This is a genomic window from Kribbella sp. NPDC051936, assembly GCF_040680955.1.
Classification (GTDB): domain Bacteria; phylum Actinomycetota; class Actinomycetes; order Propionibacteriales; family Kribbellaceae; genus Kribbella.
The window spans coordinates 111096-167463 of the sequence record NZ_JBFAXS010000012.1 but is presented as its reverse complement, the minus strand read 5'-3'; the positions used below and the strand labels follow the sequence as shown (position 1 = coordinate 167463).

The following is a 56368-nucleotide window of genomic DNA, read 5'->3' as shown; positions in this document are numbered from 1 at the left end:
CGATGGCCTCGCGGCATTCGCCAGGGCAACCGACAGCATGCAGCTAGACGGAGATGTGCTTCAGGCCTACAGCGATTCTCTCGTGCAGGCGGGCTCCGCCGAGGTCAATTGGCCACCCGGCCGAAACGACCCCTGCTGGTGCGGTTCAACCAGCAAGTACAAGAAATGCTGCCTCCCACGCTCCTAGCCAGCCCGCACCTGGCGCGTTGCCGATCCTGACCAAAGGCTTCGGTTTGCCGGTGATCAGTGGCTGAGCGACGTTTCCTTGCGCGTGGGAGGCGCGGCGAGGGTTGACCCACTCCAGCACGCCCCCGACGAGATCCCGCCAGGTGCATAGCCCGCCCGGTTCGTGTTGCGGAGCGCGGACGGTGGACGATCGGCGAGGTCGCCCCTGACGCCGGGGTCTCGCGGAATATCAACTGGATGTCGCCTACGGGTTTGCCAGGCAACGTGATCCGTCGCCCGGATGCAATCCGTCATCCGCTCCACATCACCGGTTGCCGACTGCGGTCGCTGACCGCTGCGCCGCCAGTCCCGTCCAAGAGGGTCGTCCGTCGCAGAGCGCCTGCCTAGCAGTCAGTCGCACGCGAGCGCCAGCTCGCAGCTCGTCGGCGGCAGCCGACCGGCCCCGGCGTCAGCCGGGAACAGATGCACCGCGCCAAGCGGGGGCGGGTGGGAGCGCGCGTAGCGGGTGCGCTGAGGAGCGGAGCGACGAAGTAAGCGCCTGCGTAGCACGCGTGGGGTAGACAAACAGCCGCCTGGAGAAGCTGTCTCCGGGCGGCTGTTGTCATAGGACTACTTCTTGACTGTCTTGTTGTACTGGTCGATTTGGGGCTTGATGGAGTCGGCGGCGGCCTTCATGGCGGTGGTCGGGTCGGTGCCTAGGACGGCCTTTTCCAGGCCGTCTTCGGCGGCCTTGCGGGCCTGGGGCATGACGCCGAGGATGCAGCCGGAGGAGGCGTTGGTGGGCTTGGTGTTGTGGAGTTGGGTGATCGCGGTGGTGAACTGCGGGTACTGCGCCACCCAGGCCTTGTCCTCGGGCTCGTCGAGGGCCTTCTTGTTGATCGGGAAGTAGCCGGTGCCGGTGTGCCAGGCCGCCTGCTGAGCGGGGGACGACGCGAACTTCACGAATTCCCACGAGGCGCGCTTCTCGGCGTCCGAGTGGCCGGGGCCGTCGATCCACAGCGACGCGCCGCCGATGATCGGGCCGCCGGTGTCGGAGGCGGTGAGGTGCGGGAACGGCGCCGTCAGCACGGTGAACTTGCCCTTCGCCGCGTCCAGGTAGCCGCGCAGCGATCCGGTCGATTCCAGGTGCATTGCCGACGTACCGGACTTGAAGACGGCCTGCGCGTCGTCGGTCTTCTTGCCGGTGTTCGGCATCAGGCCCTGCTTGACCATCTCCTGGTACCAGGTCGCGACCTTCACGCCCTGCTCGTCGGCGAAGTTCACCTTCGTCGCGAGGTCCTTGCGGCCGTTGTCGTTGTCGCAGTACGTCGTCCCGGACTGGGCGATCAGCTGCTCCATGAACCACCCGTAGATGGCCGCGTTGAAGCCGTATTGGACGGTCTTCCCGCCCTGCTTGATCGTCAGCTTCTTCGCCGCTGCCATGATCTCGTCGAGGTTCGCCGGCGGCTTGTTCGGGTCGAGGCCGGCCTTCACGAAAGCTTCCTTGTTGATGTACAGCAACGGCATCGACGTGTTGAACGGCATCGAGTTCAGCTTGCCGTCGATGCTGTAGTAGTTCGCGATGTTCGGCTCGATCGAGTCCAGCGTGTAGCCGTCCTTGTCGGCGAACTTCTGCACCGGCACGGTCTGCTTGGAGTCGATCATGAACCGCGACCCGATGTCGTAGATCTGCACGACCGACGGCGTGTTCCCCTGCTGCACCGAGGTCTTGTACTTCGTGATCGTGTCGTCGTAGTCACCCTGGTAGACCGCGGTGACCTCGATCTTCCCGGAGTTCGCGGCGTTGAACGCCTTCACCAGCTTGTCGACGGCGGCGCCGTTCGCGCCCTTCATGCCGTGCCAGAAGGTGACCTTCGTGACCCCGCTCGCCTTGTCGAGCGCGCTCGCGTCCGGGGCGTCCAGCGCCCCGCTGCCGGAGTCGTCATTCGAGGAGTCGCCACCGCAACCGGCGGCGACCAGAGCCAGCACCGCCAGCAGGGACGCGGCACCCGCCGTACGTCGGACGGATCTCATCAGCATCAACCTTTCTCAGCGAATCGCACCCGCGGTCAGCCCGCGGACGATGAAGCGCTGGCCGAAGACCACGATGGCCAGCGTGGGCAGGATGGACAGCGTGACGCCGGCCAGGATGAGTCCCGGGTCGGCGGCCTCCGCGTCGTTGAGCTGGCTGATGCCGATCTGCAAGGTACGGCGGGACGCCGAGTCGCCGATCAGCAACGGCCAGAAGAACTGGTTCCACGCGGACAGGAACACGTACAGCCCGACCGCCATCAGCGCGGGCTTGTTCAGCGGCAGCAGGATCCGCCGCAGGAACCGCCAGTGCCCGCAGCCGTCGATCGTGGCCGCGTCGCGCAGCTCGGCCGGGAATTGCAGGAACGACTGCCGGAGCAGGAACACCCCGAACGCGTTCGCCAGGAACGGCAGCACCAGCGCGATCATCGTCCCGGCGTACGACGCGGTCAGCCGCTCGCCGCCGATCGACCAGCCGGTGATGGTCAGGTAGTTCGGCAGCACGATCGACTCCCAGGGCACCATCAGCGTGGCCAGGAAGAGCCCGAACAGGACGCTGCGTCCCCACATCTTCATGAAGACGAACGCGTACGCCGCGAGCACGCTGGTGATCAGCTGCGCGAGCGTGATGATCGAGGTCTGCAGGATCGAGTTCACGTACTGCTGCCCGATCGGCGTCCCCGACGACGTCGCGCCCTGGTAGTTACCGGTGAAGATCCCGTGCGGGAACAGGTCCGGCGGGTACGACGAGATCTGCCCGGGCGCCATGACGGACCCGGCGATCACGTAGTACACGGGGAAGATCACCAGCAGCGCGGCCCCGATCAGGACCACGTAGGTGACGACACGACCCGGCCTCACTTGTAGTGCACCCGCCTCTCCAGGACGCCGAACTGGATCGCCGTGCAGGCGAGCAGGATCACCAGCAGCACGATCGCCTGCGCGGACGCGGCGCCGAAGTCGCTGGCGTTGTTCGCGAACGCGGTGTGGTAGATCGAGTAGACGAGCGTCTTCGTCGACTGCTCCGGGCCGCCCTCGGGCGTCAGGATCTTGATCTGCCCGAAGCCCTGCAGGGACTGGATCGTGGAGATCACAACCAGGAAGAACAGCTGCGGGCCGAGCAGCGGGATCGTGATGTACCGCGCCGCGCGGAAACCGCCGGCGCCGTCGAGCGTGGCGGCCTCGTTGATCTCGGTCGGGATCGCGCCGATGCCCGCGGACAGGACGAGCACGTTGTACCCGACGCTCATCCACACCGTGGTGATCGAGACGCTGATCAGCGCCCACGAGGGGTCGGTCAGCCAGCCGATCCGGTCGACGCCGAACCGGCCGAGCAGGCCGTTGGCGAGCCCGATCGCCGGGTTGTAGATGGTGGCGAAGATGACCGACGCGCTGGCGACCGAGAACGCGAACGGCAGCGCGAACGCGGTCCGGAAGATCCGGATGCCCTTGATGTGCTGCTCGAGCAGCAGCACGACGGCGAGCGCGCCGAGGACACCCGGGACGACAGTCAGCAGCACGAACGCGAACGTCACCCAGAGGATGTGCCGGAACTCGGCGGACCCGAGCATGTCCTTGTAGTGCTGCAGCCCGACGTACGCGTCCGGCCGGCCGAACAGGTCGGAGCCGTGCAGCGACAGCGAGACCGACTTGCCGAGCGGCCAGATGATGAACAGCGCGAACACCACCAGGCAGGGCACGAGCATCAGCCAGGACAGCAGGGACGCACGGGCGGCTCGTCCGGGTGTGGACGGACCTGGCGGAGCCGGGGCCGGACGGCGGCGAGCACCCACCGGTAAGCTTGTTGTAGTCAATCCTTTACCTCCAGTAAGAGCGCAGTCTTACACCGCCGGGGGCCTTTACCGCGAGGCACGCTAGGCTGAGCGCCCGTGAAGGTCTTGGTGATCGGCTCGGGTGGCCGCGAGCATGCACTGGCCTGGGCGCTGGCCCAGGATTCCGAGGTCGAGCAGGTGGTGGCGGCCCCGGGCAACCCTGGCATCGCCGCGTTGCGCCCGGCGTACGAAGGGCAAACGATCGTTTGCCGTCCGGTGGACATTTCCGACCACGACGCGGTGGTCGCGCTGGCGCGGGAGCTGGCCGTCGACCTGGCGGTCGTCGGCCCGGAGGCGCCGCTGGTGGCCGGCCTCGCCGACCCGCTCCGGGAGGCCGGGATCGCGGTCTTCGGCCCGTCCCGCGAGGCCGCTCAGCTGGAGGGCTCGAAGGCGTTCGCGAAGGACGTGATGGCCGCCGCCGGCGTGCCGACCGGCCGCGCGTACGTCTGCACGACGGCCGAGGAGGCGGCGACGGCGATCGACGCGTTCGGCCCGCCGTACGTCGTGAAGGACGACGGGCTGGCCGCGGGCAAGGGCGTGGTGGTCACGTCGGACCGCGAGGCGGCGCTCGCGCACGCGGCCGAGTGTGACCAGGTGCTGATCGAGGAGTTCCTGGACGGCCCGGAGGTGTCGCTGTTCGCGATCACCGACGGTACGACCGTGCTGCCGATGCAGCCGGCGCAGGACTTCAAGCGCCTCGGCGACAACGACGAGGGCCCGAACACCGGCGGCATGGGCGCCTACACGCCGCTGCCGTGGGCGCCGGACGACCTGGTCGCCGACATCCTCGAGAACGTGCTGCAGCCGACCGTCGACGAGCTCCGCCACCGCGGAACGCCGTTCAGCGGCCTGGTGTACGCCGGACTCGCGCTGACCTCCCGCGGTGTCCGGGTGATCGAGTTCAACTGCCGCTTCGGAGACCCGGAGACGCAGGCGCTGCTGCCGATGCTGAAGACCCCGCTCGGCGGTCTGCTGTACGCCGCGGCCACCGGGAAGCTCGCCGATCACGGTGAGCTGAGCTGGCGGAACGCGTCCGCGGTCACGGTGGTGGTCGCCGCGAAGAAGTACCCGTCGAGCCCGCGCAACGGCGACGTCATCACGGGGATCGAGCAGGCCGAGAGCGACACGGTCCGCGTCTTCCACGCGGGGACGGCGCTCGAGGACGACGAACTGGTGACGGCCGGGGGACGTGTGCTCGCGGTCAGCGCCGTCGGCAAGGATCTCGCCGAGGCCCGGCAGCGCGCGTACGCCGCGGTCGGTCAGATCCGGATCAAGGGCTCCCAGTACCGCACCGACATCGCGCTGAAGGCCGAGCGCGGCGAGATCACCGTCTGAGGTCCGGACGCGACAGAACCGCCGGCCCAGGCGCGGCCGGCGGCTCTGTCTGTCGTGGAGGTCAGGCGGTGTGCGGCGTCGGCCCGGCCAGCTTCGGCAGGACCTCGGCGTCGGCGGGCACCGTCCGCAGGTGGGCGTACCCGAGGATCGACAGGATCAGCAGGATGCCGGCCGCGGCGAAGGCGGCGATCGCGGCGATCAGAGCGATCTGGCCCATCTTCCAGAAGGCGTAGGCGTTCAGCAGGAGGCCGCGCAGGGTCTCGCCGCGGAAGGCGGTCTGCACCTGGCCGGCCAGCTTCTCGTCGTTCGGGTTGGCCCGCGACTCCTCGGACAGCTGCGCGTAGGTCTTGCCGCCGGCCATCTCGTTGATGTGGACCCTGATGTAGTGGTTGGCGTAGGCCTCGGCCTGCGCGCCGTTCACCAGTTGCTGACCGGCGTACTTGGACAGGTACGGCTTGACGGCCGGGTCCTCGAGCGACTCGCTGCCGGCCTTCGGGAAGTAGATCTGCTGGGCGGCGAGCTGGCTGTGGACCTGGTTGTCGACGAAGTTGTGTGCCCACAGCAACAGTCCGCCGGCAGCGCCCAGGACGATGGCGAGGACGAGTCCGGCTGAGGTGAGCAGCGCGTCGAAAGTCTTGCGGCGCATGGCGGGTTCCTTTCGGGCCGCGGTCCTCGGGGCCGCGGAGTGTGATTGATCTGCACTCCGAGTGTTCGCCCGCGCACCCCACCCCGAACAGGCACCGAACGGCCCTGATCGCCAGGTCCATGGACCCGATCCCACCGGGCCCCTGCCTCCGCCGAGGAGCCGAGCGGCCTCGTCCGTGGTCCACTGGATCAGGTACTCGGAGTGATTTTGGATAGGGTCACGGATTCAGGGAACCGGATCGGTGGGTCGGGGGTGTAGGTGGGTATGGAGACGGAGGGGCTGCGGGAGTTCTACAGCGCTCATCAGCCGCGGCTGGTGGGCGTGATCTCGCTGCTGACCGGGTCACGTGCCGAGGCCGAGGACATCGTCCAGGAGGCGTTCGTCCGGCTCGTGCCCCGCTGGGAGAAGGTGTCGCGGTACGAGGCTCCGGAAGCCTGGGTGCGACTGGTCGCGCTGCGGCTGGCCGCCAACCGGCACCGGGACGGCAACCGGTTCATGCAGCTGTTCCACCGGCTGCCGGCCGAGCACGTCCCGGACCCCGCCGACCGGTATTCCGGTGATCTCGAGCGGGCTCTCGCCGGCCTGCCGATGCCGACCCGGCAGGTCGTCGTCCTCCATTACGTCTGTGACCTGAGCGTGGCTCAGGTGGCCGACGCCCTCGGGATCGCGGAAGGCACGGTGAAGTCGCGCCTGTCCCGCGCCCGGGACACCCTGTCCGATTCATTGCTGTTGAGGAGTGACGACCATGCCTGATCTGCAGGACGACCTGCAGGCGCTGGCCGACCGCCGCGCCGCCGAGTCGACCGGAGATTTCGACTCCGTCCTGACCACGGCCCGGACGCGCAAGCGCCGCCGGACCGCCGGTCTGACCGTGATCGGCGCGGCCGCCGTGGTCGGCGCCGTCGCGATCGTCCCCACGCTCCGTCCGGCGGCGAACAACGTGCCCGTGGCCGAGAGCCCGGTGCCGACGAACGCCGTCGCTCCGCCCAAGGTCGAGACGATCCCGTCCACCAAGCCGTCCCCGAAGGCTGGCGCGCTCGGGCTGAAGTCCACGGTCGCGGCGGCCGGCGGGCAGTTCGTCGCCACGTTCCCGGACAAGCAGGTCCGCGCCGCGACGTTCTCGCTGTCGTCGGCGTCCAAGCCGGATGTCGCGCTGTACACGCTGGTCGCGAAGATCCCGGGCGACGCCACCACGCCGTACGCGATCCGGATGGGCGGCGAGATGGGCATCGCGATGCCGTCGTACAACGGCCCCGGCCCGTACACGCTGGCCATGCCGAAGAACCTGCCCGCCGGCTCGTACCGAGTCTGCACGCTGTCCGGTGCGCTGCTCTGCGGTCTGGTGACCGTCAGCTAGAGCTCATCTGGGAGAATGGGGTTCGTGACCAAACCCCGGATCCCGAACGTTCTCGCCGCGCGCTACGCCAGTCCGTCGATGGCGGAGCTGTGGTCGCCGGAGCACAAGATCGTGCTCGAGCGGAAGCTCTGGGTCGCCGTTCTGAAGGCCCAGAGCCGGCTCGGGGTGACGGTGCCGGACGGGGTCGTCGAGGACTATGAGCGGGTGATCGACCAGGTCGACCTGGCGTCGATCGCGGACCGCGAGCGGGTCACGCGGCACGACGTGAAGGCGCGGATCGAGGAGTTCAGCGCACTCGCCGGGCACGAACACATCCACAAGGGGATGACGAGTCGTGACCTGACCGAGAACGTGGAGCAGCTCCAGATCCGCGCCGGCCTGGAGCTGGTCCGGGACCGCGCGGTGGCGACCACCGTACGGCTGGGTCAGCTGGCCGCCGACCACGCGGCGCTGGTGATGACCGGGCGTTCGCACAACGTGGCCGCGCAGGCGACGACGCTGGGCAAGCGGTTCGCGTCGGCCGCCGACGAGCTGCTGGTCGCGATCGCCCGGCTCGAGGAGCTGATCGAGCGGTACCCGCTGCGCGGCGTCAAGGGCCCGGTGGGTACGTCGCAGGACATGCTGGACCTGTTCGGCGGTGACCCGGCCAAGCTGGAGGAGCTGGAGCAGGACATCGCCCAGCACCTCGGGTTCAGCCACACGTTGACGAGCGTCGGCCAGGTGTACCCGCGGTCGCTCGACTACGAAGTCGTGTCCGCGTTGGTCCAGCTGGCCGCGGGGCCGTCGAGCCTGGCGACCACGATCCGGTTGATGGCCGGGCACGAGCTGGTGACCGAAGGCTTCAAGGAGGGCCAGGTCGGCTCCTCGGCGATGCCGCACAAGATGAACACCCGGTCCTGCGAGCGGGTGAACGGGCTCGCGGTGATCCTGCGCGGCTACGCGTCCATGGCCGGCGAGCTGGCCGGCAACCAGTGGAACGAGGGCGACGTCTTCTGCTCCGTCGTCCGGCGGGTCGCGCTGCCGGACGCGTTCTTCGCGCTGGACGGGCTGTTCGAGACGTTCCTGACCGTGCTCGACGAGTTCGGGGTGTACCCGGCCGTCATCAGCCGTGAGCTCGAGCGGTACCTGCCGTTCCTGACCACGACCAAGGTGCTGATGGCCGCGGTGAAGAACGGCGTCGGCCGGGAGACCGCCCACGAGGTGATCAAGGAGCACGCGGTCGCCACCGCGCTGGACCTGCGCAAGGGCCTGGCCGCGAACGACCTGTTCCACCGCCTCGGCGCCGACGGCCGCCTGGGTCTCACCGAGGAGCAGATCGTCGGCATCGTCGGCGAGCCGCTGTCCTTCACCGGCGCGGCCGTCGCCCAGGTCGGCGCGGTCGTCGCCAAGATCGACGAGCTCGCCAAGCGCTACCCGGAGGCGGCTGCCTACACCCCGGGGGACATCCTCTGACGCACCGCCCTTGATAACCGGACCGCGGTCCACTAAGTTAAGTGGACCATAGTCCGGTTAGCGAGGTGTGGCATGCAGCGGGATGGGGTTGATGCCCGACCGCTCGCTGACCGCGAGACGATCGCCGTGCTGCGCGATCTGCTCGCGGGGAAGACGGTTGATCGGCGGACGGCCGCACACGAGTTCCACGGGATCACGCTTGATCTGCCGCCGGCCGACGTACCGGAGATCTGGCTGGGAGCTGTCAACGAGCGGGCGTTGCGCGCCGGTGGCGAAGTGGCAGACGGCGTGCTGCTGTCGGTGCTGGCCGGACCGAGCTACCTCCGGTGGGCTCGCGAGCTGACGGGATCGGTGCCGGTGACGGCGTACGTTCTGGCGGCTGTCGACGACGATCCTGCGGTGGCGCGGGAGGCTGTGCGCGCTGCGGTCGGGTTCTTCCTGGTGGCGGAGTCGCGCTCGGCGCTGGTGTCGCGCTCGCAGTACGCCGACGAGGTGCTCGCGGCGATCGACGCGCTCGCGCCAGGAGAGTCGTTGGTTGTTCCGGACCGCTGGGTGGACGAGTTCGCCGCGGCGGGGACACCGGATCAGGTCGCCGATCGCTTGCGGGCACTGCTGGACGCGGGCGCGGATTCCCTTGGATTGTGGCTCTTTCCACCGGACCGGCTGTCCGAGCAGATCCAGCGGGTAGCCGCCGAGGTGTTGCCGAGGCAGGAGTCGCCAGTGGGGTGTGACATCCTCTAACGCGTGTTCGCACCGCTCACCTGGGCTCTCGTCGGGTTGTCGCTCGCTGCGATGGTGTACGCCCTCGTACTGGCCGCGCGGAACAAGCGGATCGACTGGACCGTGCTGGGCGTGCTCGGCGTGGTCGAGGTCCTGCTGGTCGCGCAACTGGTCGTCGGGATCGTGCAGCTGAGCGGCACAGACCGGGATGTGTCCGGGCCGTTCTTCGTCGGGTACCTGATCGGGTCGCTGCTGATCCTGCCGATCGGTGCGTTCTGGGCGCTGGCCGAGAGCAGCCGGTGGGGCGCGGGTGCGCTGGCGATCGCCTGTCTGGTGATCCCGATCCTCGAGCTGCGGCTGCACGACCTGTGGGCGGTCTGAGGTGACGGATCCGGCGGCCACGAAGCACGGGCCGGGGAGGATCCTGATCGCGGTGTACGGCGTGTTCGCGCTGGCCGCGACCGCTCGCGCCGGCGTACAGATCGCGACCAAGTTCGACGAGGCGCCGATCGCGTACCTGCTGTCGGCCGTTGCCGCGGTCATCTACTGCGCCGCGACGTTCGCGCTGGCGAAGGCGACACCGGTGTCCCGCAAGGTCGCCACGGCCGCGATCGCGATCGAGCTGATCGGGGTGATCGCGATCGGCGCGTTCAGCTACGCCGTACCGGACGACTTCCCGGACGCGACCGTGTGGTCGCACTTCGGCCAGGGCTACGGCTTCGTCCCGCTGCTCCTGCCCGTACTCGGCCTGCTCTGGCTCCGTCGCACCCGGTAACTCCCAGCCAACTGCCAGCCACACACAGGGGCTGGCTCAGCTTGGCCGGACAGCATCGGTGGCATGCAGATTCCAGGTCACCCTCGGGTCGAGATCGTCGTACCCGTCAAGAACGAGGAGAACGACCTCGGACCGAACATCAGACGGTTGCGGGAGTTCCTCGACACCGCTTTCCCGTTTTCGGCCGAGGTCTGCATCGCGGACAACGGAAGTACCGACGCGACCTCTGAGATCGGCGCGCTGCTCGCCGCCGAGCTGCCCGGGGTCCGGGTGGTCCGGCTCGAGCAGTCCGGGCGCGGCCGGGCGCTGAAACAGGTCTGGTCCGCGAGCACCGCCGAGGTGCTCGCCTACATGGACGTCGACCTGTCCACCAACCTGAACGCGCTGCTGCCGCTGGTCGCGCCGCTGCTCGCCGGGCACAGTGATGTTGCCATCGGCACCAGGCTCGCGAAGAGCTCCCGGGTGGTCCGGCGGCCGAAGCGGGAGTTCATCTCACGCTCGTACAACCTGTTGCTGCGGGCAACGTTGAGCGCACACTTCTCGGACGCGCAGTGCGGCTTCAAGGCGATTCGGGCCGACGTGGCGCAGGAGCTGCTGCCGCTCGTTCAAGACACCAGCTGGTTCTTCGACACCGAGCTGCTGGTGCTGGCCGAGAAGGCCGGCCTGCGGATCCACGAGGTGCCGGTGGACTGGGTGGACGACCTGGACTCCCGGGTCGCGATCGCGAAGACGGTCGGCGAGGATCTGCGGGGGATCGCCAGACTGATGCGCAGCCGCGTCGACCTGGAGCCGATCCGGCAGCAGTACGGGCGGCCCCGGATCCTCGATCCGCGGACGGCGATGGCCGCGCGGGTGCTGCGGTTCTGCGCGGTCGGAGTGCTGAGCACAGCGGTGTACGCGCTGCTCTATCTCGTGCTGCGCCAGGGGATGCCGGCCCAGGTCGCGAACCTGCTGGCGCTGCTCATCACCGCGGTCGGCAACACCACGCTCAACCGGCGGATCACGTTCGGGGTGCGTGGGGTGGAAGGCCGCTGGCGGCATCAGCTGCGCGGCCTGGTCACCTTCGGCATCGGCTGGAGCCTGACCGCCGCGTCGCTGTGGCTGTTGCACACCGCGGTCTCCGCGCCGCACCAGGCGGTGGAGATCACCGTCCTCACCATCGCGAACCTGGCCGCCACCGTGGTCCGGTTCAGCCTCTTCCAGACGTGGGTGTTCGACGACGACGCGCCTACCTTGCCCACCTTCGAACCGCCGGTTCTCGAGAACACCCGGAGCAATTGACATGACCACTTTGTCCGATCCCGTCGAGGCCACCAAGCCTCGCGCGATCAGTACGCCGTACACGTTGAGTCGCGACAAGGTGCTGTACGGCGGCCTGCTCGCGCTGACCGCGATCGCCTATCTGTGGGGCCTGTCCAAGAACGGGTACGCCAACGAGTACTACGCGGCCGCCGTACAGGCCGGGTCGACGAGCTGGAAGGCCTGGTTCTTCGGGTCCTTCGACTCGTCGAGCTTCATCACCGTCGACAAGACACCCGCTTCGCTGTGGGTGATGGGACTGTCGGGGCGGATCTTCGGGTTCAACACCTGGAGCATGCTCGTCCCCGAGGCGCTGATGGGTGTCGCGAGCGTCGGCTTCGTGTACGTCTCCGTACGGCGCTGGTTCTCCGCGAACGCCGGTTTGCTGGCCGGGGCGATTCTCGCGCTGACACCGGTCGCGGTCCTGATGTTCCGCTTCAACAACCCGGACGCGCTGCTGATCCTGCTGCTGTGCGCCGGCGCGTGGGCCGTGACGCGGGCGATCGACTCGACCAAGCACGCGGCGCGGTGGATGATGCTGGCCGGTGCGCTGGTCGGCTTCGGGTTCCTGACGAAGATGCTGCAGGCGTTCCTGATCCTGCCGGCGTTCGGGATTGCTTATCTGGTGGCCGGGAAGCCGGCTCTCGGGAAGCGTCTGGTGCATCTCGTGCTGGCGACGGTGTCGCTGATCGTCAGCGCCGGCTGGTGGGTCGCGATCGTCGAGTTGCTGCCGGCCTCGGCCCGCCCGTACATCGGTGGGTCCTCGACCAACAGCATTCTCGAGCTGACGCTCGGCTACAACGGGCTCGGCCGGTTGAACGGCAACGAGACCGGCTCGGTCGGCGGCGGTGCAGGTAACCCCGGTTGGGGCGGCGCGGCCGGCGTACAGCGGTTGTTCGGCGGTGAGTTCGCCTCGCAGATCGCCTGGCTGCTACCGGCGGCCCTGATCGCGACCGTCGTGCTCGTCGTTGCCGCGGGCAAAGCGCCGCGGACCGACCGGAAGCGCGCGTTCGCGCTGCTGTGGGGTGGTTGGCTGGTCGTCACCGGTCTGGTGTTCAGCTACATGCAGGGCATCATTCACAGCTACTACATGATTGCGCTGGCGCCGGCGATCGGGGCGTTGATCGGGGCGGCGATGGCGGTGCTGTGGCGGCGCCGGGCGGAATGGTTGCCGCGGACAACGTTGGCCGGTGGGATCGTGCTGACGGCCGGGTGGAGCTTCGCGCTGCTGAACCAGACGCCTTCGTGGCAGCCTTGGCTGCGCTGGGTGGTTCTCGCCGCCGGTGTGGTGGCGGCCGGGTTGTTGATGCTGCTGCCGGAGTTGAAGCTGCGTCGTACGGCGGCTCGGCGGGCGGGGCTGTTCGCTGCCACGCTGCTCGCGGTGAGCGCACTGGCCGGGCCGACGGCGTACTCGGTCGAGACCATCAGTGCGGCGCATGCCGGCGCACTGCCGTCGGCTGGGCCGTCGGGTTCCGGCGGGATGATGGGCGGCGGGCGTGGTGGGTTCGGCGGCGGGCGAATGGGTACGCCGCCGGGCGGCACTGCGCAGCAGCCTGGGACTGGAACTGGTACTACGCAGCAGCAGGGTGGGGCTGGTGGTGTCGGCGGATTCCTTGGTGGCGGCGGGATCAGCAGTGTCTCGAGCGAGCTGGTGACGCTGCTGCAGCAGGGGGCGAAGGACTACACCTGGGCCGCCGCATCGGTGACCGCGAACGGCGCTGCGCCGCTGCAGATCGCGTCCGGCGAGCCGATCATGGCGATCGGCGGATTCAACGGGACCGACCCGGCGCCGTCGCTCGGCGAGTTCAAAGAACTGGTTGCCCAGGGCAAGATTCACTACTTCATCGGCAGCGGCGGCGGAATGATGGGCGGCCGCGACGGCACCTCCAGCGAGATCGCCACCTGGGTCAGCGAGACCTTCCAGTCCCAAACCGTCGGCAACACCACCGTCTACGACCTCTCCACCGGAACAGGAGCCTGAGAAATGAGTCAGTCCACACAAGCCCAGTTCCAGGCGGCGCAGGCCGCCCAGAACAACCCGGCCACGGCGCCCCAGCAGCCTGCAGGGCAGCAGCCGTCCGCGCAGTATCCCCCGGCGCCGCCCGAAGCGGCGAAGGCCGAAGGGACGAAGGGCGGACGGCCGAGCAACCTGATGCTCGCGGGTGCCGGCTCGATCCTCGCGGTGCTGGCATTCCTCGGCGGCATGGCGGTCGGGCACTCGTGGGACGGCACAAGCAACCAGCAGGGCCAGTTCGGCGGCCCCGGCGGCGGTTTCCGCGGCGGCTTCCCCCAAGGCAACGGCCAGGGCAACGGCCAGGGCAACGGCCAGGGCCAAGGCACCCTCCCGAACCAAAGCCAAGGCGGACCCCAGCAAGGCCAAGGCGCCGGTACACAGCAGGTCCCCGGCCAAACCCGGACCAGCTGACCAAGCAGCCCGGCGGGCCTCGAGCGGACACTCGGCCCGCCGGGCGTCCTTGTGCCTCCACCGCTCATTTCGGCCGCCGGAAAATGGTCGGTGGGTGCACAAAGTGGGTTTGGGGCCGGGGGCTCTGGACAACCGTCAAGCGTGAAGGTGACACGCGGGAGGGTTCGTGGGGGTGTGGGGTGGGGTAATGATCGGGACGTGGAATGGTCGAACGTCACCTGGTTCCTGACCGCGCTCGGGGCGGTCGTCGTGCTGATCACGCGTGTCCGGCTCGGGGGGACTGTTGTCGACGGCACCGGTCACGGCGCGGGCCGGCATGGGTACTCTGCGATTCTCCTGCGGATGCACACGCTGGTCGGTGTGATCACGTTGCTCGGGTGGGTTGTTGCCCTGGTCACCGGTCAGCGGGGGATCGCGCTGGTGATCCTGGCCGGCTGGTGGTTGCTGACCGCGGTCGGTTTGTTGCTTCTCGCCCGCTGGTTGCCGAGCGGCGGCAAGCACTCCGAGGATACGCAGAGTGATTCCTGGGGTTCCGGCGCCGGCCTGTCGGTGCTCGGCCACGTCGGCATGTTGCTCGGCGTCTGCTATTTCACCTTCGTCGCGGTCACGGACCGTCTCTGAGCCCGGCGATCAGCGCCGTGACGGAGCGTCGTACGGCGGCCTCGAACGCTTCTGGTGAGAGCGTGCCCCCGGCCCCGGCGACCCGGTCGTACATCAACCCGTCCATCATCGCGGCGACCGGCCACGCCGCGGCCTCCGGATCGGGGACGCCGAGACCGGCGAGCAGCTGCGCGAGCATCGCCCGCAACTGCTGCCCGCCCGCGGTGATCGCGGCGCGCAGCTCCGGCTGACGACTCGCCTCCAGCGACAGCTCGTACCGGGCGACCAGGTCCTCCGGCCGGTCCCGGGCGAGTCCGGTCGTCATGGCCACCATCAGTTCGATCGCATCTGCCCCGGCCGGCGGCATCCCGGTCACGTCGCGGGTGAGCATCCGGTTCACGCACGCGGTGAGCAGGGCGTTCCGGGTGCGCAGATAGTACGACGTGGAGCCCGGGGGCAGGCCGGCCTCGGCGTCGACCGCGCGGTGGGTCAGACCGCGCAGCCCGCGGGTCGCGACCAGTCGGATCGCAGCGTCCGCGATTGCGTCCTGCCGGTCCGCGCCGCGCAAACGCTCCTTCGTCACGCGGCACAGTCTCGCACTTCCCAACCAAACTCTACAGATGTAGAGTCGAGGTCATGAGTACGGCGATCGTGGTGGGAGCGGGCATCGGCGGGGTCACGGCGGCTGTCGCGCTGCAGCGGTGCGGCTGGCAGGTCACGGTTCTGGAGCGCGCTCCGGAGCTCGGCGAGGTGGGCGCCGGCATCTCGGTGTGGCCGTCGGCGGTCGCGGTGCTCGAGGAGCTCGGGGTCAAGGGCGTCGAGAAGGCCTCGGTGCAATCCAGGCCCGCCGGGATGCGGAGACCCGACGGCCGCTGGGTCGTCGGCGCGCCGGATCTCGGCATGGAGCTCCCGGTGATGATCCACCGGGCTCAGTTGCACGACCTGATCACGGCCGAATTCGGTCCGGCGGTGACGGTCCGGACCGGGTACGACGTCCGCACGATCACCCAGGACGCGGGCGGCGTCACGGTCAACGACGACCTGCGCGCCGATCTCCTGGTCGCGGCGGACGGGATCCGCAGCGCGGTGCGAAGTGCCCTGTATCCGCAGTACAAGGGACCGCGGTACTCGGGTTTCACGGCGTACCGCGGGATCGCCGACGTCGACCTTGACGACGGTGGCGGCGAAACATGGGGCCGTGGGCAACTGTTCGGATTCGCTCGGCTCATCGACGGGCGGTTCTACTGGTACGGGACCGCGAACCAGCCGGCCGGTACGACGAGCGAGCCAAGCGTGTTCGAGAGCTGGCACGACCCGATCCCGCGGCTGATCGCGGGCAGCGAGAAGATCCTGCAGAACGACATCTACGACCTGACGTTGCCGCTGGTGCCGTTCGTGCAGGGCCGGGTGGTGCTGCTCGGGGACGCCGCGCACGCCATGACGCCGAACCTGGGCCGCGGCGCGTGCTCCGCGATCGAGGACGCCGGCGCGCTGGGCCGCCACCTCACCAGCGCCACCCTGCAGACGGCGCTGGCGGCGTACGACGCGGAACGGCGGCCCGCGACGACCAAGCTGGTGAAGCGATCGCGGGGCCTCGGCCGCCTCGCCCAGACCGCGAACCCGATCGTGTGCACGGTCCGCGACGGCCTGTTCGCGGTCGGCGGCAAACTGGTGGCCCTGCGCGCCCGCAAGTAAGCGGATGGAAGAATCGGCGCGTGACCACACTTCCGCAGGCGCCCGAGATTCCCGGTGCGAAGCACCTCCACTCCGGCAAGGTCCGGGACCTGTACGAGCTGGAGTCCGGTGACCTGCTGATGGTCGCGAGCGACCGGATGAGCGCGTTCGACTGGATCCTGGAGTCGGTGATCCCCGACAAGGGGAAGGTGCTCACCGCGATGAGCCTGTGGTGGTTCGAGCAGCTCGACGTGCCGAACCACATCATCTCCACCGACGTTCCGGCCGAGGTCGCGGGCCGGGCCGTGGTGTGCGAGAAGCTCGCGATCTATCCGGTCGAGTGCGTGGCACGTGGATACCTGAGCGGCACCGGTCTGCTCGACTACAACGCGACCGGCGCGGTCTGCGGGATCCCGCTGCCGGCCGGTCTGGTCGAGGGGTCACGCCTCGAAACCCCGATCTTCACGCCGGCGTCGAAGGCCGAGCTCGGCGAGCACGACGAGAACGTGTCGTACGACGCCGTGGTCGCGACCGTCGGCGCGGACACCGCGGCCGTGCTGCGCGACACCACGCTCGAGATCTACACGACCGCGCGGGCGATGGCCGAGGAGCGCGGGATCATCCTGGCGGACACGAAATTCGAGTTCGGCGCCCGCGCGGACGGAACGCTGGTGCTGGCCGACGAGGTGCTGACCCCGGACTCGAGCCGATTCTGGCCGGCCGACCAGTGGTCCCCGGGCAAGCAGCAGCCGTCGTACGACAAGCAGATCGTGCGCGACTGGCTGCAGTTCGAGTCGGGCTGGGACCGGACGTCCGGCGAGGCGCCGCCGCCGCTGACCGACGAGGTCGTCGAGCGGACCCGCGCGTCGTACATCGCGGCCTACGAGCAGCTGACCGGCCGGAAGTTCGAGGGCTAGAACAGGCCTACGCCGAGCGCGAGCAGGACGAAGCGGCCGCCGCGGCCGAGCAGGACCGCGAGGGTGAATACGGCGGTCCGCATCCGCGAGGCGCCGCCGATCAGCGCCACGCCGTACAGCGGCGGGATGCCGACGAACGCGCTCAGCAGGGTGACCGGCATGCCCCAGCGGCTGTCGCTCATCGCGTCCAGGAGACGCTTGCTGAGGTCACGGTTGCGCTGGACGAAGCGGCCCCAACGGGTGTCCAGGTCGACCGCCTTGGGTTCCTTGGTCTGGCGGGCCGCGTAGCCCGGCCGGTACCGGACGGCGAGGAACATCGCGACCTTGCCGATGGTCTGCCCGACCGCGACGCCGACCGCGGCGACCACCGGGTTCAGGGCATGGGTGACACCGACACCGAGCACGTACGCCTCGGCGTTCAGGAACGGTACGACGGCGGACCCGATACCGAAGCCCACCGCGAGCACCAGTTGCCAAACCCACATGACCTCGAGGCTATGCGCGATGAAGGCCGTTGCCACGGGGGTTATCACCACTTCCGGGAGCGACCAGGGTCACACCTGAGCCTCATGCGGCTTCCCCCGGAGCGGCGGCCTGCCGGCCGACGAGGATCATGACCAGCCGGTACGAGGAGACGACTTTCACGACGCAGGCCGCGACCGCGACGGCGTACGGCAGCCACTGGGTTCCGGTCTGCCCGGCGACGACCAGCGAGACGACCACGGCGCCGGTGTTCAGCGCCTTGGCCGGCTTGGACCAGTTCCAGACGTAGATCGGCCGGTCGACCTTGTAGAAGTAGTTCGGGCTGAGCATCCACGGCCAGAGCAGGAACGAGAACGTCAGCATCGTGTCCAGCACGCCGAACTGGATCAGGTAGATCGCCAGCGGACCGATCGTGCCCGGGTACGTCGCCATGAACGCGGCCGCCAGCAGGAACGAGCAGGCCCGGTCACAGACGATGTCGAACACCGCGCCGGACAGTGACTCCTCGTCGCGCCGGCGAGCCACCCAGCCGTCGAGACTGTCGCCGAACCAGTAGGTGAAGTATCCGACCACGAGCCAGGTCAGCTCGCCGGTCCGGAACGCGTAGGTCGCGACCACCATCGCGATCACGGTCCGGGCCAGTGTGATCCGGTTCGGCACCCCGAGCAGCAGCGCGGGCCGGACCACCAACGGAACTGACGTCATCAAGCTGCCCTCAGATTCTCGGGATCGAGTGCGTCCCGCAGTTGGTTGCGAAGCAGGAGTCCCGCGGCGGCGGCGCCGAGGTGACCGAACAGCCAGCCCGCGGCCGCCAGGATCGCCGCGAGCAGCAGCGTGCCCGGATCGAACGGCCCGACCGCACCGCCGGAAACGCGGTTGATGCCGATCACTGTGCCGAACAGCAGCCCGGCGGCCAACGCGGGAGCGGCGACCACGGTCAGCTGCCGACGGATGACGCGACGGAGAAACGGCAGGTCCACGCCCAGCGCGGTCAGGCTGGCGAGCTGACGACGGTGGTCGACCAGTTGGTCGGCGACGCCGACGATCAGTGCGGCGATCGCGGTCAGCACGATCAGGACGAGGCCGGCGATCGTCAGGCCGAATCCGGTGGTGTAGAAGCTCACTGAGGTCGCCGAGGTCGTCTCGCCGGCGACGACGCTCGCGATCCCGTTCGCCATCGAGCCGACGAGGAAACCGCAGCTGCCCAGCAGCATGCAGATCCGGGAGCTGGGCCGTGAGTCGGTCATCAGGCGGACGCCGGTGAGCAGGTTGGCGGGATCGCCGGACCGCTGCAGTCGCCGCCCGAGCCAGCGGATCCAGAGGCCTGAGGTGCTCAGGAACAGCAACGCCGTCCCGGCAAGCGCGATCGTGGACCCGACGTAGCCCATGTACGGCGACGTGAGGAGCCCGAGTGCGATGAGGACCGGTCCGGCGACGATGCCGGTATGACGCTGTGACGCGGACTGTGGTTGCGGTGCGGCCGTTCCGTCGCGGTGCAGCAAGCTGCCGATCACCACGCCCGCTGCTGTCATCATCACCACGACCGGGATCCAGAGGAGCGCGTCGATCGGCTCTGCACCAGGCAGGATCCGCGCCATCCGGGGGAGCGCGCCGAAGAGCAGACTGAGCACCACATAGGCAGGGCCGGCGAGCAGTCCGCCGGACAGACCGGCAATGGCCGCGTCGGCGACGGTCAGTTGCCGCAGCTGCTTGCGGGAGGCACCGGCCAGTCGCAGGGCGGCCAGTCGGCGTTCGCGAGCCGCGGTGCCCAGCCGTAGCGCCTGGACTGCGAGGCCGCCGGTCAGTGCGGCCAGGATGATCAAGATCGCGATCAGCCCTGACCGGAGACCGCTCTCGGCGATGTAATTGCTGTAGATGTCGTTGCCCAGCTCGCCCTTGCCGAGACGGGCGATGCGGAGAGCGCCGAGCAGCAGTGCTCCGCTGAGTGCGAGCGCCGCGGTGGCCAGTTGGACCCGGCCGCGGTCCGCCGGTGTCCGTGAGCGTGCCAGCTGGACCAGCGTCTCGAGTGTCATCAGAGCGCTACCTCATGCTGGATCAGACCGTCGCGCAGCCTGATCTCGCGATCCGCCGACGCGGCCACGAGGTTGTCGTGCGTCACCATCAGCAGAGCGGCACCGCGGTAGCGGGCGGCCTCCAGCAGTACGTCGAGCAGCTCCTGGCCGGCCCTGCTGTCCAGGCTGCCGGTGGGCTCGTCCGCGAGGACGACAGACGGACCTGTGATCAGCGCACGCGCTACTGCGGCACGCTGCGTCTGGCCGCCGGAGAGCTCGGCTGGAACCGCATCGGCGTCCTCGGCAATGCCGACCTGGTCCAGCCATCGCCTGGCGGCCTGGTGCGCCTCGCCCCGCTCATGCCCGCCCAGCAGCAGCGGCAACGCCACGTTGTCGACCAGCGGCAGGTCCGGCACCAGTTGGCCGAACTGCAGCACGATGCCGACCTTCGTCCGTCGGAGCGCTGCACGCTGCTCTTCCGGCAGCTCTGCAAGGTCCTGGCCGTCCACCTGCACCACACCGGCGTCCGGCGCGAGGATGCCGGCAGCACAGTGTAGGAGCGTCGACTTGCCGCAACCGCTCGCACCGGTCACCGCGACCACCTCGCCCGGCTTGAGCTGCAGGCTGACACCACGCAGCGCGGTGTTGCGCCGGTACGCGTACTCGACTTTCTCCAGCTCCAGAACGGCATTCATCAGCGAGCTCCCCTCTGCTCGGAGATGCGGTCAAGGGCACTGTCGAGCCAGCGCAGGTCGGCGTCCAGGTGAGCCACGATGTACTCGCGGACCAGTGGTGAGGTCGGGTCGTCGTCGGCCGGCGTCTCGCGCAGTTCACGGATCCGGCGCAGGTGGCTGGCGCGCTGGCGGGCAAGGAATCCGGCTGCGTCGCCGCCGGTCCGGATCGCCGCCACGAGCTTGCGCAGGACTTCGTCGGCGCTGCCCCAGGCCGGCGGCACCGGGTCGGTGAGCCATTCACTGAGGTGGTCGCGGCCCTTGCCGGTGAGCGCGTAGACCGTCCGGTCCGGTCCGCCGCCGGAGGTCTTGTCGATCACCTCGACCAGTCCGTCGCGCTCCAGTCGCCCGAGCGTCGTGTACACCTGCCCGAAGGCGAGCGGCCGGCTGTCCGGGAACCAGGTGTCATGACCACGCTTCACGTCGTACCCGTGCGCCGGGCCCGCGGACAGCAGCCCGAGAACGAGCTCAGCAGTGGCCATGCGCGGAACTATACACTGCGTGTATGTACTGAGTGAATAGTCCAGGATGCGGCATTCCGGGCCGCGGTCGGTAGGATTCAGGCGTCACCCCGCAACGAACCTGGAGTAGTCAGTGGCTCGCGTTGTCGTCGACGTCATGCTCAAGCCCGAGATCCTCGACCCGCAGGGCAAGGCGGTGCACGGCGCGTTCGGCCGGCTCGGCTTCGACGGCGTGGCCGACGTTCGGCAGGGAAAGCGCTTCGAGATCACCCTGGACGGTGAGGCGACCGAGGAACGCGTCGCCGAGATCCGGAAGGCCGCGGACACCCTGCTGGCCAACCCGGTGATCGAGGACTACACGCTGCACGTGGAGAACCAGTGAAGATCGGGGTCGTCACCTTCCCGGGCTCGCTCGACGACGCCGACGCGCGGCGCGCGGCCGCGGTGGCCGGCGCCGAGGCGGTCGCGCTCTGGCACGGCGACGCGGACCTGCACGGCGTCGACGCGGTCGTCCTGCCCGGCGGGTTCTCGTACGGCGACTACCTGCGCGCCGGTGCCATCTCCCGGTTCGCGCCGGTGATGGACACGATCATCAAGCGGGCCGGCGAGGGGATGCCGGTGCTCGGCATCTGCAACGGCTTCCAGGTGCTGTGCGAGTCGCACCTGCTACCGGGCGCGCTGATCAAGAACCACCACCGCAAGTTCGTCTGCAAGGACCAGAGGCTGCGGATCGAGAACAACCGCACCGCGTGGACCGGCGACTACGACGCCAACCACGAGATCACCATCGTGCTGAAGAACCAGGACGGCTCCTTCGTCGCCGACGAGGCCACACTGGATCGCCTGGAGGGCGAGGGCCGGGTAGTGGCCCGCTACCTCGGCAACCCGAACGGTTCCTACCGCGACATCGCCGGCATCACCAACGAGCGGGGCAACGTGGTCGGCCTGATGCCGCACCCGGAGCACGCCGTCGAGACACTGACCGGCCCGACCACGGACGGCCTGGGCTTCTTCACCTCGGTGCTGAAGGCCGTCGTCGCGTCCTGATGAGGTTCACCCGGCTGGTCCGCGCCGTCCTGCTGACGGCGGCGGTCCTGCTGCTGACCACCGGTACGGCGTCGGCGCAGCCTGCCAGTCTGCTCGCGAAGGTCGTGGTCATCGGCGTGCCCGGGCTGACCTGGAACGACGTGAAGGCGTCGCCGGAGCTGACCGCCCTGGTGAACCAGTCGCACGTCGGCTCGATCTCGGTGAAGACGGCCGGGCCGCACACCTGCCCGGTCGACGGGTGGCTGACGATCAGCGCGGGCACCCGGGCCTGGGGGAGCGTTCCCGATCAGCCGTGTGCCGCGCCCGCGGTGGCGAACGGCAACGTAGCCGACTGGCAGGCGTATATCGACCGCCAGGCCGAGCACCACACCGGGGCGCCGATCGGCCGCCTCGGCCAGACCGGGTACCCCATCTGCGGCTTCGGACCGGGCGCCGCGATCGCCCTGGCCCGCACGGACGGCACTGTCCGCAACTGGCAGCCGGAGTTCGACGCGTCCCAGCTGGCGAAACCGGACTGCGGTGACGCGATCGTCGACGCCGGTGCGCTGCCCCCGCGGGAGGGCCGGGCCGAGGCGCGGCAGAAGGTCGCCGACCTGGTCGCGCAGGCACGGGCGGCCGGTGGCTGGGTGCTGTTGGTCGGTGTCAGCCAGGAGCTCGCGAATGCGCACCAGCAGCCGCTGGTCGCCATGCAGCTGCCGCCGGACAACGGGCCACGCTGGCTCACCAGTGACAGCACCCGTCGGCCGGGGCTGATCCAGCTCACCGACGTGACCGCGACGATCCTCAAGGGCCGGGACGCGGCAGAGGTCGACCCGGCGGGGTCCGCCAAGGCCGGTCCGCTGGACGGCAACGAGATCCACTTCACCGGCGACGTCCACACCGACGCGGCTGCTGTCATCGAGGACCGGCTGGACACCAACGAGCGGTTCGAGCAGCCGCGGCCGATGCTGTTCGCGGTGGCGCTGACGATCGTCGCGGCCGAGGTGCTCGCGCTGCTCTGGTTCTTGTTCCGGCGCTCGCCCGCGTCCCGGCGTACCGCGGTGTTCACGTTGTTGATGCAGGGCGGGTTCTACCTGGCGGTCTTCCTGTCCACGCTGACCGTCTGGTGGCGCTGGCCGTCGCCCGGATTCTCCTTGTACTGCGTGGTTCTCGGGATCAGTGCGCTGGCGGCGGCGCTGGCGCAGGTGCTGTTGAAGCGGTACGCGTTCCTCGGCCTCGCGCTGGCGGCGTACGTGATCCTGCTGGTCGACGGTGTGCTCGGTACGCCGCTCCAGGTCGGCAGCATGTTCGCGGACGGGCCCGTCATCGGTGGGCGGTTCTACGGCTTCGGCAACTCCACCTTCGCGACGCTGGCGTTCGGTGCGCTCGTCACTGCGGGCTGGGCGGCGCAGAAGCTCCTCAGCAAGAGCAGGATGCAGGCCGCGGTCGCCGTACTCGTCATCGGCGGCGCCGCGATCGTCGTCGACGGCAAGCCCGGCTGGGGGACGGACTTCGGCGGCATCATCGCGCTGACCCCGGCAGTGCTGCTCATGGCGTGGCTGACCTGGCGCGGGAGCATCTCACTGCGCGCACTGATCGGTGTCGGCGTGGCCGGTCTGCTGGCCGTGTCGGCGGTCGCGTTCCTCGACTACCTGCGCCCGCCGGACCAGCGCAGCCACTTCGGCGCGTTCGTCGCTCGCCTTCTCGACGGCGACGTCAGCGACGTCCTGATCCGCAAGCTGCAGATGGCAGTCCAGTTCTTCACCGGACCGTCGGGCTGGGCGATGCTCGTCGCCGTGATCGCCTGCATGCTGGCCACGCTCCTACCACAGCGTGTGCCGTCGGAGTCGTACCGCGCCTTCTACGACAGTTTCCCGATGGTCCGGCCGACGCTGCTGGCACTGTCCACCTGCGGCCTCGTCGGCATGCTCCTCAACGACGCCGGTGTCGCGCTGCCCGCGATCATGGTTGGTTTCGCCGTACCGCTCCTGGTGGCCCATCTGATGGCCTCCCACCAGCCAGCTACCGTTTCACCTGAGTCCCACCTAGTGCAGGAGTCCTGAGTTGTCGACCGACACTGTGAGCAACGCAAGTAACACGCCGGACGTCGAGCAGCCGTGGGCTGAGCTCGGGCTGAAGCCGGACGAGTACCAGCGCATCCGGGATATCCTCGGGCGGCGCCCGACCAGCTGCGAGCTGGCCATGTACTCGGTGATGTGGAGCGAGCACTGCTCGTACAAGTCGTCCAAGGTGCACCTGCGCAAGTTCGCCGACATTCCGCAGGAGACCCCGGCCGGCAAGATGCTCGCCGGCATCGGTGAGAACGCCGGCGTCATCGACATCGGCGAGGGGTACGCGGTCACGTTCAAGGTCGAGTCGCACAACCACCCGTCGTACGTCGAGCCGTACCAGGGCGCGGCGACCGGCGTCGGCGGCATCGTCCGCGACATCATCGCGATGGGCGCCCGCCCGGTCGCCGTGATGGACCCGCTGCGGTTCGGCCCCCTGGACGCCCCGGACACCAAGCGCGTGCTGCCGGGCATCGTGTCCGGCGTCGGCGGCTACGGGAACAGCCTCGGCCTGCCCAACATCGGCGGCGAGGTCGTCTTCGACCCGACGTACCTCGGGAACCCGCTGGTGAACGCGCTCTGCGTCGGCGTGATGCGGCACGAGGACCTGCACCTCGCGAACGCGACCGGCGTCGGCAACCAGATGATCCTGTACGGCGCCAAGACGGGCGGTGACGGGATCGGCGGTGTGTCGGTGCTGGCGTCGGAGACCTTCGCCGAGGGCGGCCCGACCAAGCGGCCGGCGGTCCAGGTCGGCGACCCGTTCATGGAGAAGCTGCTGATCGAGTGCACGCTCGAGCTCTTCGCCGCGAACGTCGTCGAGGGCATCCAGGACCTGGGCGGCGGCGGGCTTTCCTGTGCGACGTCCGAGCTCGCCAGCGCGGGCGACGGCGGTATGCGGGTCTCGCTGGACAAGGTGCCGCTGCGGGACGCCTCACTGTCGCCCGAAGAGATCCTGATGAGCGAGTCGCAGGAACGGATGATGGCCTGCGTCACTCCGGACAACGTCGAGGCGTTCCTGAAGATCTGCGCCAAGTGGGACGTCCAGGCCGATGTGATCGGCGAGGTCACCGACACCGGGCGGCTGGAGATCGACTGGCATGGCGAGCGCGTCGTCGACGTACTGCCCGAGACCGTCGCGCACGAGGGCCCGGTCTACCACCGCCCGTTCGAGCGGCCGTCCTGGCAGGACGAGCTGCAGGCCGACGGCGCCGAGAAGTTGCCGCGGGCAAGCAGTGGGGCGGAGTTGCGGGACACGCTGCTGACGCTGGTCGCCTCGCCGAACCTCTGCGACAAGTCCTGGGTGACGGACCAGTACGACCGGTACGTGCTCGGCAACTCGGTGCTCGCGCAGCCCGAGGACAGCGGGATGATCCGGGTCGACGAGACCAGCGGCCTCGGGGTCGCGGTGTCGACCGACTGCAACGGCCGGTTCGCGAAGCTCGACCCGTACACCGGCGCGAAGCTCGCGCTCGCCGAGTCGTTCCGGAACGTCGCGACCACCGGGGCCCGCCCGGTCGCGGTCACCGACTGCCTGAACTTCGGTTCGCCCGAGGACCCGGCGGTGATGTGGCAGTTCGCCGAGGCGATCCGCGGCCTGGTCGACGGATGCAAGGCGCTCGGCATCCCGGTCACCGGCGGGAATGTGTCGTTCTACAACCAGACCGGCGAGACCGCGATCCTGCCGACCCCCGTCGTCGGTGTGCTCGGCGTCATCGACGATGTCACGCGCCGGACGCCGATCGGGTTTACGGCCGAGATGGAGGGCCACCAGCTGTACCTGCTCGGCGAGACCGCGGAGGAGCTGTCCGGGTCCGAGTGGGCGCACGTGATCCACGGGCACCTCGGCGGGCGGCCGCCGGCGGTGGACCTGGCAGCGGAGCAGCAGCTGGCCGACATCCTGATCAACGCGTCTCGCGACGGGCTGATCGACGCGGCACACGACGTCAGTGACGGCGGCGTCGCGCAGACGCTGGCCGAGTCGGCGCTGCGCGGCGGCGTCGGAGCGCGGGTGTGGGCGCCCGACGGGCTGGACCCGTTCCTGTTCCTGTTCGCGGAGTCGGCCGGCCGCGCGGTCGTCGCCGTACCGCGGACCGAGGAGGTGCGGTTCACCGACATGTGCACCGCCCGCCGGTTCCCGCACGCGAAGATCGGCGTGATCACCGGCGACACCCTCGACGTCCAGGACCAGTTCGAGATCCCCTTGACCGAACTGCGCGAGGCCTGGACCTCCACACTGCCGTCGGTCCTCAACTGACCGGACTGTGACCCGGGCGCTCTGCCGCCCGGGTCACCTGTTCGGGGCTCTCAACCGACCAGCGCCACTCGCTCGGTGGCTACGGTGAGGACCTTGGTGAGGCCGGCCTTGTCCTGGGGGCGGCCGGCGACGGTGAGCTCGATGTAGGCGCGGCGGCCGTTCTCGAAGGTGTCGACGAAGCGGGTGGTGACCCAGCGCTGACCGCGGGCGCCGTCGCGGTAGGTGTAGGTGATCTGCGTGTAGGCGACGCGCGGGGCGGACCAGCCGACCTTCGACGGTGCGGTGCCGTTGGTGCGGGACACCAGCTTGAAGCCGGCGACGCTGCGCAGGGCGTGGATGCGCTGGTCGGCGGCGCGCGTCGTGCTGACCTTGCCGCCGAGGCCGCCGTTGACGCGCAGCATCCAGGTGTTCGAGCTGTCGGTGAACTTCGCCTGCTCGCGGCTGAGCTGGGTGAACTTCCAGCCCGTCGGCGCGTACACCGCGACGTTGCAGTTGCCCACGCGGCCCCAGCACTTGTAGCCGAAGTGCAGGCTGGACGCCTTCAGCGCGGGCTTGGCGTGCGCGGTGACGGCGGCGGTGCGGGCCGGAACCGCGGCGTCGCTCGGTGCGATCCCGACGAACAGCCCCGCGGCGGCGATGATCGCGGCGCCGGCCAGAACGCGAGCGGTGAGCGTCTTCTTCATGTCTGTTTCTCCATCGTCAAGGGGCTCCGTTCGGCCCGTCGAGATCAGAGATGACTCGATACCGCGACGACGTTGAGTGCCGTTCTTGTGATCAGCGTCTCGCCAACCAAGCGCCCCGGTACAACGTCTGACGACGCCTTCCGGCGCGTCTGGCACACTCGAAGGGACGAGGTGAGGTGAGGCGGATGGCGGAGCGGCGGCCGGTGAAACCGGGCGATCTGATCGGGTACGCGACGGCGGCCGGTCAGGAGGCGCGGGAGGTCGCGGCCCGGCGCCGGATGGTCAACATCCGGCTCACCGACGAGGAGCGGCACGTCTGCACCGACGAGCTGGCCGAACAGTTCGCGATCGGCCGGCTCGACGAGACCGAGCTGCACCGCCGGGTCGACCTGCTGAACGACGCCGTCACGCACGGGGACCTGGAGCCGGTGTTCGCCGGTCTGCCGACGCCGTCGCTGTACAAGCCGGCGCCGCGCAAGCCCGGCCGGTGGCGGTGGGCGGCGTTCGTGGGCGCGGTGTGGATGGCGCTGCCGTTCGCGCTCCTCGGGCTGGTGTTCCTGGTGTTCGGTCGCGAGGTCGCGGCGGCGATCTTCGGACTGCCCGCGCTCGCGTGGGTGTTCTTCACCTACCGCTGGGCGTCCCGGCCGCAGCGCGAGGAGCGTCGGCGCTCAGGCTCCTAGGCCCTGCCCAGCGTCGACTCCCGCGTGATCAGCTGGGCCGGGAGCTCGAGGACGCCGTGGTGCGGCTTGCCGGCGATGGCTTCCAGCAGCAGCGTCGCCGCGCGGCGGCCGAGGTCTTCCAGGCGGAGGTCGACGGTGGTGAGCGGCGGGCGGCTGGCCAGCGCCATGACGGGCCAGTTGTCGTAGCCGGTGACGGCGATGTCCTCGGGGACCGCGCGCCCCAGTTCGCGGAGCCGGTCGCAGACGCCGCGGGCGATCTGGTCGCTGCCGCAGCTGATCGCGTCCGGGCGCTGACGCAGTACCAGGTCGGTGGCCTGACGGCCCCAGCGTTCGCTCCACTCGCCGAAGAGCGGTTCGGTGCACAGATCGGCGGCGATGGCCTGGGCGCGCTCGGCGGCGGAGCGGTGATCGGCCGGGCCGGTGATGTGGGCGATGCGGGTGCGGCCGATCCCGCGCAGGTGCGTGATGGCCGCGGCGGCACCGGCCGCGTCGTCGACGATCACCGAGGCGTCGGCGGAATTCGTCGAGGCGGCCAGCGCGTAGACGACCGGCAGTGGTACGTCGATCGGCCGCCGCGGCTCGGTACGCCGGCCGGTGACGACGATGCCGTCGACGCCGCGCGCGACGAGTGAACGCAGATAGGTCTGCTCCCGCAACGGGTCGTCGCGGGTGTCGCAGAGGACGGTCGCGAGCTCGCCGGCGCTGAGCACGTCCTCGACGCCGCGCATGATCGGGATGCTGAAGCGGCCCGAGCTGTCGGTGGTCAGCAGCGCCACGGTGTACGTGCGGCCGGACGAGAGCGCACGGCCCCGGGCATCCGGTGTGAACCCGAGCTGCGCCGCGGCCCGGCGTACCCGGTCCCTGGTTTCCTGGCTCAGCTGCCCGGTGTTGCTGAGCGCCTTCGACGCGGTTCCGGCGGAGACGCCGGCGAGCGCGGCGACATCCACCATCCGTACCGCTGGCCTCTTCATCCTGTTTCCTTCCGATCCTGCGCCGAAGCCTAGCAGGATCCCTCGGACAACCCTGCTGACCTGCGCTTTGATCTTGACCAACGCGATCCTCAGTCCTACGTTGTCAACGACGGAAAACGTGTGCGGTCTTTCCGTCGGTGTGATGTCCGCCCCCGTCACCCGAAAGGCAGACCCAATGCCCGAACCCACTCCCGAAGGAATGCCCCGACGTGACTTCCTTGGTGTTTCCCTCGCCGCGGCGGCCGTCATGACCGCCGTCGATCCCGCCCCGGCCGAGGCCGCGCATCCGTCCGGACCGCCGGCCGGCCGCGGCGGGCACTACGTCCCGCAGCGCGCCCCGCTCCGGCCGGTCCCGTTCCAGAAGCTCCCGCCCGGCGCGATCGAGGCACGCGGCTGGCTCGCGCAGCAGCTCGACCTGCAGGTCAACGGCCTCTGCGGCCGGTACGACGAGATCTCGGACTTCCTGACCTACGAAGGCAACGGCTGGGTCGACCCGGCGCAGGGCGCGTGGGAGGAGCTGCCGTACTGGCTGCGCGGCTTCGGCGACCTCGGGTACGTCACCGGCGACACCGGCGTACTGACCAGGATGCAGCGCTGGATGGACGGCATCCTCGCCACCCAGGCGCCCGACGGCTGGTTCGGTCCGGAGCGGCTGCGGACCTCGCTGGAGAACGGGCCGGACTTCTGGCCGGGCATGCCGCTGCTGGCCGCGTTCCGGTCCTGGTACGAGTACTCCGGCGACGAGCGGGTCATTCCGTTCATGACGAAGTACCTGGGGTTCCAGAACACGCAGCCGGCGGACGTGTTCAACCGGTCGTGGGGTGCGTTCCGCTGGGGCGACAACATCGACAGCGCGTACTGGCTCTACAACCGCACCGGGGAGCCGTGGCTGCTCGACCTGGTGACGAAGATGCACAGCGGGTCGGCGGACTACGTCGGTGGCATCCCCACCTGGCACAACGTCAACCTGGCACAGGGGTTCCGCGAACCGTTGCAGTACTGGCTGCTGTCCGGCGAGGCCGAGCACCGAGCAGCGACGTACCGGAACTACTCGACCGTGATGGGGATGTACGGCCAGTTCCCGGGCGGTGGCTTCGCCGGCGACGAGAACTCGCGGCCCGGGTTCGTGGACCCGCGGCAGGGGTTCGAGACGTGCGGGATCGTCGAGCTGATGCACAGCTGCGAGATGCTGACCCGCTTCACCGGTGACGTCGCCTGGACGGACAGGTGTGAGGAGCTGGCGTTCAACTCGCTGACAGCGTCGTACGACCCGCGGCAGCAGGTGATGCACTACATCACCTGCGCGAACAGCGTGCAGCTCGACGACGGGCGCAAGCACGGGCAGTTCGAGAACCCGTTCGCCATGCAGGCGTACAAGTACGGCGTGCACCAGTACCGGTGCTGCCCGCACAACTACGGCATGGGCTGGCCGTACTACGTGCAGGAGCTCTGGCTGGCCACGACGGACAACGGTCTGGCTGCGTCCATGTACGCCGCCAGCAAGGTGACCGCGACCGTCGGAGCCGGCTCGGGTGAGACGGTGACCGTCGTACAGGACACGGAGTACCCGTTCTCGGACACCATCATGTTCACTGTGCAGACCGCGCGACCGGTCCGGTTCCCCTTCTATCTAAGGCGTCCTGGCTGGACACATGACGCCACCGTGACGGTCAACGGGCAGCCTGTACGCACGTCCGGCGCCTGGATGAAGGTCGACCGCACCTGGCAGGCAGGCGATCGCGTCGAGCTCACGCTGCCGATGCGCACCACCACCCGGGTGTGGGAGGACAACCAGCACTCGGTGTCCGTGGACCGTGGTCCGCTGACCTACTCGCTGCAGATCGAGGAACGCTACGAACGCATCGGCGGCACCGACGAGTGGCCGGAGCTCTCGGTCTATCCGGAGTCGCCGTGGAACTACGGGCTGGTCGCCGGCGCCTCCTTCGACATCGTACGGCGGCAGGCGGGCGAGAACCCCTTCACGACGGACGGTGTGCCGCTTGCGCTGACCACACAGGCCCGGCGGATCCCGCAGTGGGAGACAGACACCGAAGACGTCGTCGGACTGCTGCAACCGAGTCCGGCCCGGTCGGACGAGCCTGTGGAGACCGTGACCCTTATCCCGATGGGCGCGGCCCGTCTGCGGGTCACGTCGTTCGCGCAGGTCGCCCCTGACGGCAAGGAGTGGAGCTATCGCACCAGGATCATTGCGTCGCACGTGAACGACGGTGACTCGCTTGAGGCGCCTGACTCCGGTCGTACGCCGCGATCCTCCGCGGACACGTCGATTCCGCGCTTCACCTGGTGGGACCGGCGCGGTACGACGGAGTGGATCGAGTACGACCTGCGCTCGGTGCGAGAGGTGTCCCAGGCGTCCGCGTACTGGTTCGACGACACCGGCTCCGGGCAGTGCCGTGTCCCGCAGTCGTGGCGGGTGCTGTGGCTGGACGGTGACACGTGGCGGCCGGTCCAGAACACCACGCCGTACGACGTGGCGGTGAACCGGCTCAACACGACCGCGTTCACGCCGGTGCGGACGCAGTACGTCCGGGTGGAGGCCGTACTGCGTCCGACGTATTCCGGAGGCTTGCTCCAGCTCCTGTTTACCTAGCCGGTCCGGCGTCGACGTTCACCGCCCCGCGCACTCACACGCGCGAGATTGCAGCTTCCTGCAGCTTTCCGTGTGGGTTCGATGACCACGTGTGCCTGCGACAATGAGGCGGGGCAGTCGAGGGGGGATCTGTGGAGAACGACCCGGCGCTGGAGCACGCGCTTCTGGAGCACCTGCGGTTCGCGCCGTTGAGCCGCGCGGAGCTGGTCCGCCGTACCGGCGCGAGCGACGGGCGGGTGCAGGCCGCGCTGAACGACCTCATCACGGGCACGTTCGTCGCCAGGCGTCCGCAGGACTCCGGCCCGCCGGACTACGAGCTGACCAAGGCCGGGGCCGGCCGGCTGAAGCTCATGGAGGACCTGGTCGAGTCGCCACTCAAGACCATGGCCAAGGTGTTCGGCTCGATGGCCGTCCAGGTCGTCCGGCCGCCGCAGCCGCCGGGGACACCGCTGGAGAAGCTACGGCTGTCGGACGACGACCGGTCCGTGTGCACGACCGCCTTGGCGGACCAGTTCGCCGCCGGGCGGATCGACCAGCCGGAGCTCGACCGGCGGACGGATCTGCTGTACGCAGCGCGGATCCGGTCGGACCTGGACCCGGTCTTCGAGGGCTTGCCGCTGCCCGCGCTGGCCGCGCCGTACCAGCCGCCGCCGGGGACGCAGCCTCCCAACTGGGCGACGATCCTCTGGATCGCGCTGCCCGTGGTCGTCGTGATCGCGATCATCCTTGGCCACGCTCTGACGTCCGGCGCAAGCGCCGTCACGGTGCTGCTCTTCCTGCTCCTGGTCGGCGCGAAGATCGCCTGGACGTACCGCGGAAGACGATTCCGCGAGTGACCCGTCTTCGTCGTGGGGCTCGAAGTCGTGAACTAGCCTGTGGGCGTGGAGGCTGTGTTGCGGTTGGCGGTGGTGGCGGACGGGCCTGCGGTGGCTGAGTTGGCGCGGGCCGCGGTGGAGACGCAGTTCCCGGCGTACTACGACGCGCGGCAGACAGCCAGTGCCGCCGAGCACATCACCACGCTGGACACGGCACTGATCGACGACGGCACCTACTACGTGCTGGAGGCGGACGGTGAGGTCGTCGCCTGTGGCGGGTGGAGCCGGCGCAACAAGCTGTTCAACGCGAGTACGGCGGGAGCGGACGAGCGGCTGCTCGACCCAGCGACCGAACCGGCCCGCATCCGGGCGATGTTCGTGCGGGCGGACTGGACGCGGCGTGGGCTCGGCCGGGCGATCCTGACCGCCTGCACCGACGCGGCCCGCGCGGAGGGGTTCACCAGACTCGCACTGATGTCGACGCTGCCCGGCGTACCGCTCTACAAGGCTTTCGGCTTCACCGAGGTGGAGTCCGCCCAGCTGCCGATGCCGGACGGCACCCTGCTCGCCGGTGTCGCGATGGAACGACCAATTGAGGAGAAGGCATGACCGCCGGTACTACTGTCATCGCCCCTGACGGCACCGAGGTCGTTCTCGGTGAGATCGGGACCCGCGTGCTGCTGAAGAACTCACGGGTCCGCGTCTGGGAGGTGTCCCTGCAGCCCGGTGAGGCCCAGGGCTGGCACCTGCACCACAACCCGTACGTCGTCCTGTGCCTGTCGACGTCGCCCTGCCACATGGACTGGCTGGACGGCAGCCCGGCACGGCACCTGAGCGAGACGGTCGGCGGGTCGGTCTACCGTCCGGTCTCCCCGGTGCACATGCTGACCAACGACGGCGACGCGCTGTACCTGAACCGCCTGATCGAGGTGCTCGACCTCGGCGAGGAGGCGTCGGGCGACCCGCACTTCGGGGTCGACACCGCCGAGGCAGGCTTCGAGCAGGCCGGCGAGATCCCGACCAAGGTGGTCGTCGACGAGGACGACGTCCGCGTGCAGCACGTCACCCCTGAGGCCGGCGAGTCCTACACCTGGCACACCGGCCCGTACCCGGCCCTGGTCGTCGACTTGGACCTGCAGCACCCTGACGTGACCTACCTGGAGCCGGGAGAGTCCTACACGCTTCCAGCGAAGCCGGAGCGCACACCCGGCTTCAACTTGGTCGAGTTGCGCTACTACAGCAAGCCGCGCACCTGAGCGGCGTCCCGAGCCGCCAGCACAGCGGCAGTGTCGATCAGTCCGAGGTCGGCCTGCCGTAGCCGTGCTTTGACCAGCGGCACCTGGGGGCCGACGGCGCTCAGCTCTGTCACACCGAGAGCAGCGAGCAGGACGGCGGACTGGGGGTCGCTGGCCAAGTCGCCGCAGACCGCGACACGGACCCCGGCGGTGCGGGCGACATGGTCGATCAGCTGGAGTACGGCGGGATCGAGGCCGTCGGCGAGCGGGGCGACCGCGGCGTTGGTGCGGTCGGCCGCGGTCGTGTACTGCGTGAGGTCGTTGGTGCCGATGCTGACGAAGTCGAGATCCCGGGCGAGCGTAGCGACCCGGAGCGCGGCCGCGGGAACCTCGACCATGATGCCCACCTCGAGACCGTCGCGCGGGCCGAGTTCCTCCAGCGCCCAGTCGACCTCGTCGGCCGTCGTCACCATCGGGAACATCACGTGCACCGGCATCTCGGCCGCCGTACGCCGGACCGCTTCGAGCTGGTCGCGCAGCAGGTCGGGGCGATGACGGAACACCCGCAGACCGCGCTCGCCGAGGAACGGGTTCGCCTCCGCGGCCTGCGGCAGGAACGGGAGCGGTTTGTCGCCGCCGACGTCCCAGGTGCGGATCGTGATCGGCTTCCCGCCCAGCGCCCGCGCGATCGCCCGGAACGTCTCGGCCTGCTCGTCGACGGTCGGCGCGGTCCGGCGATCCCCGAACAGCACCTCGGTCCGCACCAGCCCGGAACCGTCCGCGCCGCGCACGTCCACAGCGTCCTGCAGGACACCCACGTTCACCAGGACGTCGATCGTCCTGCCGTCCCTGCTGACCGCGGGCCGGTCCGCCTCCTCGAGTGCCAGGCGTCGCTCGCCCACCCGCTCAGCGATCGTCGCGCGTACGGCCTGTTCGTCCGGCGCGAGCTCGAACGACCCCGTCCGCGCGTCGAACGCGACCGTCGTCCCGGCCGGCACCGCGACGTCCCCGATCCCGGTGATCAACGGGATCCCGCGCGACCGGGCCACGATCACCCCGTGTCCCGTCGTACCTGCTGCCCGTACGGCGATCCCGGCGATCCGGGTGGCGTCCAGCGTGGCCGCGGTCGCGGCGTCCAGTTCCGGTACGACGAGGATGCCGTCGGCCGGGGCTTCCTCCGTCGAGGTCCCGGTCAGCGCACGCAGGACCCGGTCCCGTACCGCGCGGACGTCCTGCGCCCGTTCCCGCTGGTACGCGTCGTCGAGGGCCTCGAACGTGGACGCCAGCTCGTCGTACACCTGCTTCCAGGCGATCGGCGCGGACTCGCCGCCCGAGATCGCCGTACGCACGGCGTCGAGCACCTTGCGATCGGTCAGCAGTGCGAGGTGCGCCTCGAAGATCCCACCGTGCTCCGCGCTGCCGTCCCGAAGGACCTGAAGGTCGTCGGCCGCGGTCCGGAGCGCGTCCTCCAGCCGTCCGGGCTCGTTGTCACCGGCAACGTATCCGTCCAGGTCCACCGCGTCGCCGGCCAGTACGGCGGGACCGATCGCCACATCCAGCCCGGACCCGCCCGCAGACCCGGCTGCCGGGACCGGCACACTCACCGAAGCGGCCGGCTCGTCGCCGAAGTTCTGTTTCGCCAGCTGCTCGATCGCGGCCAGCGCCGCGGCGGCCTCGGGACCGCTCGCGCCGACCCGCAACCGGTGCCCCTGCTGGGCGTTCAGCGTCGCGACCATGCTCAAACTGCCCGCATCCACCGGTCCACGGCCGGTGTCCAGATCGGTGAGCGTGACCGCGGCGTCGAACCCGTTCACCAGCCCGACCAGCCGAGCAGCAGGCCGCGCGTGCAGCCCGTGCTCGTTGCCCACCAGGACTTCCACGGTGCGATCGGCCTCGGCAACCGGTGTGGCCTCGGCGGCCTGGACATCGCCGAGGTGGTCCTGTTTGCCCGCCAGACCGCGCGCTGCCTCGAGCGCGACACCGTCGAGCGAGGCGCCGGTCGACGCCGTGACCACCGCGGCGACCAGGCCCTCGACCAGCGGAGCGCTCGTCAGCCGCACCCGCGCGGCCACCTCCGGATCGACGAACTCCAGCGCCATCTCCGCGCTCAGCACCGCGCTGCCCAGATCGAGCAGCACGAGGACGCCGTCCGCGCTGTCGGCGGCGCCGATCGCCTCGGACACCGCCATCGCGTCGGTCCCGAACGTCGTCGCATCCAGCCCCGCCGCCACCGCGATCACCGGACGCTTGTCCTCGGCAACCATCTCCGCGGCGAGCCCGACCGCCGCGTCGGCCAGCGCACGGCTGTGCGACACCACCACGATCCCGATCATGACAGCGTGCGGGCCGCGGACTCCAAGATCAGCGTCGTACTGGTCGCGCCGGGGTCCTGGTGGCCGGCGCTGCGTTCACCCAGGTAGCTCGCGCGGCCCTTCCGCGCGACGAGCGGGATCGTCGCGTCCCGCCCCTTCGCGGCCGCCTCGGCCGCCGCGGTCAGCGCCGTACCGAGATCCGCTCCGCCCGCGACCGCGCCGTCGTACGCCTCCAGCGCCGGCGCCCAGGCGTCGTACATGGTCTTGTCGCCGAGCTCCGGCTTGCCGCGCGCGAGCACCCCCTCGACCCCGGCGTGCAGCGCCTTGCCGATCGTCTCCGGCGTCAGGTCGGCACCGGCCAGCGCGGTCCCGAACCGCAGGAAGAACGTCCCGTACAACGGCCCGCTCGCCCCGCCGACCTTGCTGACCAGCGTCATCCCGGCCTTCTTCAGCACCTCGTCCGCCGACCCGAACTCAGTACCGTCCAGCAACTCCCCGATCGCCGTGAAACCACGATCCATGTTGATCCCGTGATCGGCGTCCCCGATCGCGGCGTCCAGCTCAGTCAGATACGCCGCGTTCTCGTGCAGCACCCCCGCACTGTCACGCAGCCAGTTGACGAAGGAATCGACTCCCATGCTCACGCGCCCCAGCGTAGGCCGGGGGTGTTCACCGGGGCGTCCCAGAGACGTACCAGTTCGTCGTCCGCCTTCAGGAGCGTCACCGAGCAGCCGGCCATCTCCAGGGAGGTGATGTAGTTGCCGACGAGGGAGCGGGCGACGGTGATGCCGGCCCGGTCGAGGAGCTGGGCGACCTCGTTGTACATCAGGTACAGCTCGATCAGCGGTGTGCCGCCCATGCCGTTGACGAACGCGATCACCGAATCGCCCTGCTGGTAGGGCAGGTCGGAGACGACCGGGTCGACCAGCAGTTCGGCGATCTCGCGGGCCGGAGCCAGCGGCAGCCGCTGCCGGCCGGGCTCGCCGTGGATGCCGATGCCGACCTCCATCTCGTTCTCGGCCAGGTCGAACGTGGGCTTGCCGGCGGCCGGGACGGTGCACGACGTCAACGCCATCCCCATGCTGCGGCCGTTGTCGTTGACGCGCTTGGCGAGGTCCGCGACGTCCTGCAGCGGGCGGCCTTCCTCGGCGGCCGCGCCGACGATCTTCTCCAGCAGCACGGTCACGCCGACGCCGCGCCGGCCGGCCGTGTACAGGCTGTCCTGGACGGCGACGTCGTCGTTGGTGACCACCGACAGCACCTCGGTGCCGGCGTCGGCGGCGGCCAGCTCGGCGGCCATCTCGAAGTTCATCACGTCGCCGGTGTAGTTCTTCACGATGTGCAACACACCGGCGCCGGCGTCGACCGCCTTGGTCGCGGCCATCATCTGGTCCGGGACCGGGGACGTGAACACCTCGCCGGCGCAGGCCGCGTCCAGCATCCCGAGCCCGACGAACCCGCCGTGCATCGGCTCGTGCCCCGACCCGCCGCCGGAGATCAGCCCGACCTTGCCGGATCTCGGCGCGTCCTTGCGGTAGACGATCCGGTTCTCCAGGTCCACCCGCAGGCGGTCCGGGTGCGCTGCCGCCATTCCGCGCAGCGCCTCACTCACGACATCAGCAGGGTCGTTGATGAGCTTCTTCATGTTCCCCATCTGAGCACACCAGCCCGCCGAAAGGGAGGCCCCGATTTCAGTCCTTGGGGCGCAGGAGGGGGCGGACGACCTCGCGGGCGTCGTGGATGCGGGACTTGACGGTGCCGAGCGGGGCGCCGACCTCGGCGGCGATCTCCTCGTACGACAGCCCGTAGACGTCACGCAGTACCAGAGGGGTCACCATCTGCGGCCGGTCGCGCTCCAGGGTCTCCAGCGCCTCCAGGAGGTCCAGGCGGGTGCCGGCGATCACGCTCGTGGTGCGCGGGTCCGGCTTCTCCATGGTCTCCGGGTTGTGCGCGGCCTGGGCGGTGCGCTTCAGCTTGCGGTACGTCGAGCGGGCGGAGTTCGCCGCGACCGAGTGGACCCAGGTCGAGAAGCTGCTGCGGCCGGAGTACGTGCCGATCTTGGTCGCGATGTTCAGCAGCGCCTCCTGGGCGGCGTCCTCCGCGTCCGCGGAGTACGGCAGGACGGAGCGGCAGATCCGCAGGACGCGCGGATACACCTGCCGCAGCAGGTCGTCCATCGCGTTCTTGTCGCCCGCCTGGGCCTGCTCCGCGAGGGTGGCAAGGTCGTCGGTCGGACTGGTGCTCTCGCTCATCTGCGCCTTTGCTTCTCGATCGGCCCCGGTAGGGACACTCCAATGACCCATAATGCCCTGTATGGGGGTCCCAACCAGACTCGGTCGCTACGTCGTGCGCCGACGCCTTGGCTCGGGTGGTTTCGCGACGGTGTGGCTGGCTCACGACGAGCAGCTGGACGCCGAGGTGGCGATCAAGGTGCTCGCCGACAACTGGGGGCACGACGACTCGGTCCGGCGGCGGTTCCTCGAGGAGGGCCGGTTCCTGCGCCGCGTCGAGTCCGAGCACGTCGTCCAGGTCCACGACGTCGGTGAGCTCGAGGACGGCCGGCCGTTCCTGGTGCTCACGTACGCCGATCGCGGCACCCTGGCCGACCGGCTGAAGAAGGAGCCCCTCCCGCCGGCCGACGCCGTCGACGTGGTCGTCCAGGTCGGCCGCGGCCTGCAGGCGCTGCACCGGCGCGGCCTGCTGCACCGCGACGTGAAACCGGCGAACGTCCTGTTCCGCAGCACCGACGACGGTGAGCGGGCGGTGCTGTCCGACCTCGGCCTCGGCAAGTCCCTCGACGAGGTGTCCCGGATCACGATGCCCGGCGGCACCCCGTCGTACGTCGCCCCTGAGCAGGCGCTCGGGGAGCGGCTGGACCAGCGCGCCGACCAGTATTCGCTGGGCGCGGTCGCGTACGCCGCCCTCACCGGGCGGTCTCCGCACCAGGTCGACGGGCTGGGCGCCGCCAGCCGGGTGAAGGTGGCGCCGCCGCCGAGCTCGCTCGGGTTCGAGCTGCCGGGACAGGTCGACGCGGCGATCGTCCGCGCGCTCGACCCGGACCGGGAGAAGCGCTGGCCGGACGTCCAGACGTTCACCAAGCAGCTCGTCGGCGCGCTCGACGAGCCCACCCGCGACTTCCCGATGGCGGCCCGCGAGACGGTCACGATCGCGTCGGACGACCTGGACGCGAAGACCGCGCTCAGCGACGAGAACCAGCCGACGATCGTGAAGCCCGCCGACCCCTCGGAGACCGTCGCCGCGGCGAGTTCCGTGACAACGGAGGGCGTCCGGGCGGAGACAGTGCACACGGGCACCGACCCGGCGGACACTGCCGACCCGGAGGCCGAGACCGCCGCCGTCGGGGTCGTCTCGGCCCCGCGGAAGCGCCGGCGTGGCCGGTGGGTGGTCGCCGCGGTGCTTGCGCTGCTGCTCGGCGGCGGCGCCGGGTACGCGGGACACTGGTACCTCTCGGACCGCAAGATGGTCGTCGTCTCGCAGGACCAGTTCTCGGTCCGGCTGCCGGAGACCTGGGCCCGGTCGATGGCCCGGTCGGTCTGGACGGCGCCGGGCGGCACCGGCGGCACTCCGGCCTTCCGAGTGAGTCAGGACGCCGACTGGTCCGGGAGGACGCCCGGCGTCTTCATCGGGGTGTCGAACGTGAAGCTGGCGGTCCCCGAAGGCAAGCAGTGCGACAACGCCGGCAGTCCCGTCCCGCACACGGTCGGTGGGAAGACGGTCACGGACCGGGTTTCCGGCAACTGCTTCGGTGCGGATATCGTGCTGCTCCAACGAGTCGTCGATCACGGGGACGGCGGCTCGCTCCTGGTCCAGGTCGTCGTGCCTGGATCGGAGCCGTACCGGGCCACCGAGATCGCCGATTCGGTGCAGTACACCCCCTAGGAAGTTCTCCATGCGTTTTCCGACCGAGCGGTTCCGGCCGTCGCCGGCACTGCTGCAGTCCGCCCGCCGCAGGTTCTATCGCCTGCGCTCCCAGATCTTCCGCACCATCTGGCCGGTCGACTGACGCGTCAAGGATCTGGGTACGTCCCGTCGTGTGATCGAAGGTTTCGAGGAGTTCGACGAGTTCGACGTACCGGTGTCCGGAGCAACGATCCACGGACGCCGGGGCGGTGCCGGTCCGCCGCTCCTCCTGCTGCACGGTTTCCCGGAGACACACGTCATGTGGCACCGGGTCGCGCCGACCCTGGCCCGCGAGTTCACCGTGGTCGCCACCGACCTCAGCGGCTTCGGGGACAGCACCTGCTCCGGTGACCAGTCGATGCGCGAGCTCGGCAGGCATCAGGTCGAATCGATGAAACAGCTGGGGTACGGCGACTTCGCGCTCGTCGGCCACGACCGCGGCGCCCGCTGCGCGTACCGGACGGCGCTCGACCACCCCGATGTCGTGACCAAGCTCGGCGTACTGGACGTCGTACCGACCGGAGACGCCTTCGACCGCGCCGACAAGGACTTCGCGCTCGCGTACTGGGTGTGGTCGTTCATGACGGCTCCCATCGCGGAGACCCTGATCGGCGGAGCGCCCGAGGCGTTCGTCAACCACCTCCTGGACACCTGGGCGGGCGGCGACGCGTTTCCGCCTGAAGTGCGTGCGGAGTACGTCCGCCAGTTCCGCGACCCCGAGACCGTTCACGCGATCTGTGAGGAATACCGCGCGGCCGCGACGACCGACTGCGGGCTCGACGCCGCGGACCGGGGCGTTCGCCGCATCATGTGCCCGACGCTGGTCCTGTGGGAGCAGGAGGGCGCCGTGGGCCGTTGGTACGGCGACCCGCTCGACATCTGGCGCGACTGGGCGGACGACGTGACCGGCGGACCTGTCGACGCCGGCCACTTCCTCCCTGAAGAGGCTCCGGACGAGACCCTCGCGTGGCTACTGCCGTTCCTCGAGGTCGGCAGCTAGGCCGTAGTGGTCGCTCGGAATCGCGCCGGGCCGGTCGAAGGTCCGGATGCACGACAGGACCGGCAGCGTGGGCCGGCCCGCGGGCCCGCAGCGAACGAGGATGTGGTCGATGCCGCGGTACGGCCAGTCGCCGTCGACGAACCAGGGGTTTCCCGGTTCGAACGTCTCCAGCGGCTCGTACGGATGCGTCACCTGCCAGGCACTGCGGTAGCAGACACTCAGGTCGTCGAGCACATGACGTCCGGTCCAGAAGCGCACGCTGTCCGCGGCATCGTCCGCGTCCAGATCCCCGGCGACGACGACATGCCCGGGCGCGCCCGACACCAGCTCCTCGAGCTTGCGTGCGACCAGGACCGTCTGCGCGCACCGCTCACGCTCGTGGTCCACCTGGTAGTCCGGGAAGTGGTTCGCGACCCAGACCCGTCCGAACGGTGCGAGCACTTCGGTGACCAGGGCCGTACAAGCGAAGTCACCGGTCCGGTCCGTGACGTTCAGATCGAGCTCCAGCACCTCACCGATGGGCCAGCGGCTGGCGGTGCTGATGCCGGACCCGTCGTACTCGCGCTCCGAGGAGTGCGCCACGTGGTAGCCAGGGCCGAGCATCGCCTCGACCTGGTCGAAGTCAGGCGTCAGTACCGTCTCCTGCATCGTCAGTACGTCGGCCTCCAGTAGCTGGAAGCCCTTCTGGAACAGGGCGAGCCGTGCGGGCCAGTCGCCGCGGACTCCCCAGACGTTCTGCGTCGCCAGTCGCATGTCTACTCCACTGTGAGCCAAGTGATTCCCAGGCCCAGTACCCAGAACGTGCCGCCCAGCCAGCCCAGGACATGCAGCCCATTTGTGAACGCGGCCGAGTGGCCAAGGACCGTGCTGTAAAGCGCTATGCCCAGCGCGCCAACGCCCTGGCGTGCTGTGTTGTTGACGCCGCCGGCCAGCCCGGCGCGCTCCGGCGGTAGTGCAGCGACCGCAGCGTTGACGACAGCCGCGGTCAGGAAGCCCATGCCGATGCCGAGACACAGCTCGACCGGCAGGACCGCCGTGTAGCCGCTGCCGGGATCTACGGCGAGTAGGCAGAACGACCCGATCGCTCCCAGTGCCAGGCCGAACGACATCGGGAGCCGCGGACCGAAGCGACCGGTGACTCGACCCGATACCGGCCCGAGCACCGCCAGCGGCAGCAGAACCGGGAGCAGCTCCAGTCCGGCGCGCAGAGCGTTGTGATGCAGGTACTCCTGCAGGTAGAGCGTCAAGGCGAGCAGCGTGCCCAGACCAACCAGATTCATCAGGCCGGCCACCACGTTGGCACCGATGAAGTCCACGCCGATCCGCAGCCGGCGTTTGGTCTCCGGCCGGGCCGTCTGCCGCCGCGGCATGATCCTCCAGGCCACGGGCAGCGCGATCGCGATGATCGGCAGGTTGATCAGGAACACCGCGCGCCACCCCAGCCCGCCCACCAGTACGCCACCGCACAGCGGGCCGGCGACGAGCGCCAATGCGCCCGCGCCCGCCCAGATCCCGACAGCCCGCGCCTTTGCGGCCCTGTCGACGTACTGATCGGAGATGACGGCCAGCGTGCTCGGCAGCAGCAGGGCGGCGCCGACGCCTTGGAGCGCTCGTGCCGCGACCAGGAGCTCGATGTTGGGCACTGTACCGCAGGCCAACGAGGCCCCACCGAAGACGGCCAGCCCGGCCAGCACGGTACGTCGGTGGCCGATTCGGTCACCCCATGCGCCACAGACGAGCAGCAGAGCAGCCAGCACGATCATGTAGCCGCTCACGACCCACTGCTGTCCCGCTGCACCGGTCTGGAGATCGGTCCGGATCGTGGGCAGCGCCACGTTGACCACGGTGACGTCGAGCTGGACCAGGAAGATTCCTACGCACAGCAAGGCGAGAAGCATGCTTTCCACGGTTCCACCGGAACACTTCGGGTTGTGTCGAAGTGTGCCGGTGTGAGCATGGGAAGTATGGACGGAGACGCCGATGTGGCCCGCGCCGCCGGACTGATGGCGGAACCAGCGCGGGCGAAGGTACTGATGGCGCTCGCGGACGGCCGCGCACTACCGGCCTCGCTGCTCGCTTCCGAGGCCGGTGTTTCACCGCAGACCGTGAGTGCCCATCTGCACAAGCTGCTGGACGGCGGTCTGGTCACGGTCGAGCGGTCCGGACGGCACAGGTACTACAAGTTGGCCGGTCCGGAGGTCGCCGCGGCTGTCGAAGCCCTGGCACGTATCGCCAAGCCCCAGCCCATCACGTCGCTCCGCCAGAGCACCCGTGCCGCAGCCCTACGCGAAGCACGCACCTGCTACGACCACCTGGCCGGCCGCCTCGGCGTAGCCCTTCTGGAAGGGCTGGTACGCCGAGACGCCCTCCGACGTACCGACGGCGGCAAAGGGGCCGAGCGCCGACCGGACGACCCTCTGGCCCAGCAACTGCCCGACGGTCCCTACGCCCTAGGGCCAAAGGCTGCTGAGGTTTTCGCCGACCTAGGCGTCGACCTGAGCGCTCAGCCGACCCGCCGCCCGCTCCTGCGTTTCTGCGTCGACTGGAGCGAACAACGCCACCACCTGGCGGGTCAGCTGGGCTCTGCTGTCACTGAAGCCTTCCTCGCCCGCGGCTGGCTCCGCCGTCGCCGGGGCCAACGAGCCGTCGACCTGACTGAGCCCGGCCGCGAAGCGCTGGCCGGACTGCTCTGACTCACCCCAGCGGGCTGTCGCGCCGCTCGACGCTGTCCCCGGCGTGGTCCAGCACGTCCAGCAGTGCGTCCTTGTCCTGCGGGAGACCGGTCGAACTCATCTCGACGGCACAGTTGCCGCTGTCATCGGCAACCCACCGCACGATGACGTACCGCAGGATGCCCTCCGGGGAGAGCTCCTCGTCCGGCACGTAGGTGTAGGCGAGCGTCGCGAAGTTCGCTTCCACCTCCTGCGACAGCACCGTCACCATCTGGTCCTTCGAGATCGCCGCGAGCTGCTTCAGCCGGGCGGCGAGGGAGTCCGCGGGCGGCCGGGTGATCGTGAAGCCGGCCTCGACCCGGATCCAGCGCTTCTTGGTCCGGTCGGTGAACCGCCCGCTCTTCGGCGGAGTCTGCTTCGTATACACCCAGTCCGACGGCACCCGCACCGAGATCCGGGACCGGAACATGTCGGTGACCGTGAAGTTCCGGGTCGCGTACCGCAGGTCGTCGGCCTGCAGCGCCGGCGAGTCGTCGTACGTGACCTTGCGCGGCGGGCCGGTGGGTGTCGGCGTCGGTGTCGACGAACTCGAGCTCGGTACGGGGCCGACCGCGAGCGGGGCCGCGGTGCCGGCGAGGCTGGGCTCCTGGGTGAGGAACAGGCCGACGCCGTACCCGCCCGCGCCGCCGACCCCCGCCAGCGTCAGCAGGCCGGCGCCGAGCATCGCTCGCCGGGTCACCGTTCTCGCCACGTCCTCACCTCCCCAGACCTACTAACAGAAGACACCTGAGCCCCCGGAGAGGTTGCACCAGCTGCGTAACGATTCCGTGAAAAGGGGTCAGCCGACCTCGCCGACCGACGTGGTGGCCTTCTCCAGGATCTCGTGCAGGGCGTCCGCGTCCTGGGGCAGGCCGGTGACGCTCATCTCCACGTTGGTGTCAGCACCGTTGACGGCGATCCAGCGGACGATCACGTACCAGAGGGTCTTACCCGGGATGTAGGTGTAGACCAGCGTCGCGACCGATCGCGGTTCGCCGTCGTCGCCGGTGACCATCTCCGTCGTGTGGTCGAGGATGCGGACGTCGTTCTCCGGCGCCTGGCTCTTCTTGAGATCGACGATGAGCTGCGACATCTCGGCCTCAGGGGTTTCCTCGGCCGGCTCGTCCGCCTGGACCCGCACGCCGCGTTGCTCGACCTTCTCCACATACCTGACCTGGTCGGTGTGCTTCGGATCCCTGGTCAACCGCCAGCCCTGCGGTATCTCGAGCGAGAGCCTGACGGACTGCCCGTCCTTCGCGGTCACCGAGAACGTGCGTTCGTCGTAGTTCAGCCCGGTCTCGAGGGGCTCCTCGTTGTTCGGGATCGGTGTCTTCACCGGGAGCGAGGGCTCGGTGGGTGACGGGGTGGGGGACGGGGAGATGTCGCCGAGCGGCGCGGCGGTGCCGGACGCCGTCGGCTCCGGGGCGTCGAGGTAGTCGCCCGCGTAGTAGCCACCGCCGGCGCCGAGCGCCAGGGCCAGCAACAGCAGGCCGGCCAGAAGGACTCGTCTCACGCCCGCACCCGGCCACAGGTCGGCGCCGGCGGTACGAACGACGTCGTACGCGCCGGATGCGGGGAGGCGGTCACGGACACGTCGCCCATCTTCTCAGGCGAGGTAGGCACCGGCCCAAAACACCGGTGGAGGCCTTTTCACACCGGTCGTGACTGAATCCTTTCAACGAGGTCTTGACACCCTCCCGGGCCGTACGTAGCGTCCCGCGTGACAAAAGTAACACCATCTTTCGGTTACTTCACATTCTTGGCCGGTACTTCGGCGCTCAGGAGGAACCCATGGCACTCGATCGGTCCATCAGCCGCCGGCGGCTCCTGCAACTCGCCGGCGGTGCGACGCTGGCCGGCGCCCTGTCGGCCTGCGGTGGCAGCAACGGCAGCTCCGCGTCCGGCGGCACCCTCAAGGTGATCGGCGCCGGCAGCCAGGAGGCCGGCCTGCGCAAGGCCCTGGACGACTTCAAGAAGGCGAACTCCGGCTTCGACTTCAACCTGTCGTTCTCGCCGGCAGACCAGCTGCAGACCGCGCTCCGCGCCCAGCTCGCGGCCGGCAACGCGCCCGACCTGCACGCCGTCTACCCCGGCAACGGCAGCGCGATGTCGATGGCGCAGCTCAGCAAGGCGAACCTGCTGACCGATCTCAGCAGCCAGTCCTGGACGCAGAAGATCCCGACCGGGTTCAAGGGCGCGTTCCAGAACGACGGCAAGACGTTCATCTTCTCGCCCGGCACCAGCGTGCTCGGCGCGATCTACAACAAGAAGGCGTTCGCGACCGCCGGCGTCGAGGTGCCGACGACCTGGTCGGAACTGCTGTCGGCCTGCGACAAGCTGAAGAAGAAGGGCATCGTGCCGATCGCGCTCGGCGCCCAGACCCCGTGGGTCACGCAGCTCATCGACTACGCGCTCGTCCCGGGCACGGTGTACGCGAAGAACCCGGACTTCGACGACAAGATGATCGCCGGCAACGCGTCCTTCGCCGACTCCGGCTGGGCGGACGCGATGGACAAGTACCTCGAGCTGCAGAAGAAGGGCTTCTTCAACGACAACCCGAACGGGACGACGTACGAGCAGGCCACCTCGATGGTCGGCACCGGCAAGGCCGCGATGGCGGTGCAGGTGTCGGCGGTGCTGCAGGCCTTCCGGCAGGCGTCGCCGACCCCGGACGACCTGGGCATGTTCCCGTTCCCGGCCACCGACGTGGCCGCCGACAACTGGATCCCGGGCGGCGTCGTGGTCGGCATCGGGATCAACGTGAAGAGCAAGCACGCCGATCAGGCCAAGAAGTTCGTCGAGTACTGCGGTCAGCCGGACGTCGTCAACGCGTGGGCCGAGGCCGTCGCCTGCGTCCCGCTCTACTCCGAGGGCGACGCGAAGGTCGACCCGGTGCTGAAGCCGTTCCTGCCGTACCTGAAGGACAACAAGGCGGTCCCGTTCATGGACCAGCGCTGGCCGAACGCCGAAGTACAACCGACCCACTTCGCCGTCGTCCAGGAACTCCTCGGCGGCAAGACCACGGTCCCCGCCGCCCTGAAGAAGATGGACGAGGCGTATCGGAAGAGCGCGTGACGGTCACAGCTCAGGCGGTACGCCGGGACGCAGTCAGGACTCCGCGGCGGCGGGGTGGGCGGCTCGGGCCTCCGTGGTTGTTCGCGGTGCCGGCGTTGCTGGTGTATGCGCTGGTGGTCTTGTATCCGGCGTTTTCCGGGGCCGGGTCCGCGTTCACGGACTGGTCCGGGGTGGGGGCGCAGCGGTCGTTCGTCGGGCTGGACAACTTCCAGCAGTTGTTCCACGACGACCAGGCGCTCGGCGCGTTGCGCAACACCTTGCTGCTCACGGTCGCGATCGTCGTCGTCCAGAACGGGATCGGGCTGTTGCTCGCGCTCGGCGTCCATACCGGCATCAAGAGCCGGATGGTGCTGCGGGTGATCTTCTTCGCGCCCGTCGTGGTCAGCCCGGTGATGGTGTCGTTCCTGTGGAAGTACGTGTACAACCCGGCGCCGGACGCCGGGTTGAACGCGGCCCTCGGCGCGATCGGTCTCGGTGGGCTGCGGCAGGACTGGCTGGGCAATCCGTCGATCGCCTTGTGGTCGGTCGCGTTCACCGTGATCTGGCAGTGCGCCGGGTACTCGATGGTGATCTTCCTGGCCGGCCTGGAGGGGGTGCCGGCCGAGCTGCACGAGTCCGCGATGGTCGACGGTGCGGGCACTGTCGCCCGGTTCCGGCACATCACCTGGCCGCTGCTCGCACCGGCCGTGACGATCAACCTGATGCTGTCCACGGTCGGCGGCCTGACGCTGTTCACCCAGATCATCGCGATGACCAACGGCGGCCCGGGGTACGCGACCGACACGCTGTCGACGGTCCTGTACAAGCAGGCCTTCGTCTTCGGGAAGTTCGGCTACAGCACCGCGGTTGCCCTGGTGCTGGCGATCTTCGTCGCGGCGGTGTCCTTCATCCAGATCGGGTACCTGCGCTCGAGGGAGACGACGGCATGAAGTACAAGCCCCGCACGTTCGTCCTGGAAGTTGTCATGGTGGCGGCTGCCATCGCCTTTCTCTTCCCCGTGTACGCCCTGGTGACGCTGGCCTTCAAGGATCCCGGCCAGATCGCCAACAAGCCGCTGTCGTTGCCGGATCCGCCGACGGTCGGGAGCTTCGGCGAGGCGTGGCAGTCGGCGTCACTCGGCTCCGCGCTGCTGAACAGCACGCTGATCACGGTGAGCAGTGTGCTGGTGCTCATCGTGCTCGGCTCGCTGGCCGCGTACTTCCTGGCCCGGACGGCGACGCGCCTGAGCTACACGCTCTACATCCTCTTCCTGGTCGGCATCATCCTGCCGTTCCAGCTCGGGATGATCCCGCTCTACCAGCTCGTCAACGACCTGGGGCTGCTCGGCACGTACCAGGGAATGATCCTGTTCTACACAGGGATCCAGCTGCCGTTCACGGTGTTCCTCTACACCGGGTTCATCCGCTCGCTGCCGGCCGACTACACGAACGCGGCGCTGATCGACGGGGCGTCGCACCTGCAGGCGTTCGCGCATGTGATCTTCCCGCTGCTGCGTCCGATCACGGGCACGGTCCTCATCCTCAACGCCGTCCACATCTGGAACGACTTCTTCACCCCGCTGCTGTACCTGGGCGGGTCCGGCCGGGAGACGGTCCCGGTGCGTGTGTTCGCTTTCGTCAACGAATACACGTCCGACTACGGCCTGGTCGCCGCCGGACTGGTACTCGCGGCGCTCCCGATCCTGTTGCTGTTCCTCGTCCTGCAGCGCTACGTGATCCGCGGATTCGCCTCCGGGCTGAAGGGTTGACCTCCGCATCCAGGACACTGAGCACTCACAAACGCAAAGGGGGCGGGGATGGTACGTCGACTCGTGGCCGGGATGCTGGCCGTCGGGGCACTGTCGGGCGGGGCCGTGCTGGTGGGAAGCGCACCGGCCGAGGCGAAGACGGTGGCGGTGTCGGACACGCTGCTACCGGGACAGAAATTGCTGCCCGGGCAGTACATTCGCTCGCGCAGCGGAGTCTTCACGCTGATCATGCACTCGTCCGGAGACGCGAAACTGTTCCAGCGTGGAGTCTCACTGCCGCTGTGGACGTCGGGGACCTGGCGCCCCGGTTCCGTGCTGGTGATGGGGACCGACGGGACGCTACAGGTGATCTACGGCCGGACGAAGGTCTGGTGGATGAGCATCAAGAGCGCCGGCGCCAAGCTGGTGCTGCCGGACACCGGGAACCTGGCGATCTACAACACCCGTGGCAAGGCGAACTGGAACCGGCACATGGTGGTCGGCACGCTGATGCCGCAGAGCAACCTGCGCGCGCCGGACCCGGCCGGACGCGAGGTGATCATGTACTCCGTCAACCGGGTCTACACGCTCAAGTTCACGACCACCGGCAATCTGAGGCTGCTGAAGAACGGCACCACCGTCCTGTGGAGCATCGGCGACAAGGGCGCGCCGGAGTCGCGCGCCTGGGTCGGCCCGAACGGCACGTTCTACGCGGTCAACAAAGACGGCGACATCACCTGGTGGTACGAGTCCCGCCGCGCCGGCAACGTCCTGCAACTCCGAGACGACGGCCACCTCCTCCTCGTCAACGGCCGCACGGTCGTCAAGACCTTCCACTGAGCGCGGCCCGCGTCTCCATCAACGCGAACCCGAGCAGGTTGAGACCCCGCCACCCGGCGGGGTCCGCCGCTCGCGGGTCGTCGGCGGCCAGCCCGATGCCCCACACCCGGTCCAGCGGACTGGCTTCCACCAGCACCCGCTGACCGGTGCCGACCAGGTACGAACGCAGTGCCGGGTCCTGCCCGGACTTCGCCGTACTCCCGTCGACGACGATCCCGAACCGCGCCGCCGCCCACGCTTCGTCGTCGAACCCGCGGACTTCACGCCCGAGGTTCTTCGCCTCGGCCGTCGCGCTGCGGCTGGTGGCCCCAGAAGTACAGGTACTTGACCCGCTCGCCGGACGCGATCAGTTGCTGGACGTCTTCACGGTTCACCGGGCCAAGCGTGTCAGTAGACCTCGATGCGGTCCAGGCTGATGACCGCGCTCGTCGAGGACGGATTCCTGTCGCCGGTCACGCGCACCTTCAGGGTGTGCGGGCCGGACGGCAAGGTCGGGCTGATGTACATCAGTTGCTCGCCGACGCGGATCGAGCTGTAGTAGTCGATGCGCTGCTCGGGGCCGCCGTCGACCGAGATGGCGGCGATGCCGTTGCCGGTGTCCGCGACGCTCAGCAGGGCGACGCGGGTGCCGGTGAACTGGATCGTGGCCGTCGCGTTGGGCTCCCAGCTCCAGTGGTCGTTGCCCCAGAAGCACTGGTTGCCACAGCCGGATCCGGAGCTCCACGCGCCGGTGTAGCTGACGGCCGCATCGGTGTCGTTGATCCAGTAGTTCGCCGAGCCGGGATCGCCCGACGGCAGGTTCTGGGTCGCGCCCGCGGCGAGCGGCCGGCCGAGGTTCGGCGTACCGTCGGCGTTCCAGGTGATCTTCTGGACGCGCGTCGTGCGGTACGAGTACGTGTAGGTGCTGGTGTTCTTGCCGTGGTAGGCGATCCAGTCCTCGGTCCCGTCCGGCGACTTGAAGAACGAGTGGTGCCCGGGACCCCACACACCGGTCTCGTCGTTGCGGGAGAAGACCGGGCCCGGGTGCTGCACCCAGTTCGCCGCGACCATCGGGTCGGCGCCGTTCGCGATGCTCTTCATCCACAGCTGATAGTCCGGCTTGCCGGTGTCGCAGGTCGAGTAGGTCAGGAAGGTACGCGTCGCGCCGTACAGCGGGGTCGGTCCCTCCCGCACCTCGGTGCACCCGCCGTCCGCCGGGATCGCGATCCGGCCGCCGGTCGCGGTCCACGGGTTGCTCATCCGGACGATGTACAGCTGCGCCGGTCCGCCCTGGCCGCGGCCCGGGCCGGTCCAGACGAAGTACTGCTGCCCGTTGACCGTGATCGGCTCGCCGTCGATCGCGTACTCACCGAAATCCGCGATCTTCGCCTTGAAGCTGTACGGACCGAGCGGGTCGTCGCCGGCGGACTCGAGTACGTACATCCGGTGGTTCGCGTCCACGCCGTCGGACGCCGTGTAGTAGATGTACCAGCGGTTGCCGACGTGCCGGAACGCCGGCGCCCACATCTGCGTGTTGCGGCTCGGGTCGGAGTCGCGCCACACCACCTGCTCGGGCTGTACGAGCAGCGTCGCCAGGCTGGTCGACGACCAGATCCCGATCCGGTCGCCGCGGGTGGTCGCCACGTAGTACCGGCCGTTGTGGAACATCAGCGACGGATCCGCGGACGGATTCACCGGATTTCGAAACGTCTGCGAAGTCACCGCGTTCTCCTGGAGCTCGGCTGCTGGTGCGGACGGTGCGAGGACACCGATGAGCAGGACGGCGATCACGGCGGCACGGACGAATCTCATGACTCACCTCTCGAAACCTGGGGGGCGGACCGGTCTCGCCTTCGGTTGTACCGTCTCTTTACCATCGTTGTAAACGGTTCGCACGAGGATCGAACGGTCCGCTGCCATTCGACGCACGTCGAAAGGTGGCCTTCCGGAACCCCGGGACGCGGTACGGCGTCGTACCGCACATGAAGCTCAAGGTGCGGGTCGTGCACTACCGGTGCGATCGCTGGTACGCCGACATCGACGACGCCGACGACCGGCAGCCGGACGACCCCTTCTGGTACGCCGACTGCCGCACGCAGGCCGAGGCGATCGCCCTCGCCTGCACCGAACTCGCCGCCCTCGACCAGCGCATCGCCGCCGGCACGGTCCCGTCCCGCATCAGCCAGACGCACCTGCAGGTCGCTTGGACCCCGAGCCCGGCATGATTGGGCGATGCTCGGGGAATCGGACGGCACCAAGGGCGACGCCACGATCGAGCAGGTCGGTCGCCGACGGACCTTCACCAAGACGCTCCAGCTCGCCGTCGTGCTCGCGATCGTGCAGCTGCCGATGCGGGCCGCGGTCGGCGAGGCGGCCGGTGCGGCGGCCGGCTGTGAGGTTCCCGGCCGGCTCTCGATCCTCGTCGACTCGGCGTTCGTCCTGGCGAGCGTGTACGCGGCGTACCGGGCGTACAAGTACGTCAGGTACCTGAATCGCCAGTCCTGGAAGGCGATCGCGGCCGTCGGCTCCTGGACCGTCCTCGCCGCCGCCGTCCTCGACATCGCGGAGAACGTCGTGCTGTGGGACGACTTCGGGTCGGGCCCGTGCGCCGGCCTGTCGACCGGATGGTTCACCTGGCTGATGCGGGCCGTGTTCGTGGCCGGCGTCCTGATCCTCGCGGTCTGCCTGATCGCGACGAGCCGCTTCGGCCAGCGGAAGTGGTACGGCGTGGAGCCGGCGCCCGCGACGTTCCGGCGTCCGCAGCGCGACGGCAAGGACGACGGCCGGCTCGTCATCACCTGCTCCGGCGGCGGGATCCGCTCCGCGTCGTTCTGTCTCGGCGCGTTGCAGCTGTTGTCCGAGCGCGGCTTCTACGACAAGGCGTCGACCGTGATCGGCGTCAGCGGCGGCGGCTACATGGCGGCAGCGTTCCACGTACTGCGTCGTACCTGCACCGACCCGTTCTCGCCGGGCTCGCCAGAGCTCGCACGTCTGCGCCGGCAGACGCGCTACCTCCTGTCGGGCGGTCGGGCGATGTTCCGTGCCGCGCTGTCGGTGCTGTTCGGCCTGGTGGTGAACCTGCTGCTGATCGGCATCACGCTGCGCGCGATCGCGTGGGTGCTCGGCTGGTTCCTCGCCGACCAGGGCGTGATCACGCCCGGCCCCGAGGTCGACTGGCGGCCGGACGATTCCTGGTTCTTCGTCGGTATGTCGGTGTTCCTGCTCGCGGTGAGCGCGCTGATGTTCCTGATCGAGAAGGTCTGGGACCGCTGGGCGCGGATGCCGGACGTCGTGCGGACGATCCTCACCACCATCGGCAACGTGACGCTGCGGTACGGCGTACCGGTCGCGGTCCTGCTCCTCGGCGTGCCGGGAGGCCTGTACCTGTTGGGGAAGATCCCCGGGGACTCCGCCGATCAGCCGAGCCTGCCGTCGGCCTTGCTGGCGTTGGTGGACCCAACAAGACAGGGTGTTGCGTCGTTCGGTGCGCTGGTGGTCGTCCTGATCGGGCTGGGCAAATCGGTCTGGAACGGGCTGACCGTCGAGGGCAAGGCGGCGACCGGGCTGCGCGCGCGGCTGCTGGTGTTCGCGCGGACCAAGCTCGCTCCGTGGGCGGGGAGCGCGATCATCGTGCTCGCGGCCGTCGTCGTGCTGCTGCGCTGGACCGGGGGCTACGCGACCGATCCGGCGTACCAGCAGGACTGGGACGTCGCGCTCGTGCTGGTCGCGATCGCGCTGGCGATCAAGATGCTCACCGACGCGAACCGGACCTCGCTGCACTCGTTCTACCGCGAGCGGCTGTCGCGCGCGTTCCTGGTGAAGCGGCAGGACAACGGCGCCGCGGTCGCTCTCGACTATCACCTGCGGCTGCGGTACTCGGACTGGGCGAAGCCGCTGGACGGCGGGCCGCAGCTCGTCATCGCCGGGGTCGCGAACGTCGGCGACCCGGACTTCGTGCCGACGCAGCGCGACTGTGTGCCGTTCGTGTTCGACGCCGAGCAGATCGGCATCGTCGGGGACCGGTCGCTGCCGGACGGCGGCCGCCGCGCGACGGCCGACTACGAGCGCGAGGCCGACGTCCTCAAGCGGGAGGTCACGGTTCCGGCGGCGATGGCGATCAGCGGCGCCGCGTTCAGCCCGCTCACCGGCCGGGTGAACGCCAGGACGCGGCCGGTCCGCCTGCTGCTCGCCGTCCTGAACGCGCGGCTCGGCGTGTGGTTGCCGAACCCGTACTGGAACAACCACGCCGAGGCGTCGTTCCCGGACCGGCACGGCGTCGTCGCCAAGGTCCGGCGGTACGTCGGCAGCGTGATCGACAAGCCCGGCCCGTACCGGCTGCTGCACGAGGCGGTCGGGTCGCCGTCGATGTACGAGCGCCGCATCTACGTGACCGACGGCGGGCACTACGACAACCTCGGCCTGGTCGAGGCACTGCGCCGCAAGCCCGCGCAGGTGATCGCGATCGATGCGTCGAACGACGCCGAGGACCGGTTCACCGCCCTCGCCGAGGCGATCGCCACCGCCCGGATGGACCATGGCATCGAGATCGACATCGACCCGTCGCCGATGGTCCGCGGCGCCAAGGTGCGATCCGACCGCCCGTGGGCGTACGGCATCGCCACGCATCCGCTCGAGGACGGCGAGGAGAAGCCGTACAAGACCGAGATCTTCTTCGTCAAAGCGGTCCTCGCCGGGTCGCTGGACTGGGACCTGGAGCAGTACGCCGTCGAGCACGCGGACTTCCCGCGCCGTACGACCGGCGACCAGTTCTACGACGAATGGGACTTCGAGGCGTACCGCTCCCTCGGCTACACGCTGGTCGGCTCCCTCACCGACCACCACCGGGTCAGGGCCCGCCTCGACGACCTGTGACCGGTCCGGCGCCCAGGGCAACGGTGCCTGTGCGTGCGAGCCCCGGCACCCTCCGTACTTCCTGTGGACAACCTCTGTGGAAAACGGGCGATTGCTGTGGACAACCAGGGGATCCAGTGTGGACAAGGCAACAAATGCTGATGCCGATGCACATGCAGTCCGGCTGGTGAGAGAGCGGTTGCCGAGGCGGGCTTTCGGTGCTGAGATTGGTCCCCGTATGCCGGATGAAACTTTACGAAGATTTATCCGTGACACTCGGTGCGTCAGGTCGTTGATCTGTCAGACAGTTCGCGATCAGCGGATCGCTGGGGAATCCGGAGGGACCCGCTCGTGCAGAAGTTCAACCCGCCACCCGACTGGCCGGACCTGCCGACGTCGGAGTGGCGTCCACCGCTCGGCTGGACGCCGGATCCGACCTGGCCAGAGCCGCCCGCGGGCTGGCGCTTCTGGCTCAACCGCAACGGCCGGCACAGCAGCGGCCCGATCGGTGCGTACGGCGCTGTCGACGCCGGCCGGCTCGAGCTGGCCACCGTCGACCCGGCGCTGGTTCTCATGCACTCCTGACCGAAGTTCTGCTTCTCACCGGCTCCCGCACGCCGACGGCTTGCGGGAGCCGTCTTGTGTCCGCCTTCGGTCAGGGGCTGGTGCGTTCTTACCGTCTTCTGGTGTTATGTTATCAACATAGATAACACTCACCTGGGAGGCGCTTCGTGGGCTGGATCGGTCTCGACCTCGGCACGCAAAGTGTGCGGGCCGTGCTGGCCGATGCCAAGGGCGCCGTTGTGTCCCGTGCAACGCGGCCGCTCAGCAGTCACCGGGACGGCGTCCGGCACGAGCAGGACCCGCAGGCCTGGCTGACCGCCGTCGACGAGGTCCTGGCCGAGGTCGGCGCGACCGATCTCGACGGCATCGCGATCTGCTCCACCTCCGGCACCTTCCTGCTGACCGACGGCACCGGCCGCCCGGTCACCCCGGCGTTGATGTACGACGACGCGCGCTCGGCCGACCGTCGCGACCAGATCGTGGACGCCGATCCGGATCGCTGGTCCACGAGCATGCAGCCGACATGGGCGCTGCCGAAGATCCTCGATCTCGACCTGGCCGGCCGGCGCGTCGTGCACAGTGCCGACTTCGTCGCGGCCCACCTCGTCGGCCACCCGGTCGCCACCGACACCAGCCACGCGTTGAAGACCGGGTACGACCTGATCGCCGACGCCTGGCCGGCCGCGGCGTTCGACAAACTCGGGCTCCCGCTCACCGCCTTCCCCGAGGTCGTCCGCCCCGGCGCCGAGCTCGGCCGCACGCCGGCCGGCGTCCCGGTGTACGCCGGCATGACCGACGGGTGCGCCGCTCAGATCGCCGCCGGTGCGCTGAGCCCGGGCGCCTGGAACTCTGTCCTCGGCACGACGCTCGTCCTGAAGGGCGTCAGCGACCACCTGCTGACCGACCCCACCGGTGCCGTCTACAGCCACCGCCACCCGGACGGCGGCTGGCTTCCGGGCGGCGCGTCCAGCACCGGCGCCGGCGTACTGACCGAGCTGCTCCCCGGAGCCGACCTCGACGCCCTGGATCGTGCCGCCCACCCGGTCAAGGCCATCACCTACCCGCTGACCAAGACCGGCGAGCGGTTCCCGTTCGTGGCTCCGCAGGCCGAGCGCTTCACACTCGGAGACACACCGGACGAGCTGCACACCTATGCTGCCGTGCTGCAAGGCGTCGCCTTCATCGAGCGACTCGCCTTCGAGCACCTGGAGACGCTCGGAGCCGACCCGGTCCGCTCGGTCTCGCTGACCGGCGGCGCCACCCGGAGCGGGTACTGGAACCAGTTGCGCGCCGACGTCCTCGGCGTACCCGTGGAGATCCCCGCCGTACCGGATCCGGCGTACGGCATGGCGGTTCTGGCCGCGTCCGGCGGGACCGATCTCACCGGGACCGCGCGCCGGATGGTGCGGGTGGACCGCGTCCTCGAACCGCGCGGTGACCGGCTCGACGACCTGTACGGCGCATTCGTCGCCGAGCTCGACCGCAGGGGGTACCGCGGATGAGGACCACGATCGTGCTGGCCCGCCACGGCCGGACCGCCTGGCATCACGGCAACCGCTACACCGGTTCCACGGACCTCCCGATCGACGAGGTCGGTGTCCAGCAGGCGCAGCAGCTGAAGGAGTGGGCGCTCGGCTACGCGCCGGACGCGCTGTGGTGCTCGCCGATGCTCAGGGCCCGTCAGACCATCGCTCCACTCGCGGAGGCCCTCGCGGCCGAGCCGACGGTCGACGCCCGGCTGCGGGAGGTCGAATTCGGGTCTGCCGAGGGCAAGATGCTGAGCGAGTTGCCGCCGGCCGTGGGCAAGGCGTTCGAGCTCGACCCGGTGCGGAACCACTTCCCGGGCGGCGAGGACCCGGCCGCGGCGGCCGATCGGGTGCGCGAGGTGTTCGACGAGATCGGGCGCCGGCACCAGGGGCAGAAGGTCTTCGCGGTCGCCCACAACACGCTGATCCGGCTGCTCGTGTGCAGGGTGCTCGGCCTGCGGCTGAACGACTACCGCAGACTGCTACCTGCACTCGGTCCCGCGGCGCTGGTGCGTTTCCGGTGGCAGGACGGCACAGTGGGTCTCGAGGCGTACAACGTTCCTCCTCTGCGTTTGGAGACCCTGGCATGACAACGGATGTC

57 protein-coding genes and 2 pseudogenes (2 of these 59 only partly in view) are annotated in these 56368 nt (G+C 69.4%); 36 read left to right on the top strand and 23 right to left on the bottom strand.

Going from position 1 to position 56368, the window contains the following annotated elements:
- Positions 1-187 carry the end of an SEC-C domain-containing protein gene (locus AB0L64_RS36800; RefSeq protein ID WP_363717603.1) on the top strand. It extends 803 nt beyond the left edge of the window, so 187 of the gene's 990 nt are visible here — the last part of the coding sequence; its start codon lies off the left edge, out of view; it ends in the stop codon at positions 185-187.
- Between the two features lie 608 nt (positions 188-795).
- On the opposite strand, the gene AB0L64_RS36795 is transcribed toward AB0L64_RS36800, so the two are convergent.
- The 3 genes from AB0L64_RS36795 to AB0L64_RS36785 are packed head-to-tail and all read right to left on the bottom strand — an operon-like array spanning position 796 to position 3902.
- A complete protein-coding gene (locus AB0L64_RS36795) occupies positions 796-2199 on the bottom strand; it encodes an ABC transporter substrate-binding protein (RefSeq protein ID WP_363717602.1) in 1404 nt (467 codons plus the stop codon).
- A 15-nt stretch (positions 2200-2214) separates the two neighbouring features.
- Positions 2215-3057 (bottom strand): carbohydrate ABC transporter permease, encoded by an 843-nt coding sequence (locus AB0L64_RS36790; RefSeq protein WP_359931249.1) that lies wholly within the window; start codon positions 3055-3057, stop codon positions 2215-2217.
- Positions 3054-3902, bottom strand: a complete 849-nt coding sequence (locus AB0L64_RS36785; protein WP_363717601.1) for a sugar ABC transporter permease — start codon at positions 3900-3902, stop codon at positions 3054-3056. The genes AB0L64_RS36790 and AB0L64_RS36785 overlap by 4 nt, the downstream gene beginning before the upstream one ends.
- 183 nt (positions 3903-4085) lie before the next feature.
- On the opposite strand from AB0L64_RS36785, the gene purD reads away from it, so the two are divergent.
- Positions 4086-5363 carry a phosphoribosylamine--glycine ligase gene (gene purD / locus AB0L64_RS36780; RefSeq protein WP_363717600.1) on the top strand — a complete coding sequence of 426 codons (1278 nt, stop codon included), beginning with the start codon at positions 4086-4088 and terminating at the stop codon, positions 5361-5363.
- Positions 5364-5424: 61 nt separating this feature from the next.
- On the opposite strand, the gene AB0L64_RS36775 is transcribed toward purD, so the two are convergent.
- Complete coding sequence (locus tag AB0L64_RS36775; protein WP_363717599.1) at positions 5425-6009, bottom strand: hypothetical protein; 585 nt, start codon at positions 6007-6009, stop codon at positions 5425-5427.
- Positions 6010-6273: 264 nt separating this feature from the next.
- On the opposite strand from AB0L64_RS36775, the gene AB0L64_RS36770 reads away from it, so the two are divergent.
- From AB0L64_RS36770 to AB0L64_RS36725, 10 genes are all read left to right on the top strand, one after another.
- Positions 6274-6762, top strand: a complete 489-nt coding sequence (locus tag AB0L64_RS36770) for a SigE family RNA polymerase sigma factor (protein ID WP_363717598.1) — start codon at positions 6274-6276, stop codon at positions 6760-6762.
- Positions 6755-7366: a hypothetical protein gene (locus AB0L64_RS36765; protein WP_359931263.1), complete on the top strand. Its 612-nt coding sequence runs from the start codon at positions 6755-6757 to the stop codon at positions 7364-7366. The genes AB0L64_RS36770 and AB0L64_RS36765 overlap by 8 nt, the downstream gene beginning before the upstream one ends.
- A gap of 15 nt (positions 7367-7381) precedes the next feature.
- The gene (gene purB / locus AB0L64_RS36760) at positions 7382-8818 is read left to right on the top strand and encodes an adenylosuccinate lyase (RefSeq protein WP_363717597.1); all 1437 of its coding nucleotides are present in this window, start codon (positions 7382-7384) and stop codon (positions 8816-8818) included.
- 72 nt (positions 8819-8890) lie between these two features.
- Entirely contained in the window at positions 8891-9559 is a 669-nt protein-coding gene (locus AB0L64_RS36755; protein WP_363717596.1) for an LLM class flavin-dependent oxidoreductase, read from the top strand.
- Between the two features lie 3 nt (positions 9560-9562).
- On the top strand, positions 9563-9919 hold the full coding sequence (locus tag AB0L64_RS36750) for a hypothetical protein (protein ID WP_355695178.1): 357 nt from the start codon (positions 9563-9565) through the stop codon (positions 9917-9919).
- Position 9920: 1 nt separating this feature from the next.
- Positions 9921-10313, top strand: a complete 393-nt coding sequence (locus AB0L64_RS36745) for a hypothetical protein (RefSeq protein ID WP_359931272.1) — start codon at positions 9921-9923, stop codon at positions 10311-10313.
- A 63-nt stretch (positions 10314-10376) separates the two neighbouring features.
- Complete coding sequence (locus tag AB0L64_RS36740) at positions 10377-11594, top strand: bifunctional glycosyltransferase family 2/GtrA family protein (protein WP_363717595.1); 1218 nt, start codon at positions 10377-10379, stop codon at positions 11592-11594.
- A 1-nt stretch (position 11595) separates the two neighbouring features.
- A complete protein-coding gene (locus AB0L64_RS36735; protein WP_363717594.1) occupies positions 11596-13593 on the top strand; it encodes a glycosyltransferase family 39 protein in 1998 nt (665 codons plus the stop codon).
- 3 nt (positions 13594-13596) lie between these two features.
- Positions 13597-14037 (top strand): hypothetical protein, encoded by a 441-nt coding sequence (locus AB0L64_RS36730; RefSeq protein ID WP_363717593.1) that lies wholly within the window; start codon positions 13597-13599, stop codon positions 14035-14037.
- Positions 14038-14235: 198 nt separating this feature from the next.
- Entirely contained in the window at positions 14236-14658 is a 423-nt protein-coding gene (locus tag AB0L64_RS36725) for a hypothetical protein (protein WP_363717592.1), read from the top strand.
- Here the strand turns inward: AB0L64_RS36725 and AB0L64_RS36720 are convergent.
- Positions 14642-15220 (bottom strand): TetR family transcriptional regulator C-terminal domain-containing protein, encoded by a 579-nt coding sequence (locus AB0L64_RS36720; protein WP_363717591.1) that lies wholly within the window; start codon positions 15218-15220, stop codon positions 14642-14644. The genes AB0L64_RS36725 and AB0L64_RS36720 overlap by 17 nt on opposite strands.
- Positions 15221-15273: 53 nt before the next feature.
- On the opposite strand from AB0L64_RS36720, the gene AB0L64_RS36715 reads away from it, so the two are divergent.
- Together AB0L64_RS36715 and AB0L64_RS36710 are read left to right on the top strand one after the other, a co-directional pair.
- A complete protein-coding gene (locus AB0L64_RS36715) occupies positions 15274-16332 on the top strand; it encodes an FAD-dependent monooxygenase (RefSeq protein WP_363717590.1) in 1059 nt (352 codons plus the stop codon).
- 20 nt (positions 16333-16352) lie between these two features.
- Positions 16353-17228, top strand: a complete 876-nt coding sequence (locus AB0L64_RS36710) for a phosphoribosylaminoimidazolesuccinocarboxamide synthase (protein ID WP_363717589.1) — start codon at positions 16353-16355, stop codon at positions 17226-17228.
- On the opposite strand, the gene AB0L64_RS36705 is transcribed toward AB0L64_RS36710, so the two are convergent.
- From AB0L64_RS36705 to AB0L64_RS36685, 5 genes are all read right to left on the bottom strand, one after another.
- A complete protein-coding gene (locus AB0L64_RS36705; RefSeq protein WP_363717588.1) occupies positions 17225-17713 on the bottom strand; it encodes a hypothetical protein in 489 nt (162 codons plus the stop codon). The genes AB0L64_RS36710 and AB0L64_RS36705 overlap by 4 nt on opposite strands.
- An 82-nt stretch (positions 17714-17795) precedes the next feature.
- The gene (locus tag AB0L64_RS36700) at positions 17796-18416 is read right to left on the bottom strand and encodes a CDP-alcohol phosphatidyltransferase family protein (protein ID WP_363717587.1); all 621 of its coding nucleotides are present in this window, start codon (positions 18414-18416) and stop codon (positions 17796-17798) included.
- A complete protein-coding gene (locus AB0L64_RS36695) occupies positions 18416-19744 on the bottom strand; it encodes a hypothetical protein (protein ID WP_363717586.1) in 1329 nt (442 codons plus the stop codon). The genes AB0L64_RS36700 and AB0L64_RS36695 overlap by 1 nt, the downstream gene beginning before the upstream one ends.
- Entirely contained in the window at positions 19744-20418 is a 675-nt protein-coding gene (locus tag AB0L64_RS36690) for an ABC transporter ATP-binding protein (RefSeq protein WP_363717585.1), read from the bottom strand. Before AB0L64_RS36690 ends, AB0L64_RS36695 begins: the two co-directional genes overlap by 1 nt.
- A complete protein-coding gene (locus AB0L64_RS36685) occupies positions 20418-20936 on the bottom strand; it encodes a PadR family transcriptional regulator (RefSeq protein WP_363717584.1) in 519 nt (172 codons plus the stop codon). Before AB0L64_RS36685 ends, AB0L64_RS36690 begins: the two co-directional genes overlap by 1 nt.
- A gap of 112 nt (positions 20937-21048) precedes the next feature.
- On the opposite strand from AB0L64_RS36685, the gene purS reads away from it, so the two are divergent.
- From purS to purL, 4 genes are read left to right on the top strand one after another with little or no spacing between them, the layout of a single operon-like run.
- Positions 21049-21297 carry a phosphoribosylformylglycinamidine synthase subunit PurS gene (gene purS, locus AB0L64_RS36680; RefSeq protein ID WP_131283676.1) on the top strand — a complete coding sequence of 83 codons (249 nt, stop codon included), beginning with the start codon at positions 21049-21051 and terminating at the stop codon, positions 21295-21297.
- Entirely contained in the window at positions 21294-21962 is a 669-nt protein-coding gene (purQ, locus tag AB0L64_RS36675) for a phosphoribosylformylglycinamidine synthase subunit PurQ (RefSeq protein WP_355695151.1), read from the top strand. Before purS ends, purQ begins: the two co-directional genes overlap by 4 nt.
- Entirely contained in the window at positions 21962-24004 is a 2043-nt protein-coding gene (locus AB0L64_RS36670; RefSeq protein ID WP_363717583.1) for a hypothetical protein, read from the top strand. The genes purQ and AB0L64_RS36670 overlap by 1 nt, the downstream gene beginning before the upstream one ends.
- Before the next feature lies 1 nt (position 24005).
- On the top strand, positions 24006-26267 hold the full coding sequence (purL, locus tag AB0L64_RS36665; protein WP_363717582.1) for a phosphoribosylformylglycinamidine synthase subunit PurL: 2262 nt from the start codon (positions 24006-24008) through the stop codon (positions 26265-26267).
- A gap of 50 nt (positions 26268-26317) precedes the next feature.
- On the opposite strand, the gene AB0L64_RS36660 is transcribed toward purL, so the two are convergent.
- Positions 26318-26950: a hypothetical protein gene (locus tag AB0L64_RS36660; RefSeq protein WP_359931320.1), complete on the bottom strand. Its 633-nt coding sequence runs from the start codon at positions 26948-26950 to the stop codon at positions 26318-26320.
- A gap of 185 nt (positions 26951-27135) precedes the next feature.
- Between AB0L64_RS36660 and AB0L64_RS36655 the strand changes: the two genes are divergently transcribed.
- A complete protein-coding gene (locus tag AB0L64_RS36655; RefSeq protein WP_363717581.1) occupies positions 27136-27630 on the top strand; it encodes a DUF1707 domain-containing protein in 495 nt (164 codons plus the stop codon).
- Here AB0L64_RS36655 and AB0L64_RS36650 read toward each other — a convergent pair.
- Entirely contained in the window at positions 27627-28601 is a 975-nt protein-coding gene (locus AB0L64_RS36650; RefSeq protein WP_363717580.1) for a LacI family DNA-binding transcriptional regulator, read from the bottom strand. The two genes, AB0L64_RS36655 and AB0L64_RS36650, sit on opposite strands and share 4 nt — an antisense overlap.
- A 175-nt stretch (positions 28602-28776) precedes the next feature.
- Here AB0L64_RS36650 and AB0L64_RS36645 point away from each other — a divergent pair, with 175 nt between their 5' ends.
- From AB0L64_RS36645 to AB0L64_RS36630, 4 genes are all read left to right on the top strand, one after another.
- A complete protein-coding gene (locus AB0L64_RS36645; protein ID WP_363717579.1) occupies positions 28777-31212 on the top strand; it encodes a beta-L-arabinofuranosidase domain-containing protein in 2436 nt (811 codons plus the stop codon).
- A gap of 131 nt (positions 31213-31343) precedes the next feature.
- Entirely contained in the window at positions 31344-32048 is a 705-nt protein-coding gene (locus AB0L64_RS36640) for a DUF1707 domain-containing protein (protein WP_363717578.1), read from the top strand.
- A gap of 45 nt (positions 32049-32093) precedes the next feature.
- Positions 32094-32636, top strand: a complete 543-nt coding sequence (locus AB0L64_RS36635) for a GNAT family N-acetyltransferase (RefSeq protein ID WP_363717577.1) — start codon at positions 32094-32096, stop codon at positions 32634-32636.
- Positions 32633-33283 carry a hypothetical protein gene (locus AB0L64_RS36630; RefSeq protein WP_363717576.1) on the top strand — a complete coding sequence of 217 codons (651 nt, stop codon included), beginning with the start codon at positions 32633-32635 and terminating at the stop codon, positions 33281-33283. The genes AB0L64_RS36635 and AB0L64_RS36630 overlap by 4 nt, the downstream gene beginning before the upstream one ends.
- Here AB0L64_RS36630 and AB0L64_RS36625 read toward each other — a convergent pair.
- The 5 genes and pseudogenes from AB0L64_RS36625 to AB0L64_RS36605 form a co-directional block, all read right to left on the bottom strand.
- Entirely contained in the window at positions 33262-35130 is a 1869-nt protein-coding gene (locus AB0L64_RS36625; RefSeq protein ID WP_363717714.1) for an HPr family phosphocarrier protein, read from the bottom strand. The genes AB0L64_RS36630 and AB0L64_RS36625 overlap by 22 nt on opposite strands.
- Before the next feature lie 84 nt (positions 35131-35214).
- Positions 35215-35595, bottom strand: a pseudogene (gene dhaM, locus AB0L64_RS36620) (dihydroxyacetone kinase phosphoryl donor subunit DhaM); the annotation flags it as partial.
- Positions 35592-36212, bottom strand: coding sequence for a dihydroxyacetone kinase subunit DhaL (dhaL, locus tag AB0L64_RS36615; protein WP_359932126.1), 621 nt, complete (start codon positions 36210-36212; stop codon positions 35592-35594). The gene dhaL and the pseudogene dhaM, both read right to left, overlap by 4 nt.
- 2 nt (positions 36213-36214) lie before the next feature.
- A complete protein-coding gene (dhaK, locus tag AB0L64_RS36610) occupies positions 36215-37219 on the bottom strand; it encodes a dihydroxyacetone kinase subunit DhaK (RefSeq protein ID WP_363717574.1) in 1005 nt (334 codons plus the stop codon).
- A 46-nt stretch (positions 37220-37265) separates the two neighbouring features.
- Positions 37266-37826, bottom strand: a complete 561-nt coding sequence (locus AB0L64_RS36605; RefSeq protein ID WP_359931347.1) for an RNA polymerase sigma factor — start codon at positions 37824-37826, stop codon at positions 37266-37268.
- Between the two features lie 61 nt (positions 37827-37887).
- On the opposite strand from AB0L64_RS36605, the gene AB0L64_RS36600 reads away from it, so the two are divergent.
- Both AB0L64_RS36600 and AB0L64_RS36595 read left to right on the top strand, forming a co-directional pair.
- Positions 37888-39474, top strand: a complete 1587-nt coding sequence (locus AB0L64_RS36600; RefSeq protein WP_363717573.1) for a serine/threonine-protein kinase — start codon at positions 37888-37890, stop codon at positions 39472-39474.
- Between the two features lie 154 nt (positions 39475-39628).
- Positions 39629-40495 (top strand): alpha/beta hydrolase, encoded by an 867-nt coding sequence (locus tag AB0L64_RS36595; RefSeq protein WP_363717572.1) that lies wholly within the window; start codon positions 39629-39631, stop codon positions 40493-40495.
- Here AB0L64_RS36595 and AB0L64_RS36590 read toward each other — a convergent pair.
- Both AB0L64_RS36590 and AB0L64_RS36585 read right to left on the bottom strand, forming a co-directional pair.
- On the bottom strand, positions 40466-41248 hold the full coding sequence (locus tag AB0L64_RS36590; RefSeq protein WP_363717571.1) for an endonuclease/exonuclease/phosphatase family protein: 783 nt from the start codon (positions 41246-41248) through the stop codon (positions 40466-40468). The two genes, AB0L64_RS36595 and AB0L64_RS36590, sit on opposite strands and share 30 nt — an antisense overlap.
- 2 nt (positions 41249-41250) lie before the next feature.
- The gene (locus AB0L64_RS36585; protein ID WP_363717570.1) at positions 41251-42393 is read right to left on the bottom strand and encodes an MFS transporter; all 1143 of its coding nucleotides are present in this window, start codon (positions 42391-42393) and stop codon (positions 41251-41253) included.
- 66 nt (positions 42394-42459) lie between these two features.
- Here AB0L64_RS36585 and AB0L64_RS36580 point away from each other — a divergent pair, with 66 nt between their 5' ends.
- On the top strand, positions 42460-43188 hold the full coding sequence (locus AB0L64_RS36580) for a metalloregulator ArsR/SmtB family transcription factor (protein WP_363717569.1): 729 nt from the start codon (positions 42460-42462) through the stop codon (positions 43186-43188).
- Between the two features lies 1 nt (position 43189).
- Here the strand turns inward: AB0L64_RS36580 and AB0L64_RS36575 are convergent, their stop codons facing one another.
- Complete coding sequence (locus AB0L64_RS36575) at positions 43190-43918, bottom strand: hypothetical protein (RefSeq protein ID WP_363717567.1); 729 nt, start codon at positions 43916-43918, stop codon at positions 43190-43192.
- A gap of 87 nt (positions 43919-44005) precedes the next feature.
- A complete protein-coding gene (locus AB0L64_RS36570) occupies positions 44006-44719 on the bottom strand; it encodes a hypothetical protein (RefSeq protein ID WP_363717566.1) in 714 nt (237 codons plus the stop codon).
- A 278-nt stretch (positions 44720-44997) separates the two neighbouring features.
- On the opposite strand from AB0L64_RS36570, the gene AB0L64_RS36565 reads away from it, so the two are divergent.
- The 4 genes from AB0L64_RS36565 to AB0L64_RS36550 are packed head-to-tail and all read left to right on the top strand — an operon-like array spanning position 44998 to position 48847.
- Positions 44998-46281, top strand: a complete 1284-nt coding sequence (locus tag AB0L64_RS36565) for an extracellular solute-binding protein (protein ID WP_363717565.1) — start codon at positions 44998-45000, stop codon at positions 46279-46281.
- Complete coding sequence (locus AB0L64_RS36560; RefSeq protein ID WP_363717564.1) at positions 46278-47210, top strand: sugar ABC transporter permease; 933 nt, start codon at positions 46278-46280, stop codon at positions 47208-47210. The genes AB0L64_RS36565 and AB0L64_RS36560 overlap by 4 nt, the downstream gene beginning before the upstream one ends.
- Positions 47207-48028 carry a carbohydrate ABC transporter permease gene (locus AB0L64_RS36555; protein ID WP_363717563.1) on the top strand — a complete coding sequence of 274 codons (822 nt, stop codon included), beginning with the start codon at positions 47207-47209 and terminating at the stop codon, positions 48026-48028. Before AB0L64_RS36560 ends, AB0L64_RS36555 begins: the two co-directional genes overlap by 4 nt.
- Positions 48029-48076: 48 nt before the next feature.
- A complete protein-coding gene (locus AB0L64_RS36550; protein WP_363717562.1) occupies positions 48077-48847 on the top strand; it encodes a hypothetical protein in 771 nt (256 codons plus the stop codon).
- Here AB0L64_RS36550 and AB0L64_RS36545 read toward each other — a convergent pair.
- Positions 48831-49088, bottom strand: a pseudogene (locus AB0L64_RS36545) (NADAR family protein); the annotation flags it as partial. The gene AB0L64_RS36550 and the pseudogene AB0L64_RS36545 overlap by 17 nt on opposite strands.
- Before the next feature lie 146 nt (positions 49089-49234).
- The gene (locus AB0L64_RS36540; RefSeq protein WP_363717561.1) at positions 49235-50638 is read right to left on the bottom strand and encodes a glycoside hydrolase family 43 protein; all 1404 of its coding nucleotides are present in this window, start codon (positions 50636-50638) and stop codon (positions 49235-49237) included.
- A gap of 125 nt (positions 50639-50763) precedes the next feature.
- On the opposite strand from AB0L64_RS36540, the gene AB0L64_RS36535 reads away from it, so the two are divergent.
- The 6 genes from AB0L64_RS36535 to AB0L64_RS36510 all read left to right on the top strand — a co-directional run.
- Positions 50764-51051 carry a hypothetical protein gene (locus AB0L64_RS36535; RefSeq protein ID WP_363717560.1) on the top strand — a complete coding sequence of 96 codons (288 nt, stop codon included), beginning with the start codon at positions 50764-50766 and terminating at the stop codon, positions 51049-51051.
- Positions 51052-51058: 7 nt separating this feature from the next.
- Positions 51059-53698 carry a hypothetical protein gene (locus AB0L64_RS36530; RefSeq protein ID WP_363717559.1) on the top strand — a complete coding sequence of 880 codons (2640 nt, stop codon included), beginning with the start codon at positions 51059-51061 and terminating at the stop codon, positions 53696-53698.
- Between the two features lie 330 nt (positions 53699-54028).
- Positions 54029-54262, top strand: coding sequence for a hypothetical protein (locus tag AB0L64_RS36525; RefSeq protein ID WP_363717557.1), 234 nt, complete (start codon positions 54029-54031; stop codon positions 54260-54262).
- A gap of 146 nt (positions 54263-54408) precedes the next feature.
- Positions 54409-55743, top strand: a complete 1335-nt coding sequence (locus AB0L64_RS36520; protein ID WP_363717556.1) for an FGGY-family carbohydrate kinase — start codon at positions 54409-54411, stop codon at positions 55741-55743.
- Positions 55740-56357, top strand: a complete 618-nt coding sequence (locus AB0L64_RS36515) for a histidine phosphatase family protein (protein WP_363717555.1) — start codon at positions 55740-55742, stop codon at positions 56355-56357. Before AB0L64_RS36520 ends, AB0L64_RS36515 begins: the two co-directional genes overlap by 4 nt.
- Positions 56354-56368, top strand: partial view of a DeoR/GlpR family DNA-binding transcription regulator gene (locus AB0L64_RS36510; RefSeq protein ID WP_363717554.1) — the start only. Its footprint extends 786 nt past the window's final position; 15 of the gene's 801 nt are visible here — the first part of the coding sequence; its start codon is at positions 56354-56356; the stop codon falls past the right edge of the window. Before AB0L64_RS36515 ends, AB0L64_RS36510 begins: the two co-directional genes overlap by 4 nt.

Bases quoted from the DNA above. Each gene is read 5' to 3' on its own strand.
- AB0L64_RS36775 (WP_363717599.1), bottom strand. From the start codon at position 6,009: ATGCGCCGCAAGACTTTCGACGCGCTGCTCACCTCAGCCGGACTCGTC.
- AB0L64_RS36705 (WP_363717588.1), bottom strand. From the start codon at position 17,713: ATGTGGGTTTGGCAACTGGTGCTCGCGGTGGGCTTCGGTATCGGGTCC.
- dhaK (WP_363717574.1), bottom strand. From the start codon at position 37,219: ATGAAGAAGCTCATCAACGACCCTGCTGATGTCGTGAGTGAGGCGCTG.
- AB0L64_RS36730 (WP_363717593.1), top strand. From the start codon at position 13,597: ATGAGTCAGTCCACACAAGCCCAGTTCCAGGCGGCGCAGGCCGCCCAG.
- AB0L64_RS36715 (WP_363717590.1), top strand. From the start codon at position 15,274: ATGAGTACGGCGATCGTGGTGGGAGCGGGCATCGGCGGGGTCACGGCG.
- AB0L64_RS36555 (WP_363717563.1), top strand. From the start codon at position 47,207: ATGAAGTACAAGCCCCGCACGTTCGTCCTGGAAGTTGTCATGGTGGCG.
- AB0L64_RS36650 (WP_363717580.1), bottom strand. From the start codon at position 28,601: ATGAAGAGGCCAGCGGTACGGATGGTGGATGTCGCCGCGCTCGCCGGC.
- AB0L64_RS36700 (WP_363717587.1), bottom strand. From the start codon at position 18,416: ATGACGTCAGTTCCGTTGGTGGTCCGGCCCGCGCTGCTGCTCGGGGTG.
- AB0L64_RS36660 (WP_359931320.1), bottom strand. From the start codon at position 26,950: ATGAAGAAGACGCTCACCGCTCGCGTTCTGGCCGGCGCCGCGATCATC.
- AB0L64_RS36580 (WP_363717569.1), top strand. From the start codon at position 42,460: ATGGACGGAGACGCCGATGTGGCCCGCGCCGCCGGACTGATGGCGGAA.
- AB0L64_RS36690 (WP_363717585.1), bottom strand. From the start codon at position 20,418: ATGAATGCCGTTCTGGAGCTGGAGAAAGTCGAGTACGCGTACCGGCGC.
- AB0L64_RS36515 (WP_363717555.1), top strand. From the start codon at position 55,740: ATGAGGACCACGATCGTGCTGGCCCGCCACGGCCGGACCGCCTGGCAT.
- AB0L64_RS36655 (WP_363717581.1), top strand. From the start codon at position 27,136: ATGGCGGAGCGGCGGCCGGTGAAACCGGGCGATCTGATCGGGTACGCG.
- AB0L64_RS36765 (WP_359931263.1), top strand. From the start codon at position 6,755: ATGCCTGATCTGCAGGACGACCTGCAGGCGCTGGCCGACCGCCGCGCC.
- AB0L64_RS36540 (WP_363717561.1), bottom strand. From the start codon at position 50,638: ATGAGATTCGTCCGTGCCGCCGTGATCGCCGTCCTGCTCATCGGTGTC.
- AB0L64_RS36755 (WP_363717596.1), top strand. From the start codon at position 8,891: ATGCAGCGGGATGGGGTTGATGCCCGACCGCTCGCTGACCGCGAGACG.
- AB0L64_RS36550 (WP_363717562.1), top strand. From the start codon at position 48,077: ATGGTACGTCGACTCGTGGCCGGGATGCTGGCCGTCGGGGCACTGTCG.
- AB0L64_RS36565 (WP_363717565.1), top strand. From the start codon at position 44,998: ATGGCACTCGATCGGTCCATCAGCCGCCGGCGGCTCCTGCAACTCGCC.
- AB0L64_RS36605 (WP_359931347.1), bottom strand. From the start codon at position 37,826: ATGAGCGAGAGCACCAGTCCGACCGACGACCTTGCCACCCTCGCGGAG.
- AB0L64_RS36600 (WP_363717573.1), top strand. From the start codon at position 37,888: ATGGGGGTCCCAACCAGACTCGGTCGCTACGTCGTGCGCCGACGCCTT.
- AB0L64_RS36645 (WP_363717579.1), top strand. From the start codon at position 28,777: ATGCCCGAACCCACTCCCGAAGGAATGCCCCGACGTGACTTCCTTGGT.
- AB0L64_RS36585 (WP_363717570.1), bottom strand. From the start codon at position 42,393: ATGCTTCTCGCCTTGCTGTGCGTAGGAATCTTCCTGGTCCAGCTCGAC.
- AB0L64_RS36740 (WP_363717595.1), top strand. From the start codon at position 10,377: ATGCAGATTCCAGGTCACCCTCGGGTCGAGATCGTCGTACCCGTCAAG.
- AB0L64_RS36785 (WP_363717601.1), bottom strand. From the start codon at position 3,902: ATGCTCGTGCCCTGCCTGGTGGTGTTCGCGCTGTTCATCATCTGGCCG.
- AB0L64_RS36795 (WP_363717602.1), bottom strand. From the start codon at position 2,199: ATGAGATCCGTCCGACGTACGGCGGGTGCCGCGTCCCTGCTGGCGGTG.
- AB0L64_RS36770 (WP_363717598.1), top strand. From the start codon at position 6,274: ATGGAGACGGAGGGGCTGCGGGAGTTCTACAGCGCTCATCAGCCGCGG.
- AB0L64_RS36685 (WP_363717584.1), bottom strand. From the start codon at position 20,936: ATGGCCACTGCTGAGCTCGTTCTCGGGCTGCTGTCCGCGGGCCCGGCG.
- AB0L64_RS36735 (WP_363717594.1), top strand. From the start codon at position 11,596: ATGACCACTTTGTCCGATCCCGTCGAGGCCACCAAGCCTCGCGCGATC.
- AB0L64_RS36630 (WP_363717576.1), top strand. From the start codon at position 32,633: ATGACCGCCGGTACTACTGTCATCGCCCCTGACGGCACCGAGGTCGTT.
- purB (WP_363717597.1), top strand. From the start codon at position 7,382: ATGGGGTTCGTGACCAAACCCCGGATCCCGAACGTTCTCGCCGCGCGC.
- AB0L64_RS36695 (WP_363717586.1), bottom strand. From the start codon at position 19,744: ATGACACTCGAGACGCTGGTCCAGCTGGCACGCTCACGGACACCGGCG.
- AB0L64_RS36530 (WP_363717559.1), top strand. From the start codon at position 51,059: ATGCTCGGGGAATCGGACGGCACCAAGGGCGACGCCACGATCGAGCAG.
- dhaL (WP_359932126.1), bottom strand. From the start codon at position 36,212: ATGGGAGTCGATTCCTTCGTCAACTGGCTGCGTGACAGTGCGGGGGTG.
- AB0L64_RS36590 (WP_363717571.1), bottom strand. From the start codon at position 41,248: ATGCGACTGGCGACGCAGAACGTCTGGGGAGTCCGCGGCGACTGGCCC.
- AB0L64_RS36670 (WP_363717583.1), top strand. From the start codon at position 21,962: ATGAGGTTCACCCGGCTGGTCCGCGCCGTCCTGCTGACGGCGGCGGTC.